Annotated in this window: 36 protein-coding genes and 1 other RNA gene (1 of these 37 only partly in view); 14 read left to right on the top strand and 23 right to left on the bottom strand. The window is 33.3% G+C overall.

What is annotated here, in order from left to right:
- Window positions 1–75 precede the first annotated feature (75 nt).
- From FNW52_RS12340 to FNW52_RS12300, 9 genes are all read right to left on the bottom strand, one after another.
- The gene (locus FNW52_RS12340; RefSeq protein ID WP_143377775.1) at window positions 76–576 is read right to left on the bottom strand and encodes a CAP domain-containing protein; all 501 of its coding nucleotides are present in this window, start codon (window positions 574–576) and stop codon (window positions 76–78) included.
- A gap of 389 nt (window positions 577–965) precedes the next feature.
- Entirely contained in the window at window positions 966–1,472 is a 507-nt protein-coding gene (locus FNW52_RS12335; protein ID WP_255515589.1) for a CAP domain-containing protein, read from the bottom strand.
- A gap of 521 nt (window positions 1,473–1,993) precedes the next feature.
- Complete coding sequence (gene pdxH, locus FNW52_RS12330) at window positions 1,994–2,638, bottom strand: pyridoxamine 5'-phosphate oxidase (RefSeq protein ID WP_143377774.1); 645 nt, start codon at window positions 2,636–2,638, stop codon at window positions 1,994–1,996.
- A gap of 49 nt (window positions 2,639–2,687) precedes the next feature.
- Entirely contained in the window at window positions 2,688–3,593 is a 906-nt protein-coding gene (locus FNW52_RS12325) for a ribonuclease Z (RefSeq protein ID WP_143377773.1), read from the bottom strand.
- A 100-nt stretch (window positions 3,594–3,693) separates the two neighbouring features.
- Window positions 3,694–4,026: a ribonuclease Z gene (locus FNW52_RS12320; RefSeq protein ID WP_143377772.1), complete on the bottom strand. Its 333-nt coding sequence runs from the start codon at window positions 4,024–4,026 to the stop codon at window positions 3,694–3,696.
- Between the two features lie 9 nt (window positions 4,027–4,035).
- Complete coding sequence (locus tag FNW52_RS12315) at window positions 4,036–4,962, bottom strand: aspartate carbamoyltransferase catalytic subunit (RefSeq protein ID WP_143377771.1); 927 nt, start codon at window positions 4,960–4,962, stop codon at window positions 4,036–4,038.
- Between the two features lie 70 nt (window positions 4,963–5,032).
- Window positions 5,033–5,572: a bifunctional pyr operon transcriptional regulator/uracil phosphoribosyltransferase PyrR gene (pyrR, locus tag FNW52_RS12310; RefSeq protein WP_143377770.1), complete on the bottom strand. Its 540-nt coding sequence runs from the start codon at window positions 5,570–5,572 to the stop codon at window positions 5,033–5,035.
- A 221-nt stretch (window positions 5,573–5,793) separates the two neighbouring features.
- The gene (locus tag FNW52_RS12305) at window positions 5,794–8,553 is read right to left on the bottom strand and encodes a fibronectin type III domain-containing protein (protein WP_143377769.1); all 2,760 of its coding nucleotides are present in this window, start codon (window positions 8,551–8,553) and stop codon (window positions 5,794–5,796) included.
- A gap of 251 nt (window positions 8,554–8,804) precedes the next feature.
- Complete coding sequence (locus tag FNW52_RS12300; protein ID WP_143377768.1) at window positions 8,805–10,424, bottom strand: ABC-F family ATP-binding cassette domain-containing protein; 1,620 nt, start codon at window positions 10,422–10,424, stop codon at window positions 8,805–8,807.
- 128 nt (window positions 10,425–10,552) lie between these two features.
- On the opposite strand from FNW52_RS12300, the gene FNW52_RS12295 reads away from it, so the two are divergent.
- On the top strand, window positions 10,553–11,548 hold the full coding sequence (locus tag FNW52_RS12295) for a virulence RhuM family protein (RefSeq protein WP_143377767.1): 996 nt from the start codon (window positions 10,553–10,555) through the stop codon (window positions 11,546–11,548).
- 93 nt (window positions 11,549–11,641) lie between these two features.
- Here the strand turns inward: FNW52_RS12295 and FNW52_RS12290 are convergent, their stop codons facing one another.
- The 7 genes from FNW52_RS12290 to FNW52_RS12265 form a co-directional block, all read right to left on the bottom strand.
- Window positions 11,642–17,137: a glycosyl hydrolase family 18 protein gene (locus tag FNW52_RS12290; protein ID WP_143377766.1), complete on the bottom strand. Its 5,496-nt coding sequence runs from the start codon at window positions 17,135–17,137 to the stop codon at window positions 11,642–11,644.
- Window positions 17,138–17,530: 393 nt separating this feature from the next.
- On the bottom strand, window positions 17,531–19,606 hold the full coding sequence (locus FNW52_RS12285; protein ID WP_143377765.1) for a beta-N-acetylhexosaminidase: 2,076 nt from the start codon (window positions 19,604–19,606) through the stop codon (window positions 17,531–17,533).
- A gap of 318 nt (window positions 19,607–19,924) precedes the next feature.
- A complete protein-coding gene (gene nagB, locus FNW52_RS12280) occupies window positions 19,925–21,862 on the bottom strand; it encodes a glucosamine-6-phosphate deaminase (protein ID WP_143377764.1) in 1,938 nt (645 codons plus the stop codon).
- 276 nt (window positions 21,863–22,138) lie between these two features.
- Entirely contained in the window at window positions 22,139–24,145 is a 2,007-nt protein-coding gene (locus FNW52_RS12275) for a glycoside hydrolase family 19 protein (protein WP_143377763.1), read from the bottom strand.
- 385 nt (window positions 24,146–24,530) lie between these two features.
- The gene (locus FNW52_RS20755; RefSeq protein ID WP_185965970.1) at window positions 24,531–24,707 is read right to left on the bottom strand and encodes a hypothetical protein; all 177 of its coding nucleotides are present in this window, start codon (window positions 24,705–24,707) and stop codon (window positions 24,531–24,533) included.
- Between the two features lie 140 nt (window positions 24,708–24,847).
- Window positions 24,848–26,428, bottom strand: a complete 1,581-nt coding sequence (locus FNW52_RS12270) for a RagB/SusD family nutrient uptake outer membrane protein (protein WP_143377762.1) — start codon at window positions 26,426–26,428, stop codon at window positions 24,848–24,850.
- Between the two features lie 11 nt (window positions 26,429–26,439).
- Window positions 26,440–29,493 carry a SusC/RagA family TonB-linked outer membrane protein gene (locus FNW52_RS12265; protein ID WP_143377761.1) on the bottom strand — a complete coding sequence of 1,018 codons (3,054 nt, stop codon included), beginning with the start codon at window positions 29,491–29,493 and terminating at the stop codon, window positions 26,440–26,442.
- 277 nt (window positions 29,494–29,770) lie between these two features.
- On the opposite strand from FNW52_RS12265, the gene FNW52_RS12260 reads away from it, so the two are divergent.
- From FNW52_RS12260 to FNW52_RS12245, 4 genes are all read left to right on the top strand, one after another.
- Complete coding sequence (locus tag FNW52_RS12260; RefSeq protein WP_185965969.1) at window positions 29,771–30,811, top strand: sensor histidine kinase; 1,041 nt, start codon at window positions 29,771–29,773, stop codon at window positions 30,809–30,811.
- Window positions 30,801–31,502 carry a LytTR family DNA-binding domain-containing protein gene (locus FNW52_RS12255; RefSeq protein WP_143377760.1) on the top strand — a complete coding sequence of 234 codons (702 nt, stop codon included), beginning with the start codon at window positions 30,801–30,803 and terminating at the stop codon, window positions 31,500–31,502. The genes FNW52_RS12260 and FNW52_RS12255 overlap by 11 nt, the downstream gene beginning before the upstream one ends.
- 825 nt (window positions 31,503–32,327) lie before the next feature.
- Window positions 32,328–33,665, top strand: a complete 1,338-nt coding sequence (locus tag FNW52_RS12250) for a sugar MFS transporter (protein ID WP_143377759.1) — start codon at window positions 32,328–32,330, stop codon at window positions 33,663–33,665.
- Between the two features lie 266 nt (window positions 33,666–33,931).
- Window positions 33,932–35,368: an MFS transporter gene (locus FNW52_RS12245; RefSeq protein WP_143377758.1), complete on the top strand. Its 1,437-nt coding sequence runs from the start codon at window positions 33,932–33,934 to the stop codon at window positions 35,366–35,368.
- A gap of 276 nt (window positions 35,369–35,644) precedes the next feature.
- On the opposite strand, the gene fsa is transcribed toward FNW52_RS12245, so the two are convergent.
- The 3 genes from fsa to ffs all read right to left on the bottom strand — a co-directional run bounded on the left by fsa (window position 35,645) and on the right by ffs (window position 37,727).
- On the bottom strand, window positions 35,645–36,301 hold the full coding sequence (gene fsa / locus FNW52_RS12240) for a fructose-6-phosphate aldolase (protein WP_143377757.1): 657 nt from the start codon (window positions 36,299–36,301) through the stop codon (window positions 35,645–35,647).
- Between the two features lie 151 nt (window positions 36,302–36,452).
- Entirely contained in the window at window positions 36,453–37,256 is an 804-nt protein-coding gene (locus FNW52_RS12235) for an SDR family oxidoreductase (RefSeq protein WP_143377756.1), read from the bottom strand.
- A 373-nt stretch (window positions 37,257–37,629) separates the two neighbouring features.
- Window positions 37,630–37,727, bottom strand: an RNA gene (ffs, locus tag FNW52_RS12230) — signal recognition particle sRNA small type.
- Window positions 37,728–37,815: 88 nt separating this feature from the next.
- Between ffs and FNW52_RS12225 the strand changes: the two genes are divergently transcribed.
- Window positions 37,816–38,865 (top strand): glutaminyl-peptide cyclotransferase, encoded by a 1,050-nt coding sequence (locus tag FNW52_RS12225; protein WP_143377755.1) that lies wholly within the window; start codon window positions 37,816–37,818, stop codon window positions 38,863–38,865.
- A 7-nt stretch (window positions 38,866–38,872) separates the two neighbouring features.
- Complete coding sequence (gene hutI / locus FNW52_RS12220; protein ID WP_143377754.1) at window positions 38,873–40,111, top strand: imidazolonepropionase; 1,239 nt, start codon at window positions 38,873–38,875, stop codon at window positions 40,109–40,111.
- A gap of 48 nt (window positions 40,112–40,159) precedes the next feature.
- Here the strand turns inward: hutI and FNW52_RS12215 are convergent, their stop codons facing one another.
- On the bottom strand, window positions 40,160–41,041 hold the full coding sequence (locus FNW52_RS12215) for a hypothetical protein (protein WP_143377753.1): 882 nt from the start codon (window positions 41,039–41,041) through the stop codon (window positions 40,160–40,162).
- Between the two features lie 285 nt (window positions 41,042–41,326).
- Window positions 41,327–42,202 carry a hypothetical protein gene (locus tag FNW52_RS12210; protein WP_143377752.1) on the bottom strand — a complete coding sequence of 292 codons (876 nt, stop codon included), beginning with the start codon at window positions 42,200–42,202 and terminating at the stop codon, window positions 41,327–41,329.
- Window positions 42,203–42,288: 86 nt separating this feature from the next.
- Between FNW52_RS12210 and FNW52_RS12205 the strand changes: the two genes are divergently transcribed.
- From FNW52_RS12205 to FNW52_RS12175, 7 genes are all read left to right on the top strand, one after another.
- A complete protein-coding gene (locus FNW52_RS12205) occupies window positions 42,289–43,329 on the top strand; it encodes a formimidoylglutamase (protein ID WP_143377751.1) in 1,041 nt (346 codons plus the stop codon).
- A 24-nt stretch (window positions 43,330–43,353) separates the two neighbouring features.
- Window positions 43,354–44,028 (top strand): response regulator transcription factor, encoded by a 675-nt coding sequence (locus tag FNW52_RS12200; protein WP_143377750.1) that lies wholly within the window; start codon window positions 43,354–43,356, stop codon window positions 44,026–44,028.
- A 2-nt stretch (window positions 44,029–44,030) separates the two neighbouring features.
- Entirely contained in the window at window positions 44,031–45,383 is a 1,353-nt protein-coding gene (locus FNW52_RS12195; protein ID WP_143377749.1) for a HAMP domain-containing sensor histidine kinase, read from the top strand.
- Between the two features lie 98 nt (window positions 45,384–45,481).
- Window positions 45,482–46,771 (top strand): TolC family protein, encoded by a 1,290-nt coding sequence (locus tag FNW52_RS12190; RefSeq protein WP_143377748.1) that lies wholly within the window; start codon window positions 45,482–45,484, stop codon window positions 46,769–46,771.
- Window positions 46,772–46,800: 29 nt separating this feature from the next.
- Window positions 46,801–47,892, top strand: a complete 1,092-nt coding sequence (locus tag FNW52_RS12185) for an efflux RND transporter periplasmic adaptor subunit (protein WP_143377747.1) — start codon at window positions 46,801–46,803, stop codon at window positions 47,890–47,892.
- Window positions 47,893–47,907: 15 nt separating this feature from the next.
- The gene (locus FNW52_RS12180; RefSeq protein WP_143377746.1) at window positions 47,908–51,015 is read left to right on the top strand and encodes an efflux RND transporter permease subunit; all 3,108 of its coding nucleotides are present in this window, start codon (window positions 47,908–47,910) and stop codon (window positions 51,013–51,015) included.
- 290 nt (window positions 51,016–51,305) lie between these two features.
- On the top strand, window positions 51,306–52,556 hold the full coding sequence (locus FNW52_RS12175) for a DEAD/DEAH box helicase (protein WP_143377745.1): 1,251 nt from the start codon (window positions 51,306–51,308) through the stop codon (window positions 52,554–52,556).
- Window positions 52,557–52,678: 122 nt separating this feature from the next.
- Here the strand turns inward: FNW52_RS12175 and FNW52_RS12170 are convergent, their stop codons facing one another.
- Together FNW52_RS12170 and FNW52_RS12165 are read right to left on the bottom strand one after the other, a co-directional pair.
- Window positions 52,679–54,808 (bottom strand): response regulator, encoded by a 2,130-nt coding sequence (locus FNW52_RS12170; RefSeq protein WP_255515587.1) that lies wholly within the window; start codon window positions 54,806–54,808, stop codon window positions 52,679–52,681.
- A 295-nt stretch (window positions 54,809–55,103) separates the two neighbouring features.
- Window positions 55,104–55,353, bottom strand: partial view of a dicarboxylate/amino acid:cation symporter gene (locus FNW52_RS12165; RefSeq protein WP_143377743.1) — the end only. It continues 1,031 nt past the right edge of the window; only the last 250 of its 1,281 coding nucleotides appear in the window; its start codon lies beyond the right edge, outside the window; it ends in the stop codon at window positions 55,104–55,106.

The following is a 55,353-nucleotide window of genomic DNA, read 5'->3' as shown; positions in this document are numbered from 1 at the left end:
GTTTACACACTGTTAATTACACAAAAAAGTCCTCTAAATCGAGGACTTTTTTGTGTAATTGTCTTTTAATAAAATCTATATTTTAACAAAAATATTCGTGTAATATTTCTTGCCATTAACAGGATTTTCTCTAATTGAAATTCCAAAATGTGTAAAATTGCCTTCTATGTTTTGTTTGTGTCCTTCGCTATTCAACCAAGCATCAAAGGCTCCTTTTGCACTATTGTAATTATAAGCTATATTCTCGCTTACACTTTTAGCACCCAAAACTTTTATTATGTTTTCAGAACGAGCTACAAAATCATCATGATTGACTACATTATTAGTAATCATGTAATTATCATGCTCTTCGGATTTGTATGAAACATGGTTGATTTTTTCTAAGGCATTTAAACCAATACTAACTCTGTAATTATTAATCAGAGCCATCGTTTCTAATTCTAAAGGACTGTATTCATAATTTAAAACAATGGATGGTGATTGTGATTCAGAGGCATCGTTGTCTCCTATTGAACAGGAGCACATAAAACTTAAAATAACGACAAAAAAAGGCAAACGAAGTAGTTTCGAATTCATAATAATACTAGTGGTTTAGGCTTAAAGTAGATTGTGGGGCAAACTTCTTTAATGTTATCGATTAGTGATTTGATTAGATTTCAAATAAACATACTTAATGTTAAACCACCAAAAAAAATCGACAAACTACATCATAAATAATGAAAAACATATAATTTTCTTAGATTATCATCATCAATATTGTGATTGACATTTTTCATGAAAAAAAAATCAGATCTACATAAAAATCATCTACTAGAACAATCAACCTTTTAATATAAAATGAGCAATAATGAAAACTATAAAAAAAAACAGCAGCAAACTTTTCTTTGCTACTGTCTAAAAATTATACCTTTATTTTTTAATGATCCTGTGTCTATTTCTAGGACTAGACGTACTTTTAATAAAATCTAAATTTTTACGAAAATGTTAGTATAATATTTTCTACCATTAACCGGATTCTCTCTCACGGCAATACCAAAATGAGTAAAATCACCTTCCATATTTTCTCGGTGACCTTCACTTTTCAACCAAGCATCAAAAGCAGCTTTAGCGTTATTATAATTATAGGCGATATTCTCGCTTACTTTTTTAGCGCCCAAAACTTTAATTATGTTTTCAGAACGGGCTACAAAATCATCATGATTGACCACATTATTGGTAATCATGTAATTATCATGCTCTTCGGATTTGTGTGAAACATAGTTTATTCTTTCTAATGCATTTAAACCAATACTAACTCTGTAGTTATTAATCAATGCCATTGTTTCTAACTCAACTGGACTGTATTCAAAGTGTAAAACAACTGGTGCTAGTGTTTCAGATTCAGGAGTCGAATTATTTTCTTCTGGAGAACATGAAACCATACAACTAAAAATCACGACAAAAAATGTCAACGGAAGTAGTTTAGGATTCATAATAATGTAGTTTAAGTTTAAAGTAGATTGTGGGGCAAACTCCTTCAATATTAATATTTTAGAACAACAACTTAATTCTATATCAAATAAACAACATTTCGGTTAAACATACAAATAAAATCGATTAAGTACATCATTTAGAATAATAAATAAATAATTATCCTATGTTTCTGCTATTTTGAATTTATGAATTAAACCTCTAAAAAAGAACAACATATATCAAGAAAAAAAATGTTCCTATGGCTATTGAAATCAGAAAATAAATTCCCCGATTAAGACTAAGAAATTGCGCTTGTTTTCGTCTAAAGGATTAACATTATTTAAGTACGAAAACCCAATCAAATGGACTTACAACCAAATTGAAATAAGAACTTGTACAAACAAAAAAAGCAGCAAACTTTCGTTTACTACTTTTATAAAAATTAGGCTATCCTTTTGAGTCATTCCAAAAAATGACTAAATTTAAGGACATGACGTCATATCTTGAGTCTCAATAATCCTCTAATTTTTTTGCACCAAAATTAAGGTGCTAAACGATTTATCTTCCAAGAATAATCTTCTTGAAAACTATATCGAATACGATCATGCAAGCGGTTGGGTCTTCCTTGCCAAAACTCAACTTCTATGGGTGTTACTAAAAATCCTCCCCAATGTTTTGGTCGTGGAATTTCTTTCCCTTCATACTCCCTCTCTAATTGCTTCAAATTTTCTTCAAGATAATTACGGGAAGGTACTATTTCACTTTGATTGGAGACTATTGCTCCCAATTTACTACCATCTGGCCTTGATTCAAAATAACCATCTGAAATATTTTCTGGTATTTTCTGGGCTATTCCTTTTATAATCACTTGACGTTCTAGACTTCCCCAAAAAAAAGAAAGACAAACTTTCGAATTATTGGCTATTGCCCTCCCCTTTTCTGAATTATAATTGGTGTAAAAGATAAATCCTTCCTCATTAAATTTTTTCAGCAATACCACTCTTGACTTTGGGAAACCATCCAAACCAATTGTAGAGACCGTCATTGCATTAACTTCTCCAGCACCATCAAAATCTTCTACTTCATGAAACCATCTATTAAAAAGATTGATAGGATCTTCCGGAATAGAAGATTCTAATAACTCACTTTTCTCGTAGGATTTTCTGTAATTACTTAAATCTTCCATATTTTTTTTTAAGATATTTTTCATTGTCATATTGAGTGCAATCGAGATGTTAAAACTCAAAAACTTTACCATCATCAGCCAGTAAAACTGCTGCAAAAATGGTTTGGGCTTCTTCTTTAAACAAATCGATGCTAGCATATCGAGTAGAATAATGCCCAAGTAATAATTGTTTTACATTAGCTTTCAAAGCTATTTTAGCAGCTTCTTTTGCAGTAGAATGCATAGTTTTTCCAGCCAAAGTTTCTTCCGAATCTAAAAATGTAGCTTCATGATACAATACATCTACCTCTTTTATAATGGGAATTATTGACTCATGATATTTGGTATCCGAACAAAAAGCATAACTCATTGCAGCAACAGGATCAAACGTCAATTTTGCGTTTTCAATAACCCTACCGTCTTCTAAAGTAATATCTTTTCCTTTTTTTATATTCTGATAATAACATTTATCAATCTCAAAATTCTGAACAGCATTCAAGTCTAATATTCTATCGCCAATTTTTTCTTGAAACAAAAAACCATTGGTATAAACTCGATGCTTTAGTGGAATTGTCTTAACGATTACTTTCTCATCTTCAAAGATTGTTTCGCTTTCCTTCGATTCTAATTCATGAAAGAACAATTCATAGTTAGTCCAGGAATTAGACAGTCGCAATTGCATTTCAATTATTTCCTTTATCCCTTTTGGACCAAAAACATGTAGATCTGTAGTACGACCTAATAATGCAAATGTAGAGATCAAACCAATTAATCCAAAAAAGTGATCCCCATGCAAATGAGAAATAAAGATATGATTGATTTTAGAAAATTTCAATTTATTTTTTCGCAACTGCACTTGAGTTCCTTCTCCGCAGTCTATTAAAAAAAGTCGGTTTTTAATATCTAAAACCTGTGAAGTAGGATTCGTAAAAGATCGTGGAGTTGCGGCATAACAGCCAAGAATGGTTAGTTTCATTTTTAATATTTAGAAGTATCAAAATAGAGCGCTTTATAAAACTCATTTAGAAGTCATTAGAAACTAAACTTATAAACGTCTCTAAACTTCTAAACTTATATTAAAACCCTAAATCTCTTTCAATTTCATCCATTTCGATCATATCGTGTGCTTCCAATTGAGTTGGGACAACAATAATAGATGCAGGTACTTTGTTATAATCTATATCTTGAGCAACTAAGACCAATGATTTTTTTTCTTTTTTATGCTTTTTGGCTAAATCAGAGAAAATGGTAATTGATTTTACATCAACCGATTTGTCATGGGAAATATCCAAAATAAGATTATGTTCCTTAAAACTATTGTATTGATTATTTATTTTCTCTAAAAACGCTACAATATTTCCTTCGGTATCTTTAATTATAATAGTGTGTCCTTTTGTAGTAACTTTCATTATATGAGTTTATTGAATTTTTGACGCCAAAAGATAGATAACCGCCATTCGAATAGCAACACCGTTTTCTACTTGATTTAAAATTACCGATTGTTGAGAATCGGCTACATCACTAGTTATTTCTACACCACGGTTTATAGGACCAGGATGCATAATAACGATCTCTTTATCGAGTGAATCCAACAAGGCCTTATCTACTCCATATTGTTGTGCATATTCTCTCGTTGATGGAAAAAAATTAACATCCATTCTTTCATTTTGAACACGCAGCATATTGGCTACATCACACCATTCTAATGCTTTACGAAGGTTTGGCTCTACTGTTACTCCAAGTGATTCTATATATCTAGGTATAAGTGTTTTTGGTCCACAAACCTTTACTTCTGCTCCTTGCATTTGCAAAGCGTATATATTAGATAGCGCAACTCTAGAATGCAAAACGTCTCCAACAATAACTACTTTTTTACCGGCTACATCGCCCAATTTTTCTCTGATAGAATAACTGTCCAATAACGCTTGAGTAGGATGTTCATGAGCGCCATCACCTGCATTTACAATACTTGCCTTCACATTTTTAGACAAGAAATAAGCTGCTCCAGGATTTGCATGTCGCATGACTACCATATCAACTTTCATTGAAAGGATATTGTTTACAGTGTCAATAAGTGTTTCTCCCTTTTTTACCGATGATTGAGCCGCCGAAAAGCTTATCACATCTGCCGATAACCTTTTTTGAGCTAATTCAAAGGATAATTTTGTTCTGGTACTATTTTCAAAAAATATATTGGCAATAGTAATATCTCGTAACGAAGGTACTTTCTTTATAGGTCGATTAATAACTTCTTTAAAATGATCGGCAGTCTCAAAAATTAGGTCAATATCTTTTTTGTTAATGTATTTAATACCTAATAAATGATTTACACTTAATTCGCTCATCTTTTTTGCTATTTATTATTTATTTTTTATGTTTTTTTGGTAGAAATTTTAGATTTTGAGTCAGAAAAGTCTAATTTGTTTCTAAATAAACTCCATCCTCACCATCTTGTTCTACCCAACAAACTTTTACTTTTTCGCCATTGATAGCGTCTACCTGACGACCTCGATAATCGGGTTGTATGGGCAAATCGCGACTAAAACGACGATCAATTAATGTTAACAATTCAATCCCAGAAGGTCTTCCAAAGGATTGTATTGCTGTTAATGCCGCACGAATACTACGTCCTGTATATAACACATCATCTATAAAAATGACCTTTTTATCCTCTACTAAAAAATCGATTTTGGTTTTATTGGCTTCTAAAGACTTGTTTGTTCTACGAAAATCATCCCTAAAGAAAGTGATATCCAAATATCCTAAAATAATATTTGGCACTTGATATTCATTCTCTAGCAAATCTTTTAAGCGCTCCGCTAAAAAAGTTCCTCTAGGCTGAATTCCAACTAAAATAGTATCCGAAAAATCAAGATGCTTTTCAATTAATTGACAAGCCAAACGATGCAGAATGATATTGACTTCCTTAGAAGTGAGCAATACTTTTTGATTCATAAGAAGTGTTGTTTGGGATGTAAAAGTACAATAATTTTGTTAATCCTCGAATTCGATTATTTGAAAAATAAAATAGATTTAGACGGAGTTAAAATTTACAACAAAAAATACTTGCTTAAATAAATCTAAAACAATTTTTGGATCTACTTTTTTATTTATCAGCAAAAACTCCCACTATTGGCGGGAGTTTTTAAACAAATTCAAACTTTATTTGAGTGTAGTTATTTTACAATTAGTTTAGCTGTGAATAATTTACGGGAGTGAATTTTTAAAATATAAGTTCCTTTTGGTAAATCTTGGGTAATTAACGAATATCTATTATTATTTACGTTTTTAGTGGCGTACATCAATTTCCCGTCTATACTAAATATTTCTATTTCATCTATTGGGTAATCAGACTGCACTATGGTTTGATTGTCACCATTTGTAGGATTTGGATAGACTTTTAATCCATTGTCAATTTTAAAATCATCCTGACTCAAACTACCTTTCTTTGATGCACTATCGGTAACTTCAAAAATAACTCTATTTGATACTTCATTATAAGAATCGTTTGTAAACATCACTAAAAAATAGTTCCCTGTTTGCACAGGTAATTCCGCTCCTGTAATATTTTTTGTTCCTTGGGCAAGTCCATTAAAATAAGTGTAACTTACTAGTGGATCACTATTAGGGTTATCTCCTTGATGATAAATCCCCAACCAATCTTTTACAATTCCGGGAGCATCCGTCCATGAAGCAGAAATTTGTTCTCCAAGATCATACACCGGTTTATTTATCCATAATTCCGTAACAATATCTCCTATTTTAAAGAACACTTTATTGCCAACTGAACTGTAACCATTTTGCAAATAGTATTCAGCATAATAATATCCTTTAGGCAAATTATTAAATGTTTTAGAGCCTGAAGTAGTCGTAACATATTGCCAACTCGTTGCCGAAGTACTCGATCCAGGATTAACTCCCATTCTATAAATACCTATCCAATCGCTGGTCAGTTGAGGTCCATTACTAAAATTAACCACTACAGGAGAGCCTACAGCATATTCTGATTGGTTGGTGCTTAACACAGGAATTGGTCCAATATAAAAGTATTTTCTGGATGCAATTTCAGTATAACCGCCATTTGAGAATATCGCAGCAAAATAGCGCCCTTTATTAGCTAATCCACTTGAGAAATTAATAGAGCCGCTGGCACTGCCACTAGTGTATTGCCATGTTTGAGAAGGAGAAGCTCCTCCAGGAGTTTGTCCTTCTTTATATAAACCTATCCATGTAGAAGTACTTGCCGGCGCATCTGTAAAGTTTACTTTTATGGGTGTATTTTGAGCATAGGTTAATGCATCCGTAATTATTTCTGTATTAACAGTGTTACTTCCACCGATGATAAATGCTTTCACATCACTCCACGGTGACCATTCTAAATTTCGGTCTCTGTATCTTAATTTCACATAATATTGACCATTAGAAAGCGCATTCGATGCCAAGTTCATCTTAGTGATATCTACTCCAAGATTAACATTGACAGTTGAATCTTTTTGTGTGCCATACTTACCATATAGATCTTCAAAATCACGATATACCTCTTTCTTTATAATATCGAAAGTTGGTGTTTGTGAAATTAAAAATTGACTAGTATTTAATAATTCATTTGTTGGTGTACTATAGGCAGAACCAGATATAGTTACAGGTAATGTAACATTAGTGCTAAAATTATTTACAATAGAAGGTTTATTAGGCGCTGGTTTATTTTTATACCTATGAAACACATCCATTAATTGATTGTTCTTCCGTTTGTTTACACTTCCAATAGAATAACTTTCCACATCCATTTTACCATTTGTTACGTCAATATCTACAATTTGATAGATCCAATTGCATATTGTTTTTTGAACGTCTTCAAAATCTTGTTCTGTAGACGATCCCCAATATTGATCCCAAGCAGTACCTCCAGAAATAATGTTGTATGTAGGAGTGTTTTTCAATTGTCCTCTATGATAAAGATGATGATGGGCTCCTATATGCATGGCATATTTTGAAGAGGTTACTAGCAAGGGAACGGCAGTATTTCTAACCCATGTAGAGATATCCCCTACATATTGCTCTGCCTGATAAGGTCTATGACTTAATGAAAATATCCAGTCTACAGTGTTATCAGTATTTGCTGCTGCCAGTACTTTTTGCAACCAGCTTAGTTGAGCTTCACCTGTGTGTTCCGAACTTAAACTGATAAACAAAACATTCCCTGCTTGCATTGCATAGTAATTTTCTGTGCCAGATGAGATTCCTTTATATGATAATTCACTGATGAAAAAATGATCATAATAAGAGTTCATTCCCAAAGTACCATAAGTTTCATGATTACCAACAGTTGTTTGAATTGGAATATTTCCAGAAAGCGCTTTGTTCTTTTTAAAATGTACGTTCTCATAATGATCTAAAGTACCGACATCTACTTGGTCTCCTACCATAAAAGTCATCGCAATATTATCATCCGGAGATAAGGTTGAACCCCATTTTTCTTTTATTTTCCTTTTTGCAGATGCTACTAATGAATCGTATCTAGGTTCGGCTTTTAATTGGTTATCTCCCATAATCAAAAAACGAATATGCCCATCTGCAGTTGCAGCTTGCCCTGGATTTGGCAGTGTTTTAAATGATTTAACCAAAGAAACCCCCGTTCCAGTTTTAATTTTGTAATAATATTTTGTGTTTGGAGAAAGGTTAATCAGTTTTGTACTGTGATAGAAATAATTTCCAGGATATCCAGAATCAGTAAATACATTCGTATTTCCTGTAACGGTTACATTCAGGTTACTTGCAGAAGTGCCATATTCTACAATCGATTCTGAATTACTGCTTGTTTTCCAACAAACATAAATAGAAGTTGGTGTTACATTTTGCAAATAAGGGTCAAGATTTTGCGCTTTACTTATCAAAGTAACCAGTGATAGTAATAATAAAAAGTAGGTTTTTCTCATTGTGTTTGGGTTATTTGTTTAAAAAACTCAAATTTAACACTCTGACAATCAACAGTCTTTAAGTAAATGTAATCATATTCTTAATACTTTTATCTTTTTGTAAGTTTTATGTAAACTTATTGCTCTTGCATTTTTTTTTGAATTGTCACTTCTAGATTTTAGACTAGTTTTTAGATCTATTCTTAATTTGACATAAACAAAAAACTCCCTGAATTTAGGGAGTTTTTTGTTATTAAATAATGAATTGTAAACTAAACAGTATACATTTTTACTCTCAATTCCTGAACTTTTTCATCATCAAGATAATCATCAAAAGTCATGTATCTGTCGATAGCGCCATTTGGTGTCAACTCAATCACTCTGTTACCAACAGTTTGAGCAAATTCATGATCATGAGTGGTAAAAATAACAGAACCTTTGTAATTTTTCAATGAATTATTGAATGCTGTAATCGATTCCAAATCCAAGTGATTTGTAGGTTCATCCAACATTAAAACATTAGCTCTTTCCATCATCATTCGAGATAACATACAACGTACTTTCTCTCCTCCTGATAATACATTGCAGGTTTTTAAGGCTTCTTCTCCAGAGAAGATCATTTTACCCAAAAAGCTTCGAATGTTTACTTCATCTCTTTCTTCTTCGGTTTTAACCCATTGACGCAACCAATCTACTAGTGAATAATCATTTTCGAAAAACGAATGATTATCTCCCGGTAAATACGCTTGATTGGTAGTAACACCCCAATCATAAGTACCAGAATCTGCTTTTTGATTGCCGTTTAAGATTTCATAAAAAGCAGTCGTAGCACGAGAATCTTTAGAGAAAAGAACAATTTTATCGCCCTTCGCCATATTCAAATCTACTCCTTTAAACAATAAATCTCCATCTACTGAGGCACTCAAATCCTGAACATTTAAGATTTGATCTCCTGCTTCACGCTCTTGATCAAAAATAATCGCAGGGTAACGACGGCTAGATGGTTTAATCTCAGAAATATTCAATTTAGAAATCATTTTTTTACGTGAAGTAGCTTGTTTTGATTTGGCTACATTCGCAGAAAAACGACGGATAAATTCTTCTAATTCTTGTTTCTTTTCTTCGGCTTTTTTATTTTGTTGTGCACGTTGTTTAGCCGCTAATTGGCTAGATTCATACCAAAACGTATAATTTCCAGAATAATGGTTTATTTTACTAAAATCAATATCAGATATATGCGTACAAACTGAATCTAAAAAGTGTCTATCGTGAGAAACTACAATTACTGTATTTTCATAGTTTGCCAAGAAATTTTCTAACCAAGCAATGGTTTCAAAATCCAAATCATTGGTAGGCTCATCCATAATAAGCAAATCAGGATTTCCAAACAGCGCTTGTGCCAAAAGCACACGAACTTTAACTTTTCCTTCCAAATCTCCCATTAGGGTATAATGATTGTCTTCTGTAATTCCAAGATTGGATAACATTGAAGCAGCGTCTGAATCGGCATTCCAACCATTCATTTCCTCAAACTGCACTTGCAACTCCCCTATTCTATCGGCATTTTTATCATTGTAATCAAGATAAAGTTCATCCATCTCTTTTTTGATGGCATACAATACTTTATTCCCCATCAAAACGGTTTCCAGTACCGTATGTTCGTCAAACATATTGTGGTTTTGGTTTAAAACCGACATACGTTTTCCGGGTTCCAAATGAATATGACCCGAAGTTGGATCCATATCACCTGCTATTATTTTAAGAAAAGTTGATTTTCCAGCACCATTGGCTCCAATAACTCCATAAATATTTCCGTGTGTGAAGGTTGTATTTACTTCGTCGAACAAAATTCGTTTGCCAAACTGAACTGATAAATTATTGACTGTTAACATGAAGGTCTCTTTATTAAAATTTTGTGCAAAAGTACAAAAAAATGTCTATTTTTTTTATTCTAAAATAAGATTTAGTTTATCTTCACATTTCATTAATTATTTCATCATTAAAGTATCAAAAAAGTAAGATGCAGGCACCATTATTATTATATCAAACATCCGAAACCAATATTAATGTAGAAGTCACTTATTTAGATGAAAGTTTTTGGCTATCGCAAAAAGCTATTGCACTGTTGTTTGGAGTAGAATCAAATACGATAACCTATCATTTAAAAGAGATTTTTAAAACTAGAGAATTAGACGAAAGTTCAACTACTCGAAAAATTCGAGCAGTTCAAACCGAAGGAAAAAGAGAAGTTAGTCGAGAAATTGATTTCTACAACCTTGACGCAATAATAGCTGTTGGCTACAGAGTCAATTCCAACCAAGCCACTCAATTCAGAATTTGGGCGACAAAAACACTCAAAGAATTTATCGTCAAAGGATTTGTTCTGAATGATGATATGCTCAAAAATGGTAAAGCTTTTGGCAAAGATTATTTTGAAGAATTACTCGAGCGTATTAGAGAAATTCGATCTTCTGAAAGGCGATTTTATCAAAAAATCACTGATATTTATGCACTTTCGGCAAATTATGAAAAAGACAGTGCGACTACAAAAACGTTCTTTGCAACGGTACAAAACAAATTACATTGGGCTATAACTGGAAAAACTGCTGCGGAAATTATTTATACCGAAGCCGATGCTAACAAAATCTACATGGGTTTATCTACTTGGAAAGATGCTCCAAATGGCAAAATTCAAAAAACAGATGTTAGCATAGCCAAAAATTACCTCAATGACGCCCATCTTCAAGAATTAAACAGAATAGTTTCGGCTTATTTGGATTTGGCTGAGAATTATGCCAAAAGACAGATAGTAATGGAAATGGAAAATTGGACTTTGTTTCTAAATAATTTTCTACAACTCTCTAATTACCCAATACTAACCGATAAAGGGAAAATTTCTCATTTGGAAGCCAAAATTAAAGCTGAAATGGAGTTTGATAAATTTAGAATTATTCAAGATAGAGAATACCTTTCGGACTTTGATAAGGAGGTTCTGAAACTAAATAAAAAGAGTTAAAATCAAAAAAAAACCTGGTAACTAATTACCAGGTTAAAAAATGTTTCTTATTCATTTCATTCAACTTCTAATACTATAAACCTAAAAATAGATTTAGTTTAAAAAGTTAAGTAATTTAAATGATTTTCTGTTTCCAAGATTATCTGTAACTACTACTACAAACAATTGTTTTGTAAAAAAAGCATTGTTTTGAAGCACTACATCTTTGCTGTTTTGAACGTTTCTATAACTAACCAAAGACTGGCCAATACTGTTATAAACTTCAACTTGCATGATACTATTTGCATCATTTGTAACAAGTAAAGCATTGTCTTTGAAATAAGCAACCATGTCTCTACTAGCCTCAATTTTACCAACAGATAACTTTGCCGTTTGAGAGGAGAAATAGGTTGCATAAGCATTAGAAAATTCATAACCCGTTCCGCATGCAGCATCCCAATTGATAGACCAAGTCATTACTCCTCTTAATCCCGGTTGGGGAGCAGATTGCATGGTGTAAGTTCTTCCAGCAAATGTAGTTCCATAACGTAAATAATTAAACGCTTGAATTCCTTTTTGAGGTGTCAAATAGCCACCTGCTGGAGCAGCTGGAGCACAAGCTGGGATTGCAATTACAATTTTAGAAGCTGGCAATCCGTTAAAATGATATCCTGTAGAAGCTACATTAAACCCTTTAATCATCATATCCGACATAGAAACCAAAAAGTCTGGAGTCGCCTGTGAATAGGCTACGTTATCAAGAGCGCTAATTGATCCTGTATTGTACAATTGCACCATCAAAAGGTCTAACTCATTACGTAAATTGTCAATTACAGGCAAGAAAGATCCAGCTCCATCGCCATAAACAGAATATCCAACCTGAACATAATACGTTTCAGGAGCTGCTGTTAAGATAAATCCGCTGCCGTAACTCGCTTTTAGTTCTTTAAAAGCATCAACCACATTTTTAAGTTTTGGATAAGCCGAGATTGATGCATAAGAGAAATCTTTTAATGCACCAGCACCAAAGTTCATTGACCCGCCTTCGAAATCAATATCGATTCCATCAAATTTATACTGATCAACAATTGCTTTTAAACCATTTACAAAAATATTTTTTTGTGCAACAGTTTGTAATTCTACATGACCATTTTGTCCTCCGATGGAAACAATAACTGGAATTCCTTTGTCTCTCAAAAATTTAATATCATTTTTTAATAATTGAGGATCGAATACTCCATTTGTAAAAAATCTAGGCTCATTTATAACCAACATTGGTGTATAACCGTCTCTATTAACGGTTTCGATGAAAGAATAAACGACCACATTGAATTTTTTGTCTCCCATTTGATTGAAGTACAAAAATGGTGCACTACCGTTTTCCCATCCGTGAGCGTAACCAACGATTACTTTTGCTGGTAATGGATTGAAAGATGAACTAATAATACCAATTGATTGATTCAATGTCGTTATTCCACCAACATTATCAGTTGCTTTTACAACTAAAGCATAGGTTTTGAAAGCATTTGGTGTAAAGGTATAGTTATAAGCATTTCCAGTTCCTTTTGTCATTGCAAAAGAAGTTCCATCAATACTCAAAGAAACACCTGACACTGTACCATCGGTATCAGTAACATTTACACTAACCACAACCGGTTGAAATCCTGAAGATTGGTTAATAGAAGTTGCTGCAGGCGAAACCCATGCAATTACGGGTAATAGATTTGGACAAGAAGTGCCTGAACATTGTAAATAAAACCCACGAGTATTCTCAGCGGTCACACTATTTGAAGCTGTTACTGTCGCTTTTAATGTGTAGTTTTTATTGAAATCTGCTGTTGCAGGAGTCCAACTTGCTACATATTCAGTTCCTGTTGAAAGAGTAGCTGTTATATTTTGCCCGTTAATGTTAAACACTACTGACGAAATTGATACACTTGCATCTGCAAAAGTTAAACTAGCATCTGCTTTTAACTGAATAGCAGTTCCCGGAGCAATTGCTACAGTTGTCAATGTTGGGCTTGTAATAGTCACTTGTGGGGCAACTGAATTTGAATTGAAATTATAAACTTGTGGGGTTGTTGGAACAGCAAAGTTTGCCAAATTCGTTGGAGAATAAGTGATTCCGTTGTTTTCCCATGCATTCAATTTTAAACTTGAAATAGTAGAATATCCAGCCAAAATTGTATTGCTGAAACTGAATTTTCCTTGAGCATCAGAAATTGCAATAAAGTTTGCATACCCGTGAGTATTATCCGTCCAGGGCACAATTAATTCTACTTTAGCTCCTGCAACAGGAGTTGATCCACTTTTAACAGTTCCGCTAACTAAGTTTCCACTAGCAACATTTTGTGTCAAGTTTAAAGTTTTATTTGCAGCAATTGCAGTATAAACTGTTGATGCTGGTGCAAATGTTAAACCTGTTTTGGTAGCTGTAACTGTATAATTTGATCCTGAAACCAAATTGGTGACAGTATAAGCCCCGTTTACATCCGAAACCGCTGTTAAAGTCGTAGCTCCTGAAACCGCAGAAACCGTTACTCCTGAAACTGGAGTTGTTCCGTTCATTACCGTTCCATTTACGGTGTAATAAGTAGGCGTAACTACATTTTGAGTAAAGTTTAAAGTTTTATTCGCAGCAATTGCTGTATAAACTGTTGATGCTGGTGCAAATGTCAAACCTGTTTTTGCTGCTGTAACTGTATAATTTGATCCTGAAACCAAATTGGTGACAGTATAAGCCCCGTTTACATCCGAAACCGCTGTTAAAGTCGTAGCTCCTGAAACCGCAGAAACCGTTACTCCTGAAACTGGAGTTGTTCCGTTCATTACTGTTCCGCTTACGGTGTAATAAGTAGGTGTAACAACATTTTGAGTAAAGTGCAACGTTTTATTCGCAGCAATTGCAGTAAATACTGTTGATGCTGGTGCAAATGTCAAAGCTGTTTTTGCAGCTGTAACTGTATAATCTGATCCTGAAACCAAATTGGCAACAGTATAAGCGCCAGCTGTATCTGATGTTGCAGTTAAAGTAGTAGTTCCTGAAATCGCAGAAACCGTTACACCCGAAACTGGGGTTGTTCCGTTCATTACCGTTCCGCTTACGGTGTAATAAGTTGGTGTAACTGTACTAGAATTAAAATCATAAACTTGAGGTGTTGCAGGAACGTTAAAGTTAGCCAAATTTGACGGTAAATAAACTACCTCGTTGTTTTCCCAAGTATTTAATTTTAAACTTGAAACAGTTGTATATCCTGCTAAAAGGGTGTTATCAAAGCTATATTTTCCTTGTGCATCTGTAATAGCAATTTTACTTTGATACGGATGTGAATTATCCGTCCAAGGAAGTATCAATTCAACTTTCGCGCCTTGTTTTGGTGTTGTCCCATTTTTAACAGTTCCACTGATTTTATTTGTACCAATTATTATAACATCTTGCACAAAATTCAAAACTTTATTGGCATTCAAATTAGTATAAACTGTTGAAGCTGGTGTGTACGTTTGTCCTGCTTTTGCAATTGTTACTGTATAGTTCGCAGCCGATGGTAAATTTGCAATACTATACGTCCCACTAGCACTTGATGTTGCAGTAAACGTTCCTGCTGTCGAAGTAGCTGAAACTGTTGCGCCAGAAACTGCAGTTGTTCCGTCCATTACAGTTCCGCTAATGGTATAATATACAACCGGTGGATTTTGCGAGAAATTCAAAACCTTATCAGAGCTTAAGACTGTATAGACCGTAGAAGCTGGTGAAAATGTTTGTCCAGCTTTTGAAGCCGTAATTGTAAAATCTAGTCCGGCAGTTAAACCCGCAATACTATAGACTCCACTTGCATTAGAAACTGCTGTAACAACTGTCGCACCCGAAGTCGCTGTAACCGTTACTCCTGAAACTGCTGTAATTCCATCCAATACAGATCCGCTAACCGTATAAAGTGGTTGTGTACCTTGAACAATAATACCCGATTGATTTGTAGTAATATTTGTTAAGGCAACTGGAGTAAAAGTATACGAACTTTTTAAAGCCGTTACTGAATAGTTTGCTCCTGAAACTACATTACTAAAAGTATAATTACCTGTGGTAGATACAATAGACTGCAAAACTACATTACTGGCATCTTTCAATTGAACAGTAACATCGGTAACTAAATTTGTTCCGTTTTTTACTGAACCACTTACTGTTAAAGTTCCTGGAACTACACTACCAAAAGAAGCGTCAACTTGAGATAATAATAGATTAGGAGATGCTCCTCTGGTGTCTTGAGACAATTCCCAAATCATACCACCAGCAAGATTTTTAGATTTAATATATTGTACTTTTAAATCCGTCGATTGTTTATCTTCATAACTGATAAACTGGTGTAAAGTAGCATTGTACAAATAAGGTACTTTAGTTGTATTATCAAAATACCTTACCCATCCAGCTGCAGCTGCAGTAGATGTAACTGTCATACTTGTAGCGTCTAAATAAGGATGCGAATTGGTAACTGGATTTCCAACTAAGTCGCAGATTTCAATACTTCCAGAACGCTCGCATGCAGCTGGCCCGTCCCAAGTTCCTATAGGGTTTTGCGGATTTGTACATCCTGAAACTGCATCTCTTGGTGCAGCGACGAATAATCCCGGAAAATTAGGAGTGGTTCCGTTATTGGCAACATTCTTAAATATTTTTCCGTAGAAAGGCAATCCCATGATTAATTTATTTGCAGGAAAACCAACAACATTCAAATATTGATTTGTCAATTCATCAAGTGATTCTGATTGAGCTGCACCGTATAGTGGATCATTAGTATTTCCACTTGCATATAAAGGAGCGTTGTAGCATGTTTTATCATACCAGTTTCCACCAAAATCATATCCAAAATAAGTGATATAATCACAATAGGTCGAAATGTCTTCTGTCATTCCGTATTGTGTTCTGTTGTTTGGACCTAAATATTGTGAAGCCACTTTTCGAACATTGTTACCTGCGGCAATAGAGATTAATTTATTCGGCATTGCCTGACGCATTGCTTTTAATAAATACACTAAATTTTTGTTATCATCCGGACTGTACTTTTGCGGAGGAACTGGAATTCCATTAACAATTTCGGTGCCGTCAGTTCCCCCAGAAAGAGGATATTCCCAGTCAATATCAAATCCATCTATAAATGGATAAGTAACCAAAAATTTAGCCATATCTGCTGCCAAAGCATTTCTGGCAATCGGACTTGCAGAAATAGGAGAAAGATCCTGACCTTTGGTCCACCCTCCAACAGAAATCAAAATTTTTAAATGAGGATACTTTTCTTTTAGCTTCTTTAAGTCATAAAAATTGCCTTTTACGGGAGCATCCCACGGAATTCCGCCTTCTGTGTGTTCAAAATCAGCATAGGTATCCAAACAATGTAATTTGGTATTCTCAGGATGTGCTGCATCAAATTCAGTACCATAAAAAGAATAATTTAAATGGGTTAGTTTACTCCCATCTATCTTGGGGACGTTAAAATCCCGTGCATAAATTGCCCACTGGGCATAGTACCCGACGACTTTTTTGTTATGCGCTGGTTGCTGCGCTAACAAAAGCCATGGAAACAAAAACAATAGCAAAAATCGATTGATTTTTTTCATAATTAATTATTTAGAGGTTAGTTAATAATTCAATTTGGGGAATAGAACTCTATAATCTTATACTTGCTAAAAAAAACTTAAAAATTAAAAAAAAACCTGATAACTAAAAAATAATTACCAGGTAAAAAAATTGTTGCTTTTCGTAAAAAAAACATTTACTTAAAATAAAAAACTTATTAAAATACAAATAACCAAACTCAATTCTAACAATAACTACTTTTATTTTTCTTTTTTTTTGAGTAAAGGTTTTAAAATAAAACATGCAAAATTTGACGAAGTTATTTTGGTCTTTTTCAAGGCAAAAAAAATTGAATAGCTGGGCTATTGAAAGTTTTTTTCACGAAGAAAAAGGGCAAAAGAACGAGAAAAATTGTATGGTTTATTTTGAAACATTTACTGCGCTTGAACTAACTTTTTCAAACTATTATACACCGCTAATTCAACATCGGCATGCTCTTTTGTATTACATTTCTCTAATAAATCATTCAAAATAGAAGGATCTACGTTTTGTTTTTTATCAATTTTTAATGTTAACAATTCAGATAAATCGTTTAATTTCTTTGATAGAGACAAAAGTGGCTGGATCAATGGTGCATTATTACTCAATTGAATTAAATCCACATTCATCTTAATCCATTTGCTTAGATAATTTGTCACTGTAGTTTGATTTTCAATAGATTTATTATTTAAATAATTAACCACTGCTACATCAAATTCTAAAGCATCCGAAGCATCAGGTGTACAAACATCAGCAAATAATGTTAGTGGAGAATACATTTGATATTCCGTTCCTCCTTTGTTCCTTGAATATTTTTTGATAGGCTCACAAATATTTGATAAATCTTCTAAGGCAACATTTCTTTGGTTATTGCTAATATTTCTTAACAAAGCTTCTTTACTTTTAATATGAGTCAAACCAAGTTCTTCTAATCTAAAAGAAACCGTTTTTAATCTTTTTCGCAAACTATTAATATCTGTTATCGATTTATCAGACCATAATCTTTCAGCTATTGCTCCGGTTCTTGGCCATATTCTAGAATCTAAAGTGCTAGGCGTAACCAATTCTGACCACATAGTAGCTTCTCCACCCAAAATTCTCGCTTTTTCCTCATCGGTAAGCGCCACATTACTCGGCATTGGATCTACAGTATAATGATCTTCTACACCATAAACTAAATCAATATAATATCCGTTAGACAAGACCGTTTTATACCCTCCTTTTATGGCATCTACCAATGATTTTCCAGCAGAAACACCTTCATTTGGCCCCTTCCAGGAATGAATAATGGCATCTTTAGACATGTTTTTTGTCATAATCTCTTCCCATCCCATTAATTCTTTATTGTGCTTTTTGAGCAACGGAATCAATTGCATCGTAAAGTAGGTTTGCAATTCATGATTGTTCGCTAGATTGTGTTTCTTTTTGAATTCTTGTATTTTCGGATTCGAATCCCAATCTTTCCCTTCGTTTTCATCTCCACCGATGTGAAAATACTTCCCTGGAAAAAGTGGACAAACTTCATCAAAAAATTCGCTTAACAACTGATACGTTTTAGGATTTGAAGGGTCAAGTGTAGGCCCAAAAATCCCTGCATTTCTTTCAACACTATACGTTTGTATTTGGACAGATTGTTTTCCATTTTCAGTAGTATTCGAATTCATTGCTACCACCTTACTTCCTATCTCTGGATAAGCCGTAAGTATGGCAGATCCATGACCAGGTACATCTATTTCTGGAACCACCAAAATACCTCTTTCATCAGCGTATTTCACTACACTTTTAATCTCTTCTTGCGTATAATAATTCCCATCCGAAGCCAGTTGAGTTAATTTTGGGTGTTTTTTCATTTCAATTCTCCACCCTTGGTCATCTACTAAATGCCAATGAAAAACATTCATTTTTACTGCTGCCATTCCATCAATATTTCTCTTTACAACATCTACTGGCATAAAATGTCTTGAAACATCCATCATCAAACCTCTCCAAGTAAATCTTGGGAAATCTGAAATCGTTACATTCGGGAAATAATACGAATTATTGTTATTTTGTAATAATTGCAACAGTGTTTCTAAAGCATGCAAGGCTCCTAAATCTGTAGTAGCATTAATAGTTATTTTATTTCCAGTAATTTTAAGCAAGTAACTTTCATCTTCATACAATTCAATTTTCCCGCTTCGAACACAGTTTATTTGCAATTGAGCTGTAAGAGCTTCATTGGTTTTCGTTATAAATCCTTGATCAAAAAACAAACCTGTTCTACCGTCTAATCTTCTCAAAAAATTAGTGGCACCAATAAATATTCTAGAATTGGGCGCACCAGTAATATTGATTTTAAAATTTTTAGCTAAAGCAAAAGTGCCATCTGTTAATGTTAAATTTTGAGGCCACGGCATAACATCTAGCTGCTCTTTTTTAATTTGAGCAGAAGATATAAAGGAGGCAAATAAAAAGAGTATTAAATATTTCATTTTGGTTATTACGGTTAATTGACATTTACTTAGAGGCTGACTTTAAAAAAAGTACGAACTAAAATCAAAAAATTTTTTTTTAATGAATTCAGTTCTGTACTTTCAAAACAAACTCAACTTTTATTTTAAAACTATTCAGCTAGTTTTCAGTCTCAGTCTCAGTTTTCAGCCCAAAATGGATATTTGTTTTTAAAATAGTTCTAAAACAAACTCCCTTTTTTACAAATATTATTATGAACGCGAATTATAATTTTTATGGAAAAACTCTGAAAACTGCGACTGCGACTGAAAACTGTAACCTGAATAGCTACACTTTTTTTAATACTCGAAACGTTTAAAAGCTTCAATAGCCTCATATTCGGCTAGCCCTAAATCATCGTATATTTTTGCGGTATTCTTGTTACGGTCTTCGGCACGAACCCAAAACTCTCTTGCATCATTTCCTTGAAACATTACTCTGTCCTTTTGGGATTGGTGACATAAAATGGCTTGTCTTTTCGTCAAAACTTCATCTGGACTTAACGGAACAGCCATGTCTATATCATGAATATCCCATTCGTGCCAAGCTCCTCTGTACAACCACAACCAACAATCGTCCATATAGGATTCCGATTTTAATTCTCCCATTGCAGCAAAAATCGCATTCAAACATACTTCGTGCGTTCCGTGTGGGTCAGCTAGATCTCCAGCAGCGAATACTTGGTGCGGTTTTATTTTTGCAATAATAGCTGCAACAATAGCGATATCTGCAGGTCCCAATGGATTTTTCTGAATCAGTCCTGTTTCATAAAATGGTAAATCTAAAAAATGTACATTTTCATCTTTAAGTCCAATATATCTTACCCCAGCAAAAGATTCTCTTCTACGAATAATACCTTTCAATTTACGTACGGCCAAAGAATCCATTTCTCCTTGTGTTTTTGCATTTAAAAAAGCAATAACCGACTTGAAATAATTAGCTTCAGTTGTATCTCCCATAATGTCGAGACTCACTTCGGCAAACTTCAAGGCCTCATCATCTGTAACGGCAATATTTCCTGAAGTTTGATACACCACATGCACATCGTGACCTTGCTTAATTAATTTAGCAAAAGTTCCTCCCATAGAAATTACATCATCATCTGGGTGTGGACTAAAAAGAATAACTCTTTTCTTAGCTGGCTCAGAGCGTTCAGGTCTGTTGGTATCATCTGTATTTGGTTTTCCTCCTGGCCATCCCGTAATAGTATGTTGCAAAACATTGAACATATTAATATTCAAATCATAAGAAGAACTACCGGCTGCCAATAAATCAGACATACCGTTGTTGTTGTAATCTCTATCGGTCAATTTTAGAATCGATTGCTTAGTTTCTTGGCATAGCCAAACAATCGCTTTGTTTTTTAACTGTTCTGTCCAGATGCACTCCCCTACTAACCAAGGTGTTTCTAGTCTAGTCAATTCTGAGGCAGCACCTTCATCTAATACAAAAGTGGTATTATTATGATTTTGCAAAAAAGTAGCAGGAACCTCAGAGCTAATATCGCCTTGAATGGTTCTTTTTATAATCGAAGCTTTGTTTTGTCCCCAAGCCATCAAAACAATTCTTTTTGATCTAAGAATTGTAGAAACTCCCATGGTAATTGCTCTTTTAGGAACGTTTCCGATACCATTAAAATCTCCAGAAGCATCTACTTTTGTGATATGATCTAAAGTAATTATACGAGTTCCCGAGTTGATATGTGAACCTGGCTCATTAAATCCTACGTGACCTGTTCGCCCAATTCCTAACAATTGAAAATCAAGTCCTCCAGCGCTTTTAATTTTTATTTCATAATCAACACAAAACTGATTCAAATCTTCGATAGCTACAGTACCATCCGGAATATTAACATTTTCTGGATTAATATCTACATGATTAAAAAGATGTTGATGCATAAAGTAATAGTAACTTTGGTTACTTTCCTTTGGCATTGGGTAATACTCATCTAAGTTAAAAGTCACAACATTTGCAAAACTTAATCCTTCTTCTTTGTGCATGCGAACCAATTCCTGATACACCTTTATAGGAGAAGAACCAGTTGCCAATCCTAGTACGCATGGCTTATTTTTTTCTTGTTTCGAACGAATTAAATCTGCAATTTCATGAGCCACAACTACTGAAGCTTCTATTGAATTTTTAAAAATTACATTATGGATTTTCTCAAAACGCGTTTCTTCAAATTTTCCTGCACTCTTGAAGCTGATGTCTGGCTTAATTTCTAAAGTATTTCTCATTTTATTATTTTAATCTAAATTTTATATTTTGTCATTATTATTTTACAATACCATTACAGGCACGATAATCCCATTTGTGAGTTCGAGCACAGGAAAAAGACTCGGTGTAGCAAAAAACAACTTTTTTATTCTTCAAAAAGACGCTTTCATTTGGTGATTCATCCTCTTACAATTACGATAAAGGAAAAACTATATCCCAAACTTATATGTTTTATCATTCTTATAAAAATAAAAAAAACCAACAGCATTAAATTGTAAACCAACAACACAAATCAATCAATAATGTGTTTTTAAAAACTTGCCAATAATTTTTTTATTTTTTAATAACAGCTCATAAACATATACATCAGGGGCTAATTTAGATAAGTCTAAAGCGATACTGTTTTTACCAATATTACTGTTGATCTGATTTGCAGTAAGCACTTTTTTTCCAAACAAATCAAAAACTGTAATTTGCAAAGGTTGTATTTCTTCCAAATAAATATCTAAATAAGCTATGTTTACAACTGGAGAAGGATAAAAATTATAATTTACTATCTCTTTCTGGTTATTTAAAACAGTTTGAGGACAGGAGGATTCAAATTGCCATGCAGCACTAGTACTCGGAATTTCATTTGTTATATACCATTTTGCTTTGTACAAATTATTGCCGTAATAAACAACATCATTAGCATAGTACACTTTTGAATTTAACCAACTTTTATACCCACAATACAAAGGCTCTGCCACGCAACTTTGTATTAACACCCAAGCCGTATCTACTCCAGGTGTACCATTGGTGTACCATGCATTTTTATAAATTTTATTGCCATAGACTACCAAAGTGTTTGCAACACTATAAATTTGGGTCGCATTCCAGGGAACAATAGTTGCACAATTTAAATTATTCTCTTTGGAAAGTGAATAGCTATTGGTAACAGATGAATTACCATTTTGATTGTCGGTTGCTGTAATTAGCAATGAAATAGTCCCATAACTAGAAGGAGTCCAAACATAGCTGTATTTGTTACTGTTTTTTACAGCTGTATATTTTATGCCATTGATTGTAAAAAAAACAGAGCTAACGGTGTAATCATCAGTAATTGTAGCCGAAAAAGTAATTGGAGCAAATGAATTTTGCAAAAAAGAAGTTCCATTTACGGGTGCTATTTCACTAATAACGGGAGGAATAACAGGATTGTTACAACTTTCTAGACTCAAATTATCGGCTCTATAATCGATCATGTCTTTACAACCACATTTTGATTCGTCGTTGCTCCCGCTCATATCCAAACCTATAGCATAGATTCCTGCAAAACGCTTGTAAAAACCAATTCTATCTAATACTTGCGCTTTTTCAGTCCCTCCATTACCACATTCTAAACCGCCATTTACTATATTTACTGTCATCCCTAAACCTGGGTATCTTTTTTTTGACAAATCATAATCATTTGGCAGCCAACCACCTGTCATTATATCATGACATGAAGGCTTTGGGTATTGAGGTGCCATCCAAAACCATATTGCCGTTTCAAAAGCCAAGACTGCATCTAGTCCTACCTTCTCAGGGTTGTTGAGCAAAATATTTTTGTTACCATAAATAATTTCACTGGCTTGCCCATAATTATAATTCCATGAAATTTGTATGGGACCTCTACCTGAATATCTTTTGCCTGACACGGGTGGATATTGAGCGTCTGCTTGTTCGTAGCCAGGCATCCCAGCTACAATTCCGCCTTCATACACAAAATGCAATCCCCAGGCATGTTGTCCTCCAGGCGCTGTTGGCCAACCTCCAGTAGTTTCGTGCGAGATATTGGCAAAAAAAGCTGCCAATTCTCGTTTAATCATTTCAGGAGAACCTACATTTAAGAAATTTGCATAGTCAACCGTTTCAATTTTAATTTCTTTATTTTTATTAAAATCAGTATCAAAATCCGGATCATGTCGTACTTCCAAACGTGAGCCAGTCGTTTTATCAATGCGAGTCAACACCATGGCATTGGTCCCACAACGGCGTTTTGACTCTGTTTTTATATTGGCCAAATTACTTACTGCTTGCAAAAAGGATTCATAAGTATAAAAATCATCTTTAGTATCCAAAACCCAACTTCCATTTACATCTTTTACTCCATTTCGATATGGAAAAAAAGAATTGTATTGCGCTTTGGTTAGAATTCCTGCCGGAATCCCTATGGTTGCAATGGTTGTTTTTTCAACACTCTTTTGAGCTATCAATTCAACATTCGGTATTACAAAAAGTAGTAGCAGTAATATTCTAATCGTTTGTGTTTTTGATCTCATCTTAGGTTGGTTTTAGTTAGTTATAAATTTCAGCCATATGACCGCCGAAATTCTGATTTTATATTGTTTCTCTTTTTCTATACTGCTTATTCTTTAATTTTATATTTAGTTTTTATTTTAAAAATAAAAATCGTTTTTTTCGATACTAGTAACTCTTACAATACAGCAATACCTGCTATATAAATCAGAGTGATTGGTATAAATACCTTTTTAATTTTAATCTTCAATCTTCTTATTTCTATCTTCTTACTTCTATCTTCTTACTTCTATCTTCTTACTTCAATCTTCTTACTTCAATCTTCTGACTTCAGTTTTCTGATTACTGACTTCTGATTACTTTTTATTATATCCAGACAGGCATTCACCTGTCTGGAATAATAAAAAATTATTTTTCACAACACCAACCATTTCCATAAGATTTGGAATAAATACCTCCGCAAGAATTACTAGTAACACAATATCCAGTTGCATCCGAATATTTCCATGCACCTCCGTTAATAGTCTTTTGTTCTGCACTGGTTAATTTGCGAGCTCCTTTTAGATTTAATAAATTTTTTAACATAGTTTTTTGGTTTTAAAATTTTAATTAATATTCAATTCAAATAATTATAATTATACGTTTTAAACTATCCAGTTTTTATAAACCAGACAGATTTTGAAACCTGTCTGGAATAATAAAAAAACAATAACTATTTTTAAATATTAGAAATTAGATCCAGTAGTATCCCACCATAGTCTAGTTCCTCCATTATCAGGCCCACCTAATTTAGCTATACCAGTAGCAACACCACCAGGATTACCATCTTTTTCAGTTTGTACAAAATTTACTCTACGAGGACCAAATTCAGTAGTAATTGTTCCACCACTAGTATTATGTACCGCTCTGAATAATTTTGGATATCCAGTTCTTCTGTACTCTGACCAAGCTTCTTGACCTTCTGGGAAGTTCGCAATCCATTTTTGAGTAATAATTTTTTGCAATTTGACTTCATTTGCAGCTGCTCCATCCCAAGCGATAGTCACATTATTCACAGCTACTGCATTATTAGCAGCATCTTTTACATCAACAAAATCTTTTGCCATTTTTGCATTATCAGTAATATAAGTAGCAGCACCAGAAGCACCATGCTGTCCAAATGAAGTTGTTATACCTAATTCATATAATGATTGAGCTGTTCCACCCATATTCCAACCTCTTAATGCACCTTCAGCTCTTAAGAAATATACTTCGGCTGGAGTCATAAACACTTTTTCATTAGATGCCACAACTGAACCAATTTTAGACATACCAGCACGATCAGTCTGAGCTATCATATTAATACCCGTACGAACTCCTCTGTATTGACCAGGAAAATCAGCAGATTCCTTAAAGTATTTAGCAATTCTTGGATCTGAATATCCATTCATGATAGATTCCATATCTGCAGACATTCTAATATCACCCCATGCATCAGAGATAGTTAAAATTGGGTCAATGTAATTAGGAATAATAACTTTAGCGATATCAGCATTTGTTGTCATTACACCAAATGGATGGTTAATTGCTTTTTCAGCTTCTGTTTTAGCCAAAGTCGGTTTAATCTTAACAATTCTCATCGCTAAACGCAAACGCAATGAATTCGCATATTTAACCCATTTTTTATAATCACCACCGTAAGCACTCATGTCTGTACTTACAAAATTTGATTTTTCTCCAGCATTTACACTTCTAGTCAATTCTGCAACTGCTGAATCAAGTTCAGAAAACATTTTAACATATACTTCTTCCTGTGAATCATAAGGCACTGTTGCAGTTGTGGCACCAAATTGAGAATATACAATTGGTCCAAATACATCCGTAACTCTATGCATTCCTTCTACTTTTAAGATCAAAGAAACAGCATAAAATTGAGGATATTTTTCTTTGGTTCTTTGCTCGATTTTAAGTGTATTCGCCATTACATCTGTATAAGGCAAACTCCAGATAAAACCATTCCACCCATCAACATAGTTGTAATTTGAGTTATCTCCTGCCGCCCCTTTAAAAGGATTTGGAGTAGCCATATAACCTGACCATATATCGGCATTTAGGTTTTGTTGCAATTGGTATTTCCAATGTGTTGTATTAAAGACCCCTGTAAAAATAGTAGTAAAAGGAACTCTTACATGATTAAAATCTTGCTCAAGATCTTTAGCCGTGATCCCTGTTGGATTCGTGTTAATTTCGTTGAAATCGCTTGTACAACTTACTGCCGCAAGCAATGTAGCACATATAGCAGTTGTTTTTATTTTATTTAGTATCATGATGATATAGATTAGAAAGTTACATTTAAATTAAGACCGATGCTTCTTGTAGAAGGTGCTGCATAAGCATCAACCCCTTGTAAACCATTACCAGTACTCAAAGAAATATTTGGATCAAATGGTGCATCTTTGTAGAAGAAGAATAAATTTCTACCTACTAAAGACAAATTAGCTGTTTTGAAAATTTTACTATTTTTAATATCAAATGTATATCCAAAAGCTAATTCTCTTAAGCTCACATTTGTAGCATCGTAAACATACTCTCCAGTAGCACCTTCTCTACCTCCAACTGCAGAATAATATTTCTCTGCATTGTATTTTCCTGCATAAGCTTGTCCCGCTTTTGGTGTGCCTGGAGCGTAAACAGCATTAATATCAACACCACCAGCGTCTCTAGCGTCTCCAGTTGCTTGAGAAACTCCATACTTATCATTTAAAGCTTCAGTTATACTCATTACATCGCCACCAAAACGTCCGTCAATTGTAAAGTTTAAGAAAAAGTTACCCAACTTGAATGAGTTAGAGAAACCTAACATGAAATCTGGATTAGCATTTCCTACTTCTTCAAATTCAGTTTTCTGAATAGAATCATCACCATTTAACAAGATTCTTCCTTGATCATCTCTCTTGAGGTTAATACCTTCAATAACTCCAAAAGGGCGACCATTAATTAATGAATATCTATAACTGTTAACACCTGCTGGAGTCAAAACAATTTTGCCACCTAATTCTTCTGGTAATCCAGAAACTTCATTGTTGTTTTTAGAATAGTTTACCGTAGCATCCCATTTAAACTTATCATTATCAATAATTCTAGCATTCACTAACACCTCAAAACCTTTATTTGAAATTACACCACCATTGTAAGCATAATTTTGGTATCCTTCAGCATTTGTAGCTGGAGCAGGAATTGTAAGCAATTGATCTTTAGTCTCGTTATTGTAATACGTCAATTCTATTCCAAATCTATTATTGATAAATCTCCATTCTGTACCTAACTCAAAAGAATTTTGACTTTCTGGTTTCAAATTCGTACCTGGTCTTGGACCAACAGTTGGATTGATATTCAGTGGATTTGCAGCAGCATATGCAGAAGTTGGAGACGTATAAAAAGCCGGAACGTCATTACCTACCTGTGCATAAGAAGCACGAACTTTAGCAAATGAAATTGCTTCTGGCATTTTTATCATTTCACTCAAAAGAGCAGTAGCCCCTACAGAAGGATAAAAGAAAGACATAGTACCTGTATTCGCCAATGTAGAAGACCAGTCATTACGTCCTGTTACATCTAAATACAACATGTTTTTGTAACCAAAAGTTGCAGCAGCAAAAACGGATTGTTGCTCTCTACGGTATCCGTAATTTTGAAAATTCCCTGTATTAGAATTAAAATTATGTAGTGTAAACCAGTTTGTAATACCTAAACCAGATGGGTCAGAATCTAAAACCGTTTCGTCATTAATTGAAGTTTTTGTAAAACTTCCCCCTACGTTTGCAAAGAATGTAAGATCGTTAGTGATTTTAGTATTAATTGTAGCAATTAAATCACCATAATTTTGAGTACTTACGTCATTAATGTTGATGTATCTACCATTTGGAGCAGATAAAGTAGCTTGAGTAGTTGCATAAACTTCTTTATCAAATTCAGAAGTAATTCTATCGTAATTATATCTAGATCCAACAGAAAGCCAGTTGTTAACTTTGTAGTTCAAACCAACAGATCCATTCATATATTGATTACCATCCGTAGATTTATTACGATTCAATCCCCAGTATGGATTTTGTTCGATATCAGTAAGCCCCTCTTTCATCCAGTTTTGAACCATCATGTTTCTAGTAGGATCCCATATTTCGAAATTATTTTTGTAATAATCAAAATCATACCCTCTTGGCATTAAATAAACACCTGTAAGTGGGTTAAAGTACAAACCACTGGTTGGTCTGTTTGTTACATACTGAGATGTGTAATTTGCATTGGCATTAACAGTCAATTTATCTCCGAAAAATTTACCCATTTGTCTAATGCTAAAGTTGTTTTTACTCAAGCTATTTGTTGGTAAAACCCCATTAGCTGTAGTGTTAGCATAAGATAAGGTAGTAGCAGAATTTGAAGATCCTGTAGAGAAACCAAAAGAAGATATTTGAGTTACTCCAGTTTCAAAAAAGTCTCTTGTATGATCAGGTGTTGTTCCTGCAGCTCCCCACGACTCTTTTGCACCTGGTTTAGCAATGTAAGAAGTTTGGAATTTTGGCAAATAAGCAGCCGTTTCTACTGTTGTATTAGAAGAGGCTCTAAAAGTAGAAACACCTTCTTTTGCTTTTTTAGAGGTCAACAAAACTACACCTCTAGCACCTTGACTACCATATAAAGCAGTTGCAGAAGCACCTTTAAGTACTGTCATGCCTTCAAAATCATCTGGATTTAATAATCCGATAACATCTCCACCATCACGATTACCACCTTGAGTACTACCAAATATTTCATTTGGTTGAATAGAAGAAACATTCAACATTGGTACACCATCAACAACATATAGAGGATTATTGTTAGTAGTAGATGAGTTTCCACGAATAGTTACTTTTGTAGAACCACCAGTACCACCAGCACTTTTAGTTACAGCAACACCAGCAATTTTACCGGCAATTGTATTCATAAGATTCGGATCTTTTGCTCTAACTAACTCTTCTCCTTTTAATTCTTGTGCAGAATATGTCAAAGATTTTTTAGATTTCTTGATACCTAATGAAGTTACAACTACTTCAGTTAAAGCTGTTGAACCTGCTTCTGCTAATTGAACATTTACAGTTCCAGATTCACCTACAACAACACTTTTTGTTTCATATCCTAAATAGGATATCACCAAAGTTTCACCCACTTTTGCTTCGATAGTAAAAGTACCATCAAAATTTGTTGACGCACCGTCCTTCGTCCCTTTCACATTCACATTTGCGGCCGGTAGCGGAGTACCCTTTGCATCTGAAATAAAACCCTTGATTGTTTTTACCTGTGCAAGCGAAACCTGCGTAGTAAAAATAATCATTACGATTAAAAAAATTTTTTTCATTTTTAAATTATTTTTGTTAGTTATAATGTAAATTTATATAGGAGGTGATTTTGAAAAAAATAAATTATACCAACAACATTGTTTTTTAAACAAACGACATGTTTTAATCAATAATGCGTTTCTCGAAAACGTTTTCTTTAGTATATTTTAAACTGTTTTTATATTTTCTTTACTTTTTCTTCATAAAAAAGCTTTTTTTAGTAACAAATTGATTATTGTTGCAAAACAAAATAGTAAATAACTCAATTTTAGATATTACTACATATAACTGTCATAAATGAAAAAAATAAACTTTGAAATCAAACTCATTAACCATGTATGGTTTTGGGGAATCTGGTTTTTACTTAACTTTTTGCGTTGGGGAGCTTATTTCAATGATTATAAGTATTCCTTCAAATCGAATCTATTAGAATATGCACTTCATATACCATTTGTGTATTTCAACATATTAGTACTCATTCCGATGTTTGTATTAAAATCTAAATATATCAAATACACCATTTCACTATTAGCCAGCTTAGCTGTTGTTTATTTATTAAAAACAGGACTCACCTATTTTATAATTTCAAAAAACATTTGGCCAGAAGCCAATAGAGATTATATACCTTTTGAAATTAACCATATTGTGGCGGTTACTATTGGAGAAGTGTATGTTCTTGCAATTGCATCTTCTATCTATTTAATGCTGACTTGGCTCAAGGAAAGAGATCGAAATAAAGCAATCATAGAGAATCAAAATAAAATAAAACTAAAGTACTTAAAAAATCAAATCCAGCCTCACTTCTTTTTCAATACCTTAAATAACCTTTATGCTTTATCATTGGAATCATCTGACAAAGTTCCAGATGTAATTATAAAACTATCCAATTTGATGGAATATGTATTATATGACATTGAAGGATCTAAGTTTGTACCATTGATAAAGGAAATAGATTACATCCAAAATTACATTGAAATTGAAAAACTGCGGTTTGAAAATGTAGAGGTACGGATAAACCTCGAATCAGACATAGATACGGTCAAAGTTCCTCCTTTATTATTCATTTCACTCATAGAAAATGCATTTAAACATGGTGGAGTAAATAACGAAAAACTCAAAATCAAAATAAATATTAGAGTAACTAACGCTAAACTTGAATTTGAAATATTAAATAATTTTGTAATTTCACAAATTAAAAAGAACAAAAAAGGGATCGGTTTATCTAATACCAAAAAAAGACTAAAATTAATTTTTAAAAATAATTTTAATCTCACAAAAAAGGTGAAACTTAATTTTTACATTATTACATTACAAATACCACTATACAATGAAGATTAAATGTGTATTGATTGACGACGAACCATTGGCTATAAAAGTATTGCTTAATTATTTCGATAATTTTTCAGAATTTGAGGTAATCGGTACATTTAACAATCCTTTAGAAGGGCTTGAATTTATAAACATAAATGCTGTTGATGTTGTTTTTTTAGATATTAACATGCCCATGATGACTGGATTTGAATTGATTAGTCTATTAGAAAAAAAGACAAGAATTATTATAACTACTGCTTTCAGAGAATTTGCTGCCGAAAGCTACGATCTTGAAGTACTTGATTATTTGGTAAAACCAATTCCTTTGCCTCGATTCATAAAATCCATTCAAAAAATTGAAGCCGATTTTAATTTAAAAAACAATATTAAGGTTGATAACCATCGTATAGAGCCCCATATCTTTATTAAAGTAGATAAAAAAATGGTTAAAATAAATATTGATGAAATTCTTTTTATAGAAGGAATGAAAGAATACATCAAAGTGGCAACTACAGATAAAACTTACATTACCCACAAGTCATTAACGTCATTGACCGAAGAAATGCCCGCTGATCGATTTATGCGAATTCATAAATCATTCACTATCGCATTAAATAAAGTAAAATCAATCGAAGGAAATCGAATTCACATAAACTCCTATACAATTCCTATTGGAAGAAATTACAGTAAGGATGTAAAAATCAGAATACTGGAATAAAAATTCGTTTTTTCACTTCCGTTAAAAAAAATAAAACTAAAAAATAAAACTAAAAATTACAGTAAGAAATTGATTTACTGAAACATACACACAAAACTCTGCTTTTTTTCACAAAAAAACCTTCTGAGAATTTAATATTTAATTTTAAACTGGAATTAGATCAGAATATTTAAATCTCAGAAGGGTTTTGTTGAAATTTCAACACCCCTTAAAATGCCCAATACTTATTTTTTAACACTAAGGCATTAAATTAGCTGGTCGAAAACTTTTGAAAATTTTCCTCCCGAATTTTCGCAAATTTTTAAAATTGAATGTTCATAAACTACACAATGTTGAACATAAAGTGTCGTTGGTTTAAATTTAATGATTTAACTTCAGAATAATTTTTTTTTCATTCTCTTAACAAATACATTTACAACTTTGTGTTTAAATCTCTCTATGTGATTTTTAATAAAATCACTACAACTAACAGAAATTTATTGTCTCAGTAAATTCTAGCCAACTAGTTCGAATTTAGAATACTTTATATTGTAAAAAAATAATATTCTATTCCAAATAAAAAAAAAGCGACGCACATCTATGTGCTCGAACACATTTTTAGTAGTTTTTCTTGTTTAACAATACTATAATCCTTAGTTTCGTGGTAGAACAACCTTTTACGAGGAATTATCAAAAACCTTAGTACAATTATTTACTGCATAGTAAAGCAACATAAACAAAATTACCATGAAAAATTAATTACAACCAATCAACTGGTATTTCTTAAAATTAACCAAGGCCGTTGCCTATTTTGTCTAATAACTAAAATCATAAACCCAAAAAAAAATGAATCAAACCAAGCACAACACAAGAACTCCCCTCATTATCATTTCGTCTTTATTTTTTATATTCGGATTTGTAACTTGGGCCAACGGAACACTGATACCGTTTTTTAAATTATCTTTTGGCTTGTCTAACACCCAAGCGTTTTTTGTAACCTTCGCCTCCTATATTGCCTATTTCTTTTTGGCACTACCCGCTTCATGGATTTTAAAAAAAATTGGCTTCAAAAACGGAATTATTTTTGGCTTATTGGTATTAGGGCTAGGTTCTTTGCTTTTTATCCCTGCAGCACAAGCGCGTTCTTTTCCTTTATTTTTAGCGGGTATTTTTATTCAGGGTGCAGCCTTAGCCTTGTTGCAAACGGCTTCAAACCCATACTTAACAATCATTGGACCTATTGAAAGTGCTGCAAAACGTATTAGTATTGCAGGTATTTGTAACAAATTTGCTGGTATGATTGTGCCAGTAATTATGGGGACTATTTTCTTGAAAAACGCAGCCGAAATCGAAAAAAAGATTGCTGCAGCTACTGGAATCGAAAAAGAGACTATACTAACCGATGTTTTATCTAGAGTAAATACTCCGTACATCGTTTTAGCAATAGTTTTCTGTGTCTTTGCTGTGTTAGTAAAATACACACATTTACCAGAAGTTGAAGTTGAAGAAGATATAATAGATGAAACCAAAGGAGAAGTGGTACACCATAAATCCATCTTTCAGTTTCCTCATTTATTTCTTGGTGCATTTTGCATTTTCGTTTACGTAGCTGCTGAAGTTATGGCAGGAGACATTATTGGTGTTTACGGAAAAGCACTAGGCATTGCTCCAGACTCTGCCAAATACTTGACTTCATTAACCTTATTTAGTATGCTAATAGGCTATGTAGCAGGTATTTTTACAATTCCTAAATACATCTCGCAACAAAAAGCTTTGCGCATTTGTGCTGTTTTAGGGATTCTATTTTGCTCATTAGCCTTTTTAACGGCGAGTTCTAAGTTTTCGGTTATTTTTATTGCTTTGCTAGGTTTATCAAACTCTTTGATGTGGCCAGCAATCTTCCCGCTAGGAATTAGTCATTTAGGCAAATTCACCAAAACAGGTTCTGCAATTATGATTATGGGTATTGCAGGTGGTGCTATTTGGCCTTTAATTTATGGTTATTTAAGTGATTTGCCATCGCATGGCGGATTAGGCATCCCTTTTCACATTGCCTTTTATGTCTCTATACTTCCTTGTTATTTATACATTTTGTATTTTGCAATAGCAGGACATAAAGTGGGTAAAACACTTAAAAAAACTATTGCTGAAAAACCAGTTTTAGAACTAGAAGAAATTGCTTAATTAAAAAAAGTAATATTAACCATCAGAATGCAACTAAAGCTTATTTCGACAATGCTATATACTAGCTTTCGGAATAAGTTTTTTTTGATTACAATTTCATTCTTTTCTTCAACAAAAACACACTTTGTTGAAGAAATTATGTCGTTTATATAAAAGTAAAAAAAATTACCCTATATAATTTTTTTTAGAAATTCGTAACAAATATATTTACAGTCTTGCAGCATCAAAAAAACAAATTATTAACTAAAAAATTAAATTTTTAAATTATGAGTTCAGAAAATTCACAGACCAAATGGGGTCAATTTATCCCTTTAGCCATCGTATTCTTCTTTTGGGGATTTGTAGCTGCAAGTAATGACATTTTAATTCCCGTATTCAAAAAAGCATTTGACTTATCACAAGGCGAAAGTCAATTAGTGTCATTAGCATTCTATATTGCTTATACCGTTGGTTCCATAATCTATATGCTTGTTTCCGTTTTAATTAAAGAAGATCTTGTAAACAAAATAGGGTATAAAAATGGTTTATCATTAGGATTAAGCATTTCTGCTCTTGGAACTTTATTGTTTTATCCAGCAGCAAATACCCATTCATTTCCTTTAATGCTAACTGGTTTATTCATAGTCGCTTTAGGTTTTTCATTACAACAAACTGTGGCCAACCCTTTGGCAATAGCATTAGGTCCTATCACTACAGGTTCGCAACGTCTTACCATGGCGGGTGGAATTAACAATCTTGGAACCACTATTGGTCCCTTAATTGTAAGTTTTGCTATTTTTGGAACCAATGCCAATGGGACTACAAGCATGAGTATCGAAAGTGTTAAAATTCCATATTTAATACTTGGACTAGCATTTTTGACTGTAGCTATCTTATTAAAATTTTCTTCTCTTCCAGACAAACCAAAATTAATTGATGAAATGGAAAACGAAGGAAAACCAACAAAAAAAACAGCATTACATTACTCCCAATTGGTATTAGGGATGATTGCCATTTTTTTATATGTTGGAGTTGAAGTTTCTACAGCAAGTAATTTGCCTGCTTACATGGAAACAAAATTAGGATTTAGTCTGCAAGACATTGCTCCTTACATCTCTTTATATTGGGCGAGTTTAATGATTGGTCGTTGGACAGGCGCAGTTGAAGCTTTTACAAATGACATGAGTTTGCAAAAAATATTGAGATTCATTGCTCCTTATTTAGCATTTGCTGTTTTCTTAGCCGTAAATGCAATAGCGAAACACGATTTAACTCCTTTTTACATATATGGATTAGTAATTTTAGTATTAATTGCTGCCGATATCGCCAGTAAGGGAAATCCAGCCAGAATGTTGCTAATATTTTCTACTCTAGGAATTATAGCCTTAACAATAGGAATGACAACGAGCGGAATGGTTAGTGTTTACGCTATTACAAGTGTTGGTTTATTTTGTAGTACACTTTGGCCATGTATCTTTACTTTGGCGGTTAGCGGTTTAGGAAAACATACCAGTCAAGGAAGTAGCTTCTTAATCATGATGATTATGGGTGGTGGTATTGTAAGTTGGTTTCAAGGTTTTGTTTCTGAAAGTATCGGTATTCAAAATAGTTATATTGTTGGTGTTCTTTGTTTTGCTTATTTAGTTTTTTACGCTTGGAAAGTAAGCGGAATACTAAAAAGCCATGGAATAGATTTTGACAAAAAAGTATCTGGAGGACATTAAGATTGCAGATTTTAGATTAACGAATATGGCTCTATTCTAAACCGATAGTGTTTAATTATCCTGTTTCTCAGTATTAATTGTTTATTCTTTTTTAATTTTTCCAATGTTTATTATCGTAATCTAAACCCATAGCCAACGGTTTCAACCGTTGGAGACTAAAATAAAATACCAAAACAAAAAAACTCCCATTTTGCTAAGCATAATGGGAGTTTTTATTTATACCGAAATCTAAAATCAGTCCCGATAGCTATCGGGAGTTAATCAGCAATCTCAAATCTATTTATTCCCTTTCTCGAAATCAGCAACAAACTGAGCCAATCCGATATCTGTTAAAGGGTGTTTCAACAAACCATAAATAGCAGATAAAGGACCTGTCATAACATCTGCACCAATTTTTGCACAGTTTACAATGTGCATAGTGTGACGAACAGAAGCCGCAAGAATTTGAGTTTCGTAACCGTAGTTGTCATAAACCAAACGTATTTCTTCAATAAGAGCTAAACCATCAGTAGAAACATCATCTAAACGACCAATAAATGGAGAAACATAAGTAGCTCCTGCTTTAGCGGCCAATAAAGCTTGCCCAACAGAAAAAACTAAAGTTACATTTGTTTTAATATCTTTATCAGAAAAATATTTGGCAGCCATTACTCCTTCTTTAGTCATTGGTAATTTAACCACGATTTGCTCGTGTAAATCAGCCAATTCCTCTCCTTCTTTAATCATTCCGTCGTAATCTAGTGCATTTACTTCGGCACTTACATCACCATCAACCAAATTACAGATATCAACATAATGTTTCAAGATGTTGTTTTTTCCTGTAATTCCTTCTTTAGCCATCAAAGTTGGATTAGTCGTTACTCCGTCTAAAACGCCTAATGCTTGTGCTTCTTTAATTTGATCTAAATTAGCTGTGTCAATAAAAAATTTCATAATATATTTATTTAATTGTGTGTTCGAAAAATTCGGTGCAAAATTACGAAATCAATTTCAATTGCAATATCAATTTCAATATCAATTCAGAAAAATGAATAATCAAATTACTTTTTTATCCTCTATCTGTCTATCGTCTATTCATCTAACCTTACAATTTATAATGATTCATAAGCATTTTTTCATATACTTTATCTGGTAGAATTCTCTTTAATACAACTGAGAACTTTTGCATAAAAGCACCTACTTTATAATGTATTTTGGGATTTTGGTTTTGAATAACTGCATAAACTGCTTCTGCCATTTCATTTGGATTACTTCCACTATCTACGTGCCCATCCATGGTTTTCAGATTATTCCCGTAAGGAACCTCATAAGCTGAACCTTTAATTACTGGTGCATGAAAACGCCCTGCGGCAATGTTCGTCGCAAAATCACCTGGAGCAATATTGGTGATTCGTATTCCAAAAGACTTAACTTCCATTCTTAATGCTTCGGTAATTAACTCTAAAGCTCCTTTGGATGCCGAATAAATACTTCGATAAGGCAAGCCCATATATCCTGCGATTGAAGTTATATTAATGATCAACCCCGATTGTTGACTACGCATTTGTGGCAATGCTGCCTTCATGACTTCAATTGGACCAAAAAAATTGGTTTCAAAATTATTTTTTATTTCTTGCATCGGAATTTCTTCCAAAGGACCAGTGATTCCAACTCCCGCATTGTTAATTACTACATCCAGTCTTCCAGAAGTCCCTATAACTTTGGCAACAGCCGACTGAATAGATGCAACATCCCTTACATCTAAAGCTATTAAAGGAAAAACTGAATTAAGAATACGTTCCGGATTTCTACTCGTGCCATAGACCACGAATCCTTTATGATGCAAAAATTCCCCTATAGACTTCCCTATTCCTGAAGATCCTCCTGTAATTAATACTACTTTATTCATGGTTTAGTGTTGTGATTAATAGCTGTATTTATAAGTCAATGTCTTTTTTACTGTAAACAGTTTTGTCAAGTCGAGCGCAATGTCATTAAGGTTAAGGATTCGTCAGTTCGATTCCGATAGCTATCGGAAGAGTAGGAATTTGCGATAGAAAATTTCTACGAAGTATCAAGAACTCTTGGATTATGAAGACTTCTCGATACAATTTTGAACATTAAAGCTATCGCATTAATATTCAAAATCACTCGAAGTGACGGTCAAAACGGCTTAACTTAATGGCATTGAAATCGAACGTAGTCGAGACCTAATTTAAGAAACGTCCAAAAATAAAAAAATCCTCCCGAAGGAAGACTACTTTTGTATAATTTTTTAAAAAAAATGGCAAGCGACCTACATCGCACCGCTCAACCACGTACCCTTGCTATGTTCCCATCCTGGGGGAGTCTGCAGGAGCTGGTCGTGTAGGACTTGCCGGTGCAAATATACAATCTTTTTATATCTTTGCAAGAACTTTGCACCTTAAAATTATCGTTGTATATTGGCTTTTTAAAATATTAAAACTATGAAAAATTATAACTTCCTATTTATCATTTTATTAGGAATCACTTTAGTAAATTGTGAAGCAACAAAAAAAGGTGAAAATTCTATATTTACCTTCGATAATTCTACTTTTAAGACACAATACCTATCCGAAGAGGCCCTTTCTTTGGGTGTTTTGAACCCAAATTCTAAAACAATTGATAGTATTATCTATTATGTCAACGATAAAAAGGTAGGTTCGAAAAAAGGTTTAGAGCAACTGAAATTTGAATTGAAAGATCAAAAACTAGGCTACCAATACCTAAAAGCGTTAGTTTATTTTGGTAGCGAGAACTCAGAAGCAACTGCAAGAGTCGAATTGGTTTCGAATGTACAACCCAAATTATTAAACTATAAAATTGTAAATACTTTTCCGCACGACACGAATTCCTTTACAGAAGGATTAGAATTTTATAAAGACACCTTATATGAAAGTACCGGACAAGAAGGAGCTTCTTATTTAAGAAAATACGATTACAAAACAGGAAAGATATACAAGCAAATCGATTTGGATTCTAAATACTTTGGAGAAGGAATAACTTTTATAAACAATCAATTGTTTCAATTAACATGGAAAAATAAAACAGGATTCATTTATAATGCTACTACATTAAAACTAGAAAAAACTTTTACTTTTGAGAAAGACATCGAAGGTTGGGGAATGACCAATGATGGCACCTATATTTATCAAACAGATGGAACAGAGAAGATTTGGAAAGTAGATCCCAAAACTCGAAAAATGATCGATAACATCAATGTGTACTCTGGCAGTTCAAAAATTAAAGCCGTAAATGAACTGGAATGGATTAATGGCAAAATCTATACCAATGTTTTCTTAAAGGATGCTATTGCAGTGGTAAACCCAAACAACGGATCAGTTGAAGGAATTTTGGATATGTCTGGTTTGCGCAAATTCCTAAAAGTAACCCCAGAAGATGTGTTAAACGGAATTGCCTACAACCCAAAAACAAAAACCATATTTGTAACTGGTAAAAATTGGGATAAAATGTTTGAAATAACGGTTTCTGAATAAATATAAAATGACAACATTAATCTTAAATATAAAAGAACTACTTCAAGTTCGAGAAGCTTCTATTTTAAAAGTTTCGGGTGCCGAGATGGCAGTACTACCAACACTAAAAAATGGCTATTTATTAATCAAAGATGATTTGATTGCTGGTTTTGGGTCAATGGATAATTTACCTAAAATTGCCGTTGATACTACTATCGATGCTGCCGGAAAGATGATTTTACCTTCTTGGTGTGACAGTCATACTCACATCGTGTATGCAGGCAATCGCGAGCAAGAGTTTGTAGATCGCATTAACGGAATGACCTACGAGGAAATCGCAAATCGAGGTGGTGGAATCTTAAATTCGGCAAAAAAACTCAACGAAACCTCAGAGGAAGAGATTTATAACCAATCGAAAGCACGACTCGAAGAAGTAATGCGACTGGGAACTGGAGCTGTCGAAATTAAGTCGGGTTATGGACTAACAATTGATGGAGAGCTCAAAATGCTGCGAGTTATCCAGCAATTATCACAAAACTACCCCATAACCATAAAAGCTACTTTTCTTGGAGCTCACGCCTTCCCTCTTGCTTTCAAAGACAATAAAAAAGGATATATTGATTGCATTATTAACGAAATGCTTCCCGAAATTTCCAAAAATAAGTTGGCCGATTTTATAGATGCCTTTTGCGAAACTGGTTATTTTACAGTCGAAGAGACCGAACAAATTATGGAAGCGGGGATTCAATATGGCTTAAAGCCAAAAATACATGTCAATCAATTCAATTCAATTGGCGGAATCCAAGCGGGTGTAAAATACAATGCGCTTTCCGTAGACCATCTTGAAGTAATGAAACCCGAAGACATAGAAGCCTTAAAGAATACCGAAACCATGCCTGTGGCTTTACCATCCTGTTCTTACTTTTTGAGTATTCCATACACTCCAGCTAGAGAAATGATTGCTGCAGGTCTTCCTTTGGCACTTGCAACCGATTATAATCCAGGTTCTACTCCATCTGGAAACATGAATTTTGTGGTTGCTACCGCTTGTATCAAAATGAAAATGACTCCTGAAGAAGCCATAAATGCGGCAACTATAAATGGCGCTTATGCTATGGGAATTTCTGAAACGCATGGAAGTATTACAATAGGAAAAAAAGCCAATCTTATTATCACTAAATCGATTCCCTCCTATTATCAATTGCCGTATGCGTTTGGCAGCAATTTAATAGATAGTGTAATTCTTAATGGACAAATTTTAAAATAAAAAAGAGGAACAAACTGTTCCTCTTTTTTATTTTAAAATTTGTCATTTTTATATCAATGTAAAAGTAGACTTAGAAACTAACTCATCTTTGTCAAAAATATTTATATAATACATCCCTTTTAATAAATTTTCTCCTAATATATATTCTGTAACAGGTACACTTTCATTTTCCTTTTCTATTCTGCCGTCTGTTAAACAACTATAATACAATACCGAGTTTCCAAATTTCTTTGATTTATTTAACCCAATTATATTATTCTCTTTATCTATAATTTGAATATAATATTGTTTTGAATAAGGTCTATCCAATTTATTGCTTAAAATACTAAAACTGACTTTCAAAAGATTTACTTGACTTGCTTTATAGGTAACTACGGCTTCTTTTATTTTTTGTTGATTTAACGGCTCAACTTTTAAATTTAAAACTACAAATTTAGAACCATTTTTAATTGTTTTGAATAAATTTTCTTTGATTGCTGATAAGCTATCTTTATATTTTTTTGAATTACCCAACACAAGTATCGTACTGTCTCTTTGTCTTTTGTAGCTATCATTGATTTTAGAAAGTTTACTATTTTCTTTTTTCAAATTCAGAACAACCTTATTCAATCTTAAAACTTCGTTTTTGTATTTTATTACAGATGATATGTCAAAATTAGCGTTTCCAATTTCTTCGAGAAGCGCACTTACTTTTTGTCTTTCTAAAACTAATTCAGTGTTTAATGTTTTATTTTCAGCCGCAGCGAATTCAAGTTTATTTTGTGTATTCTTTAAGTCCTTTATTATTAATTGTTTTTCAATATTAACTATAATAGAATTTGATTTGTAATGATCGTAAAAGACATAACCACAACATAAAGAAATTAATAACACTACAACTAAGACAAGGCAAACAATTTTTAGAGACCTTGATGAATAATCAACTTTCATAAATTACAATTTAATATTTCATACAAAACGTAAAAAAATACAAAAAATTATAATTTTGTGTATTTTACACAAAAATACACATAAAATATAATAAATAAGTAAGTTATTATCTCTTTATTCATTATTCATTAGATTGGAAGTTCCAATAAAATTTTATCATTAAAACGGCAACCACCTTTATAGCAATAGTGAATTTTATTTTATAATCTCTTTAAGCTGTAAAAAAGTTTTTGTATAAAAAAAAGGAGCTAAAAGCTCCTTTTATGAAAATTTAGAAAAAAAAAATTATCTCAAAGAGAAATTAGTTGAAGAAACCAATTGATCTTTATCGAAAACATTTACGGTGTACATTCCTTTTTCAAAGTTTTTTCCAGCTAAATCCTGAGAAACTTGAACTGTTTTATTTTCATATTTTACACTAGAAACAAAACTATATTTCAAATCTTTGTCTCCAAAAGTAATGGTTTTAGCATCACCTAAAACATTATTTTTGCTGTCCATTACTTGTACATAATAATCTTTATCCCCTGATTTTGCAATTGAATTTTCAGCAATAGTAAAGCTTATTTTAAGAACATTAGCTCTACTTGCTTTATCTGTTGCAATTTCTTTTCCTGAGCTTTTTAATTTATAAGCTGCAGTTTGTAAGTTCAAAACAGATAATTTAGATCCTTTTTCAACTGTTTTGGCTAGATCTTCATTTTGTCCCACTAAAACTTCATTGAATTTTTTGGATTCTCCCAAAACAACAACCGTACTGTCACGTTGAATAGTCAAAGTTGTATTTTGTTTTTTTAATCCTTCATTTTCAGCCATCAAAACTTTCATATTCCCCTGAAGAGCTTTCATTTGACCTCTAAATCTAGAAACATCACCATTTGATTTTTTTAGATCATCCATCAATTTTACTACTTTGTCTCTTTCCTGAATTAATTCCTCAGACATAGATGTATTTTCTGCAATTGCAGCGTCATAAGTAGTCTTTAAGTCTTGTAAATCTTTCATTACTGATTCTTTTTCAGAACTAGTTTTTGTTATTTCAGTATGAACCGATTCAACTTCCGAGGACATTTTGAAAATATAAACTAGACTTCCTACTAATAAAATAGCTAAAACTGCTATAACAGCTTTTAGACTTGAATTACTTTTTTGATTTTCCATGTTAAAATATATATTGTTTAAACAAATTTAATAATATATATAACGCAAGTATGCACAATTATATTATTTTTGGGAAATATATTTTTATGGAAAAACTTATCACATTCAGTATTAACGACCTGGCCAAAATAACAAACCACAGAAGTGGCGAAATAAAGTTTGGCGAAAAAATGCTTACAATACCTAAGGATACAGATCCTATAGCCTTCTTGAAATCATGCGATGCAAAATTCGTTTTGTTTGGTATCCCCGAAGACATTGGGGTAAGAGCCAATTTTGGAAGACCAGGAGCGGCATCTGCATGGGATAGTGCTATCAAAAGCATCGCTAATATTCAACACAATCGTTTTTCTAAAGGCAATCAAATTATCGTTTTGGGTCAACTTGACGTTAGCCAGGAAATGAAAGAAGTCGAAAACTTAGATTTTAATGATGTTGATGATCGTTCTAAATTGAGCCAATTGGTGGTTAAAATTGATAAAGAAGTTTCTCATATTATATGTAAAATTGTTCAATCTGGAAAAATCCCTATCGTAATAGGCGGAGGTCATAACAATGCCTACGGAAATATCAAAGGATCTGCCCTTGCAAAAGGTAAAGCCATAAACGCCATAAATTTTGACGCCCATTCTGACTTTAGGATACTTGAAGGTCGTCATAGCGGAAATGGTTTTTCTTATGCTTTTGAGGAAGGCTTTTTGAAAAAATATTTTATTTTCGGATTGCATGAGAACTACACTTCCAAAAGTGTTTTGGATATTATAAAGAAAATTGAAGATCGCGTTCGCTACAATACTTACGATAGCGTAAACATCCGAAAAGAAAAAGATTTTAACCAGGAAATGGTTAACGCTTTAGAATTCATAAAAAATGACAGTTACGGAATAGAAATCGATTTGGATGCCATACCAAACATTGCCAGTAGTGCCATGACCTTAAGTGGGTTTTCTATTGAGGAACTTCGCCAATTTGTTACTTATTTCGCAAAAAACAAAAATGCAACCTATCTCCATATTTGCGAAGGCGCACCCGATTTAGGTGAAGAAAAAAATAATCATTTGATTGGAAAATTAATTGGCTATTTGGTTACTGATTTTATAAAAGCCGCAACTTCTGATAAAATTTAATCCGCTAACACTAAAAAGCTAAAAATGAATATTCTTCTCGTTGAGGACGACAGTCGTATTAGTGACTTTATAATTAAAGGACTGGAAGAAAATAATTTTTCGGTAAGCCTTGCTGCTACAGGAGAACTCGCTCGGGAATTAATTGCAGCTAATGAATGGGATTTAATTTTAATGGATATTATGCTGGACGGGATTGATGGAATTCAACTCACAAAAATGATTCGATTCAAAAAAAACAACACTCCTATTCTAATTCTAAGTGCTCTTGATGCTACCGATGATAAAATAATGGCACTGGATAGTGGTGCAGATGATTATTTGGTAAAACCTTTTCATTTCCAGGAATTAATCTCCCGAATTAATGCCCTTACCCGTCGTACTAAATTTAATTATCAAAAAAAAGAACAAATTTATTTTTGCCATAATTTAAAAGTCAACCTAGAAGAACACGCTGTTACGCAAGATGACACTATTATAGACTTATCGCCAAGAGAATATAAATTACTTTTATTTTTGCTTGAAAACAAAAACAAAGTAGTTTCCAGGACACAAATTTTAAACGCTGTTTGGGGGATTAATTATGATAATAACACCAATATTGTAGATGTCTATATTTCCTATTTGAGAAGTAAAATTGACGAAAATTCGCAAAAATTAATCTACACCATAAAGGGAACTGGCTATATGCTTAAAGAATAAAAATGAAAATAAGAGACAAACTAACCCTCATTACTTCATTAAGCTTTGGTATCGCCTTTACCGTTGCGGCTATCGTTGTATATTTTGTATTTTATAACAGTTCAAAAAAAATAGTTCTTCATGAATTGGAAAAAACAAATGTTTTAGCTGGAGTTTACTATTTAGAAAAAGATGAACTTTCCCAAAAAAAACACAGCCTAATAAAGCAACAATTTATTGATCATTTACAGCATACTCAAGTTCAGATATACGACAAAAACAACCTTATTCAATACGGTGATAAGCAATCTGATATTATTATTACCAACCAACTTTTGAACAAAGCCAGACACCAAAAAAAGTTAAGCTTTGAAAAAGACCATTATTATTACGCAGCCCATTTCTATCGGGATAACCAAGGTGATTTTGTAGTTGTCACTAAATCCGACATTACTCCTTTTCAAACCCAATCGAATCAACTATTACTGATCCTTATTATTGTTTTAGTAATCGGATTGTTAATTGTCTTTATTTTAAGCCATTTACTTTCAAATATTGCCTACAAACCGATAACAAATATTATTAATCAAGTCAACACAATGGAATTAGATTCTATAGACAAACCTATACAGTCCTCCAATTCAAATGATGAAATTCAGGATTTGATAGATACTTTTAATAATTTACTCCATCGTTTATCCAATACATTTGCGATTCAAAAAAATTTTATCAATTATGTTTCCCATGAGTTCAAAACACCACTTGCCGCTATATCGGGTCATTTGGAGGTTTTTGCCCAAAAAGAAAGAACCGCCGAGGAGTATCACAAAGTAGTGGATGAGGCACTCCAAAATGTATATTGCATCGAGGAAATATTAAACACTTTAATGATGATTTCCGGATTAAAATCTATAAAGTACGAAAAAGAGTATTTCAGAATTGATGAATTAATTTGGAATATTAACGACAAAATGGGTCTGGTTTATTGTTCTAAAAAAATTCAAGTCCATCTTAAAATTAAAAACCATGAACTACTCAAGATTAAGACTAGTGAAGCACAGTTGCAACTCGCTCTATACAATCTTATAGAAAATGCCCTTAAATATTCGGATGAAAATCCAGTGGAAATCACTCTTGAAGAAAAAGACCAACAATTAAAAATTGCTATTCAAGATTACGGTATAGGCATCCTTCCCGAGGATCTAAAACACATACATCAAGCCTTTTATAGAGGCAAAAATAGTGATAATATAAAAGGAAGTGGTTTAGGACTTTCCTTAACTACTGTCGTATTAAAACAAAATAACATCCTTTTTTCTATTACCTCCGAAGAAAATAAAGGGACACTTGTCGAATTGTATTTTCCAAAACTCTAATTGTTTTCTAATTTAGTATTTAACTATTTCTAATCTAAGTTAAACAAAGCTATAATCTTTACCCTATAGTTTTGCCCTAACAAAAAAAGACTAGTTTTATGCGCATTACAACCTCATCATTATTGCTTCTTCTGGGGCTTAATTCCCTAATGGCCCAAAATAGCATCCGCAAGGATACTCTAAAGCTTAGCCGAGCCCAATCTGAAAATTTATTTTTAGAAAAAAATCTATCACTGATCTCCGAAAGATTAAACATAGATCAAGCGGCTACCAAAATCATTCAATCTAAACTATGGCCCAACCCAACGTTGAGCGTTGATCAAGTTAATCTTTGGTCAACAAGCTCTCAACAAGGTACATTACCGCCACTTTATAGAGGTTTTGGCACAAAATCCCAAATTTCTGTCGAACTGGAACAATTAGTTACCACGGCTGGAAAGAGAAAAAAAATGATAGATCTTGACAAAGTGAGCCTTGAGATAAGCCAACAGTATTTTGAGGATTTTTTAAGGAATTTAAAACTAGAATTCAGAAATAATCTCACTCAACTTCAACACACACAGGCGGAACAATCCATTTATGCCAAACAATTAAATGCCTTTCAAAATTTATTAAAAAACTACCAGAAACAAGTCGATAATGGTGTTATCAGCAGAAGCGAATTCATTAGGCTAAAGGCTTCTGAATTGGCTTTCCTAAAAGAGATAAACGATTTACAAAAAACAAATAATGAATTACAGAAAGAACTCAAAATATTGATGGGTCTTTCTCCTGCATTAACCCTTTATATCACCCCAGAGGGATTCACACCCGATATGCAAAAAATAGAAGCAACCAACATTGATTCACTAATTCAACTGGCTTTAGAAAACAGACCCGATTTAAAGATGACTCATTTAGAAGAAACGTATGCTTCTAAAATGCATCAGTACGAAAAAGCGCAAAGAGTTCCAGATTTAACCTTCAAAGCAGGTTATGACCGTGGGGGAAATATTATGAATGATTTCGTAGGGCTCGGGCTGAGTTTCGACATCCCATTTTTTGACAGAAACCAAGGAAACATTAAATCGGCAAAAATTGGTATTGAAAAAAGTAAAATTGCAACGGAACAGAAAAATAACGAAACACAATCCGAAGTAATCCAAGTATATAACGATCTATGGACCACTAAATCCCTACTTCGCAATATCGCCTCTACTTATGAAGACGAACTCGATTCATTGCTAGACAACCACCTAAAAAACTTCACTCAAAGAAATCTGAGCATGATCGAATATCTTGACTTTGTGGATGCCTATTTAGAAAATAAAAAAATAATTCTCGACGCTACAAAAGAACTCAATGAACATTTTGAACAACTCAAATGGGTTATTGGAAAAGAAATATAAGAACGAATATAACATTAAAAACAACTATCATGCGCAATCTCATTTTTCCTGCTTCAATAGTATTATTACTCTCTAGCTGTCATCCTAAAGATACATCTGTAAAAGAAACAGCCCCTTTTTCTCTAAATCAAGAGCTAAAATCAAAGATTAGCATCAAAACATTGTCCAAACAACCAATAAGTGAACCGCTCACTCTGACTGGAAACATCACTTATAATTCGGATAAACTGATTCAATATGTGAGTCTATACAGCGGTGTGATTACGAATTCCTATTTTTCTTTAGGCGACTACGTAAAAAAAGGGCAAGTTTTGGCAGAGATGAAAAGTACAGAGTTAAACGAACTTCAATCTCAGAAAAAAACCTTGGAATCCCAATTATTAGTCGCTCAAAATGCACTCTCGGCAACACAAACTATGTTTCATGATGGCATTGCTTCTCAAAAAGAATTGATAACTGCACAAAGCGAAGTAAACGCTACAAAAGCTTCACTACAAAACATCATTGCGAACCTTAGTCTTTTTAGTGCCGATACCCAACGTGGGGTAATTCAAATAAAATCTCCTGCAAATGGGTACATTGTTACCAAAAATTTAAGTAATGGCATGCAGATTAATAGTAGCGACGAAACCTTATTCACTATTTCGGATTTAAGTGAAGTTTGGGTTATGATTAATATTTATGCTGGTAACATGCAACATATAAAAGAGGGGATGGAAGTGAAAATTAAAACATTATCCTATCCTGATACCGTTTTTAATGGAAAAATAACCGCGCTATCAAAGGTATTCGATTCTGAAGAACATGTTTTAAAGGCTAGAGTAGTCATGCAAAACAAAGATTTAAAATTAAAGCCAGGAATGTCTGCAGATATTATTGCCCATAAAGCCAGTCAACAAACTGCTATTGCCGTACCCAAAAACGCCGTTATTTTTGATAACAATCAACACTACATTGTTCTTTATACCAATGATTCCAAAATTGAAACCATTCCGATAAAGCCGATAACAAAAAATGAAGATTGGGTTTTTATCGATCAGAATGAGCTTGAAGGCAAAAAGATCATTACTAACAACCATTTGTTAATCTACGAACAAATTAAGAACGACGCCATTAACTAAAAACTCTTTATCCAAATGCAAAAATTTGTAAAAAACATAGTGGCTTTTTCGCTTAAGAATTCTATAGTTATATTCTTTCTCACAGGATTATTACTTATAGGAGGTATTATAAGCTACATACACACGCCTATAGAAGCCTTCCCGGATGTAACCAATACCCGAGCACGCATCATCACGCAATGGCCTGGAAGAAGTGCCGAAGAGATAGAAAAGTTTATCACGCTTCCTATTTCTAAACAAATGAATACGATACCAAAAAAAGCGGAAGTCCGTTCTATTTCTCTTTTTGGGCTGTCGGTAATTACGGTGCTTTTTGATGATGATGTTGATGATTTCTACGCCCAACAATACGCCTCCAACAGAATGGCATCTATAGAACTCCCTGAGGGTGCCGATGCCAGTATTGAACCTCCCTCTGGAGCCACCGGAGAAATATTTAGATATATCATAAAAAGTGACCTGCCTATAAAAGAAGTAACGTCTATCCAAGATTGGACTATTGAACGGGAGTTGGTCTCTGTTCCTGGCGTTGCCGATGTTGTCAGTTTTGGAGGTGAAGAAAAAATATATGAAATTCAAATCAACCCGACTGAATTAGTGAATTATGACCTCTCGCCTCTCGATGTGTATGAGGCGGTCTCCAAGAGCAATATCAATGTTGGGGGTGATGTTATTAAAAAAGGGAATCAGGCCTACGTTGTTCGTGGAGTGGGACTATTAGACAATGTAGATGATATTGGCAATATTCTAATCAAAACAAAAGGAAGCACGCCTATACTGGTAAAACATGTAGCCGAAATAAAAATAGCCGCCAAACCAAGATTAGGCCAAGTCGGGCTAGACAATAACTCCGATGTTGTAGAGGGTATTGTTATTATGCTCCGTGGAGAAAACCCTAGCGTTGTAATCCAAAAACTAAAAGAACGTATTACGGAACTTAATGAGCGTATATTGCCCAAAAATGTACAAATAGTTCCCGTAATCGACAGAACCGAACTCGTAAACACCACCGTTCACACCGTAACCAAAAACTTGCTCGAAGGAATAGTGCTCGTTTCTATTATTGTATTTATCTTTTTATACAATTGGAGAACCACCATAATCGTTGCTTCGGTAATTCCGTTGTCCTTTTTGTTTGCAATCATAATGCTACGAATACAAGGTCTGCCTGCCAATCTTATCTCTATGGGAGCTTTAGATTTTGGACTCCTACTCGAAGGAACTCTGGTCATTGTGGAGCAGGTCTTTGTTAGTTTGGAGAGAAAAGCACACCAATTGGGAATGCAACGTTTCAATACCATCTCAAAAATGGGGATCATCAAAAAGAGTGCTGGAAAGGTAGCTACTTATATTTTCTTTGCCTTAATTATATTGATTGTCGCCTTATTGCCAATTTTCTCTTTCCAAAAAGTAGAAGGAAAAATGTTTTCTCCTTTGGCCTTTACCCTCGGATATGCATTATTAGGTTCACTAATTCTTAGTTTGACTTATGTGCCTGCCATGTGCAAAGTGCTTTTGACCAAAAACATAGTCGAAAAAGAGAACTTTATCTCTCGTTTCTTCAGGAATAATTTGTATCGATTATTTTCTTGGAGCAACAACCATAAAAAAATAACACTCTCTAGTTTTGTGGTTATTCTAGTTGTTTGCGCTGTTCAATTCAAGAACTATGGTTCTGAATTTTTGCCCAAATTAAACGAAGGAGCCATATACATAAGAGCCACCTTACCCAACAATATAAACTTGGACGAATCCGTACGACTAGGTAAAGAAATGAAAGAGAAATTACAAAAATTTGAGGAAGTCCAATTTGTTTTAACACAAACGGGCAGGCCAAATGATGGTACCGATCCTACAGGTTTCTTCAATATAGAGTTTCACATGCAATTAAAACCCGAAGCAGACTGGACAAGGTCAATTACCAAAGAACAATTACTCACTGAAATACGCACACAACTGAATGAATATCCAGGTATCAACTTCGGGTTTAGTCAACCGATACAGGATAACGTAGAAGAATATGTAGCTGGGGTAAAAAGCGCTTTAGTTATTAAAATATTCGGCGACGATTTGTTTGAATTAGAGAAAATGGCCAATGAAGTGGCAAACTCAATAAAAACGGTTGATGGAATAGAGGATATTAATGTCTATAAAAACATTGGTCTCCCTGAGTTGCGTATTCAACTGCACGATGCTAAAATGTCTAAATACGGGGTAACCACTGCCGATGCGCAAGCTGTTCTATCCATGGCTATTGGCGGGCAAGCCGCCACTATTTTTTATGAAAATGAAAAAACATTTGATGTTCGACTGCGGTTCCAACAAAATTACAGAGACTCCGAACAAAAGATTGGGGATATCCTTATTCCATCAATGGATGGCAAAAACATCCCCCTCAAGGAAATCGCGACTATCGATTTTCATACCGGACCTGCCTTTATCTATAGAGAAGGAAACAGTAGGTATATCGGTGTGGGGTTCAGTATTGAGGGAAGAGACCTAGAAAGTACTATTGCTGAAGCTCGTGCCAAAGTAAACAAAGAAGTAAAACTCCCAAAAGCGAACAAAATGGAGTGGGCAGGTGAATTTGAAAGTAAAGAAAGAGCCGCCAAGCAATTGTCCTACGTTATCCCGATCTCGCTCTCCCTTATTCTGTTATTATTGTATATGAATTTTGGCAATTTGAAAGATACACTCGTTGCGGCTCTTACCATTCCTTTTGCTTTTATAGGAGGGTTCTTATCACTCTGGATTACAGGAACCACATTCGGGATATCAGCAGGAATAGGATTTATTATACTGTTTGGTGTAGCCACTATCGACGGTATTGTACTGATAGGGGTTATGAGACAAAATCTTAGAGACAGGATACCTTTAAAAGAAGCAATATCACATGGGGTATACAGTAGAATTAGACCCGTAGTCATGATTGCCTTAATGGGAGCTGTTGGACTTTTGCCTGCCGCCATCTCAAACGGAATGGGGTCTGAAATTCAAAAACCGTTAGCGATTATGATTGTGGGGGGCTTACTATTTTGCATGTTACTTTCTTTTACTGTCTTGCCGATAGTGTTCTACCTAGTTAATAGAAAAGAGGAAGAAAAAGAGGAAAAAGTGTTCTAAAATCACAAGGCAAACGTCTTTAAAAAAGCAAACACCGTTATCCCAAATTAATCTGTACTAATTTGTAAAAGCTGTGTCTAAAATCAATACATCAAGTGTAATTAAATTGTTTCTATTCCTAAAAGTGAGTACTAAAAGCCACTATTTTTAAATTTTAAAAAATAAACATTCCGATGTTTAACTAGATATCCGCTCTTTGTTATGAACAAGAGCGGATTCTTTTTATAAATTAATTAAGACTATCTTTGCCACAGTTTTGTACAGTTTACAAGATTTTTAATTTATTATTTATGTTATTCGAAGATTTATCACTCTCAAAAAGTATACAAAAAGCCGTATTTGAAGAAGGCTACATAACCGCAACACCTATTCAAGAACAATCTATCCCACTAGTATTAGCAGGAAAAGATTTAATAGGTTGCGCTCAAACAGGAACAGGAAAAACAGGAGCTTTTGCTATTCCAATTATACATCAATTACACCGAATAGTAGGTTCTACAAAAAAAGCAAAGGTAATTCGTGCGCTAATTGTTACCCCGACTAGAGAATTAGCGGTACAAATTGGGGAAAGTTTTGACACTTATGGAAAATACACCAATTTGACACAACTAACTCTTTTTGGAGGAGTTTCTCAGAATCCACAAGTAGACGCTCTTAAAAATGGCGTTGATATTGTAATTGCAACGCCAGGAAGACTTCTTGACTTGCATAAACAAGGTTTTATTGATTTAGATCACTTGCATACTTTAGTTCTTGACGAAGCAGACCAAATGCTTGACATGGGATTTGTAAATGATGTAAAGAAAATTGTAAAGCTGACGCCAAAAAACAGGCAAACGCTTTTCTTTTCGGCTACGATGCCAATGGCTATTAGAGAATTGGCCGAAATGTTCCTTACAGACCCAGAAACAGTAACGGTTTCTCCTGTATCATCAACTGCAGAAAATGTGGAACAACGTGTTTATTTTGTTGATAAAACAGAAAAAAGAAACTTACTATACCATTTAATCAAAAATGATAATCTATCTAATGTTCTCGTTTTTTCAAGAACAAAGCACGGAGCAGATAATGTGGTAAAAGCATTGAGAAAAAACAATATCGCTGCCGAAGCCATACACGGTGACAAATCTCAAAATGCGAGACAACGAGTGCTAGAAGCTTTCAAAAACAAAGAAGTTGGTGTGCTGGTAGCGACAGATATTGCTGCGAGAGGGATTGACATTGACCAATTGCCTTTTGTAATCAATTTTGATTTACCAAATATCCCTGAGACTTACGTTCATCGAATAGGTAGAACAGGTCGTGCAGGAAATGGTGGAATTGCCATTTCATTTTGTAGCAAAGACGAACATGATTATTGGAAAGACATTCAAAAATTAATAAAAGTAAATGTTCAAACCATTAGTGACCATCCGTATCCATGGCATTCTGGAAGTCCAGGAACAGCCCCAGCCGCACAAAAAAACTCAAATAGAAGTGGTGGAGCCCATAAATCGAGAAAATCCGATGCTTCAAAACAAAATAAAAAACGTTGGTATTAACCCCTTTTTGTTTTCTTTAAAATGTAAAAAAACACTTTTTAACCTTGAGTTAAAAAGTGTTTTTTTTTAGTTAAAATATAGCTTAAAAAATTGTTTTCATAATTTAAAGAAAAGCGTTGGTATTACACAACACTTTTTACTTTTTGTATATGGCAGTTTATAATTTTAAATAATTGCACCGGCTCAAAGGGTTTTACAATAATATCATTCATTCCTACAGCAATTGCTTCATCAGTAATTTCATTTTTATCAAAAGCGGTTAAAGCAATTATAGGTATTTCAATTCCTTTTTGTCTAATCCTTCTTGAAGTTTCAAAACCATTTATTAATGGCATGTTTATATCCATCAAAATGACATCAAATTCCACTTTATTTAAAATTTCTAAAGCTGCATACCCATCTTCTACAACAGTACAGGAATAATTATTCCTTTCTAGTGTCTTTTTTGTAATGATTTGGTTTATGTGATTGTCTTCAACAACGAGTACATTGAATACCTGAATAGAAGTTAAATCTACTTGAATATCGCTGATAATTTCGGCTGTTTTAACCATATCATATTCAAAATCGATAACAAAAGCAAAAGTAGTTCCTTTTCCCAACTCACTTTCTACAGCAATATCACTTCCAAACAATTCTAATAACCTTTTAACAATAGATAAACCAAGACCTGTTCCTTGATAATCCATTTCTTTTCTTCCAACTTGAACAAATTTATCAAAAATTTTATCTATATCAATTGGAGCAATACCTATACCGTTATCTATTATACTAAATTCAAGAGTATGCATATTACCCCTTACTTTTAGTTGTTTTACAATAATCTGCACCTCTCCATTATTAGTGAATTTCAATGCATTACCAACTAAATTCATAAGAATTTGAGCAAACCTCAATTTATCTCCAATTAAGCTGTCTGGAATCAAAGGATCAATCTCTACAGTTATTTCATTATTATTCTTTTGGGCAATAAAAGAAAGGGAGTTTTTGATCATATTTAATTCATCCGATATACTAAAGGTTAAATATTCTAAAACAATCTTATTTTCTTCAATTTTATTAATTTGGAGAATATCATTTACCAACGACAGTAAATATCTTGCAGAAAATTTTAAGGAATTCAAATGGGGACCTAAAGCAAGTTCTTTATGTTCTTCCAGAAGTAAATCAGTAATTCCGACTACTCCATATAAAGGAGTTCTAAGCTCATGACTTATGGTTGATACAAACTGTGTTTTAAGAAGAGATAATTCCTCTGCTTTTTTATTTGCAACAATCAACTCCTCATTGGCATGCATTAAATCTAAATTAGACTTTCTTCTGTATTTATTATTTTTAATTAAAGAATTAAGAAAAAGTAACAATACAAACAACACTATAATAAAAAGTAATACAATAACTCTCGATTTTTTTAAACTTTTAAATTGTAAATCTTTTTCATTTTCTATTTTATCAATTGTCCTTTTGTATTCATCCAATTCAAAATTGACGCCTTCAATATTAGCTTTAACCGACTTTACTTCAGTAAACATTTCCTCCGTTAAACGATTATAAAGTGCTAAATTATCGTATGCATTTTTATATTCTTTCTGTTTTAATAAAAACTTAGAATATTCTAAATGAGCATAAGACAAGTCCGTCTTATTGTCCTGTTCTTGCCCTAACTTAATTGCCTCTTGAAAACATCTATTCGCTATATCATTTTCATTTTTATAGCTATGATACATCCCATTGAGCATCTTAAGAACTACAATTGTAGAACTATCTTCATGTTTATTATGATACCAGTTTAAAAATTTTAAATTATTCTTGCCTTCTTTATAAGAACCAATATCAAAATAAGCCCATGTAATATTCAGATTGGTCATTGCCATCTGAGAAGAATCGGGGATTTTTTCACTAAATTCTAACGCCTTTTTATAAAATTCAATACCTTTTTCGTATTTCCTTTTTTCAAAGCAATATATATTCCCTAAATTATTATTTATTTTTTCCTTTATGGAATCATTATTTGTAAGATTAGCAAAGATTAAGGCTTTATTATAATAAAATATAGCTTTATCAAATTCCATTAATTCATTAAAATTTGCCGCAACATTTTTATAGTTGTTAGCTATAAGTTCGTTGTCTTTAATTGCTATTGCATTACGCAACGCAATTCTTGAAATCAATAAAGATTTTTCAAAATTACCCGATTCTCGCAATTTCGTTGCGCTCAGAATTAACTTATTAATTTCTTTTTTAGTTGACAATTGAGTTTGTCCTATTAAGGTACTTCCAAAGAAATTAAACAATAAAGCAATTAGTATAACTATTCTTGTGAAGGGCATAAATAGCAGATGTTTTTTTCAAATATACACTTAAAAATAAACATTAAAAGCTTTTATTTATGTATATTATTAAAAAAAAACACTGATTTAAGAAAAAAAATAATTTGTATAAAAAAAACAGCTACACTAAAATAGAGTAGCTGTTTTTTTACATGTTTTGCAACCTTTTAAAAATATGTTATAATTTCAATATTAGTTGATTAATACGTACTGCTTTTTATTCAACAACTGAATTTTCTTTTTCATCTTCCCATTTTCCAACTACAGAAGTTGCTAATGCATTCCCTAGAACATTTGTTGCACTTCTAAACATATCGCAAAAATGGTCAATAGGTAAAATTAATGCAATTCCTTCAATTGGTATTTTAAACATACCGCAGGTAGCAGCAACAACCACCAAACTTGCTCTTGGTACTCCCGCTATCCCTTTACTGGTAAGCATTAGAACAAAAAGCATGGTAAACTGG

Source organism: Flavobacterium sp. ZT3R18, assembly GCF_007097385.1.
Taxonomy (GTDB): domain Bacteria; phylum Bacteroidota; class Bacteroidia; order Flavobacteriales; family Flavobacteriaceae; genus Flavobacterium.
Note: the sequence above shows the minus strand (reverse complement) of the source record. Positions and strands in the feature narration are given on the sequence as shown.

Excerpts from the sequence above, each read along its gene's own strand:
- FNW52_RS12340 (WP_143377775.1), bottom strand. The coding sequence starts at position 576 with ATGAATTCGAAACTACTTCGTTTGCCTTTTTTTGTCGTTATTTTAAGT.
- FNW52_RS12335 (WP_255515589.1), bottom strand. The coding sequence starts at position 1,472 with ATGAATCCTAAACTACTTCCGTTGACATTTTTTGTCGTGATTTTTAGT.
- pdxH (WP_143377774.1), bottom strand. The coding sequence starts at position 2,638 with ATGGAAGATTTAAGTAATTACAGAAAATCCTACGAGAAAAGTGAGTTA.
- FNW52_RS12325 (WP_143377773.1), bottom strand. The coding sequence starts at position 3,593 with ATGAAACTAACCATTCTTGGCTGTTATGCCGCAACTCCACGATCTTTT.
- FNW52_RS12320 (WP_143377772.1), bottom strand. The coding sequence starts at position 4,026 with ATGAAAGTTACTACAAAAGGACACACTATTATAATTAAAGATACCGAA.
- FNW52_RS12315 (WP_143377771.1), bottom strand. The coding sequence starts at position 4,962 with ATGAGCGAATTAAGTGTAAATCATTTATTAGGTATTAAATACATTAAC.
- pyrR (WP_143377770.1), bottom strand. The coding sequence starts at position 5,572 with ATGAATCAAAAAGTATTGCTCACTTCTAAGGAAGTCAATATCATTCTG.
- FNW52_RS12305 (WP_143377769.1), bottom strand. The coding sequence starts at position 8,553 with ATGAGAAAAACCTACTTTTTATTATTACTATCACTGGTTACTTTGATA.
- FNW52_RS12300 (WP_143377768.1), bottom strand. The coding sequence starts at position 10,424 with ATGTTAACAGTCAATAATTTATCAGTTCAGTTTGGCAAACGAATTTTG.
- FNW52_RS12295 (WP_143377767.1), top strand. The coding sequence starts at position 10,553 with ATGCAGGCACCATTATTATTATATCAAACATCCGAAACCAATATTAAT.
- FNW52_RS12290 (WP_143377766.1), bottom strand. The coding sequence starts at position 17,137 with ATGAAAAAAATCAATCGATTTTTGCTATTGTTTTTGTTTCCATGGCTT.
- FNW52_RS12285 (WP_143377765.1), bottom strand. The coding sequence starts at position 19,606 with ATGAAATATTTAATACTCTTTTTATTTGCCTCCTTTATATCTTCTGCT.
- nagB (WP_143377764.1), bottom strand. The coding sequence starts at position 21,862 with ATGAGAAATACTTTAGAAATTAAGCCAGACATCAGCTTCAAGAGTGCA.
- FNW52_RS12275 (WP_143377763.1), bottom strand. The coding sequence starts at position 24,145 with ATGAGATCAAAAACACAAACGATTAGAATATTACTGCTACTACTTTTT.
- FNW52_RS20755 (WP_185965970.1), bottom strand. The coding sequence starts at position 24,707 with ATGTTAAAAAATTTATTAAATCTAAAAGGAGCTCGCAAATTAACCAGT.
- FNW52_RS12270 (WP_143377762.1), bottom strand. The coding sequence starts at position 26,428 with ATGATACTAAATAAAATAAAAACAACTGCTATATGTGCTACATTGCTT.
- FNW52_RS12265 (WP_143377761.1), bottom strand. The coding sequence starts at position 29,493 with ATGAAAAAAATTTTTTTAATCGTAATGATTATTTTTACTACGCAGGTT.
- FNW52_RS12260 (WP_185965969.1), top strand. The coding sequence starts at position 29,771 with ATGAAAAAAATAAACTTTGAAATCAAACTCATTAACCATGTATGGTTT.
- FNW52_RS12255 (WP_143377760.1), top strand. The coding sequence starts at position 30,801 with ATGAAGATTAAATGTGTATTGATTGACGACGAACCATTGGCTATAAAA.
- FNW52_RS12250 (WP_143377759.1), top strand. The coding sequence starts at position 32,328 with ATGAATCAAACCAAGCACAACACAAGAACTCCCCTCATTATCATTTCG.
- FNW52_RS12245 (WP_143377758.1), top strand. The coding sequence starts at position 33,932 with ATGAGTTCAGAAAATTCACAGACCAAATGGGGTCAATTTATCCCTTTA.
- fsa (WP_143377757.1), bottom strand. The coding sequence starts at position 36,301 with ATGAAATTTTTTATTGACACAGCTAATTTAGATCAAATTAAAGAAGCA.
- FNW52_RS12235 (WP_143377756.1), bottom strand. The coding sequence starts at position 37,256 with ATGAATAAAGTAGTATTAATTACAGGAGGATCTTCAGGAATAGGGAAG.
- FNW52_RS12225 (WP_143377755.1), top strand. The coding sequence starts at position 37,816 with ATGAAAAATTATAACTTCCTATTTATCATTTTATTAGGAATCACTTTA.
- hutI (WP_143377754.1), top strand. The coding sequence starts at position 38,873 with ATGACAACATTAATCTTAAATATAAAAGAACTACTTCAAGTTCGAGAA.
- FNW52_RS12215 (WP_143377753.1), bottom strand. The coding sequence starts at position 41,041 with ATGAAAGTTGATTATTCATCAAGGTCTCTAAAAATTGTTTGCCTTGTC.
- FNW52_RS12210 (WP_143377752.1), bottom strand. The coding sequence starts at position 42,202 with ATGGAAAATCAAAAAAGTAATTCAAGTCTAAAAGCTGTTATAGCAGTT.
- FNW52_RS12205 (WP_143377751.1), top strand. The coding sequence starts at position 42,289 with ATGGAAAAACTTATCACATTCAGTATTAACGACCTGGCCAAAATAACA.
- FNW52_RS12200 (WP_143377750.1), top strand. The coding sequence starts at position 43,354 with ATGAATATTCTTCTCGTTGAGGACGACAGTCGTATTAGTGACTTTATA.
- FNW52_RS12195 (WP_143377749.1), top strand. The coding sequence starts at position 44,031 with ATGAAAATAAGAGACAAACTAACCCTCATTACTTCATTAAGCTTTGGT.
- FNW52_RS12190 (WP_143377748.1), top strand. The coding sequence starts at position 45,482 with ATGCGCATTACAACCTCATCATTATTGCTTCTTCTGGGGCTTAATTCC.
- FNW52_RS12185 (WP_143377747.1), top strand. The coding sequence starts at position 46,801 with ATGCGCAATCTCATTTTTCCTGCTTCAATAGTATTATTACTCTCTAGC.
- FNW52_RS12180 (WP_143377746.1), top strand. The coding sequence starts at position 47,908 with ATGCAAAAATTTGTAAAAAACATAGTGGCTTTTTCGCTTAAGAATTCT.
- FNW52_RS12175 (WP_143377745.1), top strand. The coding sequence starts at position 51,306 with ATGTTATTCGAAGATTTATCACTCTCAAAAAGTATACAAAAAGCCGTA.